The organism is Malonomonas rubra (genome assembly GCF_003247215.1).
Taxonomy (GTDB): Bacteria; Desulfobacterota; Desulfuromonadia; order Desulfuromonadales; family Geopsychrobacteraceae; genus Malonomonas; species Malonomonas rubra_A.
Window position 1 is genome coordinate 1 of record NZ_QKAP01000141.1, and the last position, 52,002, is coordinate 52,002.

Consider the following 52,002-nt stretch of genomic DNA (forward strand, 5'->3'; position numbering starts at 1 on the left):
CAGGTTGAGCTGTTGCTCACGGAGACGAATGATGGTCGAGCGGGTCACCCCCTCGAGTAGACCGGTCGAAGCATCCGGGGTACAGACCCACTTGTCTTTGGTCCAGAAGATGTTCGAAGAGGCCCCCTCGCAGATCTGGTCCTTGTTGTTGAGCATGATCACCTCGAATGCTCCGGCCGCCTTTGCTTCCAGTTTGCCGAGCAGGCTGTTGAGGTTGCTGATCGATTTGATTTTCGGGTTGATCGCTTCGGGAGCGTTGCGTCGGGTCTGAGCGACCCGCAGTTCGATGCCCTGCTGATAATGCTTTGGCGCAAAGCCCTGAAATTCGCGTCCGACGACCAGACAGGTCAGATCGTTGTTCATATCCCGCTGAAAGCCGATCTCCCCCCGGCCACGGGTTATAGTGATCCTGAAGTAGGCATCATTCAGCCGGTTCCGTTTGCGCAGTTCCAGCAAGATTTTTTCCAGCTCCTGCTGACTGTAAAGAACGGGGTAATTGAGCGCCTGTGCCGATTGCAGCAGGCGGGCGTAGTGCTGATCAAACTGGTAGAGCCGTCCACCGACCGAACGAAAACTCTCGAAAATGCCGTCACCGTACAAAAAACCCTGATCAAAAACGGAGATCATCGCCCGATCGCCGTCGACAATCTCCCCGTTAAGATAAACGTAACTCATACCATGCCCTCAATCGCCAAATGTTACGAAAAGCTAAACATAGCCTAATAACCTGGCAGACGAAAGTCAGATCTGTTCAGAAATGCAAACTCTGGCGATTAAATTGCTGATATATTTATAAACATTTAAACGGAAAAACAGTAGGCTGGCAACAAGATCACCAGTTACGAAACGAGGCAGGCAATTACGTCTGGGGCAGAGGCTGCGGCAAAGCCGTAAAAAGGACTGAGAACGGCTCTTCCCTCCACATGGTCGGCATCATGACCGACATCAGCGAACCGCTGCTGGCCAAAAGAGAACGGGATCCCGGTTCAACTATTCCCTCAATATCCTTTGCATTGCCAAGCCTGACGGTATTTCCCACAAATGAACCCAGCCTGTAAGAGCTCGAATATCGGGGAACCTCGTTCCATTCCAGCAGCGCCGCCTTCCAAGCATTCAGTTCCGCACCGGAAACTTTCGATGCCATCCTGACCGACCAGACCATGCCTGAAATCACCGGGCTGAACCTGGCTCAGGAAATGTCTTTGCTACGCTCGGATATCACGATCCTGCTCGGCACCGGTTACCTGGAGGGGGGCAACCAGAAGACCGCCCACCAGCATGGGGTCAGCAATCCGCTGTACAAAGTCCTACGAAATGGAATTTATGACCGCGTCTCTCGCGCAGTTTTTCCCGCCCATTAAAAGCCGCAACCAAAGAACCGCTAGGAGGGGCAGATAACGACAAGGGTGAGATGTTCCCGAATGCAAGGAATAGCCCTATTCAGGCAGCAGAAACATATCCAGCAAAATGTGTGGATCGGGGGAGGTAGTCATCGCCGAGGGTGACCTTGATCATCGCCATTTCGCGCGGTGGGAATTTTTTCGCAACCCTCTTCCTGCCCCGCAGCGAAGATCTTCTCTTTCACCATGCAGGAAATCTGACTCCGGTAGAGCAGCAATTCCTTGATCAGCCCCTGAATGGTGGTGGAAATGCTCGTCTGGACAACCAACAAAGCATGAAAGAGAAAATTCCGGCCTGGTCTCGATCTCTTTAGCAAATCAGCGACCGCTGTTTCGATCTTCTGTCGCGAAGGCATCTCTAGGGCGGACAACTCCAGCGCCCCACGGTTCGTCAGCTTGAAGGAAATCCGCAGCAAATTGGCGTAGAGAGCTTCCATTGAGTCAAAATAATGGTAAGCCAACACGCTAGATCGAGGCATGCTGGGCGATGTCGCTGATCTTGGTTGCCCGGAGCCCTTTGGCAGCAAACACCTGCAAACCACTGGCTAGAATCTGGGCTCTGAGATTATCCAAACCATTCTGATTCTGTTGTGCGGGCCTCGGCATAGCGGCTCCGATAAAATTGAATTATTGTTCAAACTATAAGCTCGCGCGGCGGTGACAAGTTCAGGACACAAAAAAGCCCCACATCCGTAGGATGCGGGGCAGATGAAAACAAGAAGGAACCTGTTCAGATGCGGATATCGATGTAACTACGATCCCTCAGTTCCTGGGCCCATTCCTTAAAACGCTCGTTAGTCTTTTGCTCACGAAGTATTTGCTCGATCTCTCCCTGAACGCGATCGTATAAATTGATATCGCCGGGGTTACGTTCTGTCACCAGGAACAGATGGATCTGACCGTTCATCTGTACCGGCTCACTGACCTGGCCGACGTCAAGCCCAGTCAACGCGTCACGCAGCACTTCGGTCAAATCCGCTTCGACCATCTCCCCCATATCGCCACCAAAAACCCCCTCGCTCTGGCCTTCAAGAACCTTATCAAAATCTTCTCCGCTACCAAGCAGGTCGCGGGTTACTTGAACCCGCTTGCGCAATTCCTGCATCTCTTTGTCACTGATGTTGGCCGGGATCTCAAAGCTGAGACTACTGACCCGCACCTTCGGTTTGGCCCGGTACTCATCGATATGCTCACGGAAGTAGTCGCGCACCTCACCACTAGTCACCTGAACCTTGTAATTCACCTCGCGACCAAGCAACTTGTAACGAAGGATCTCATCTTTGAGCTGTTGACGATAATCTTCAAAACTCATCCCCTGTGCTTCAACCGCTGTTTTGAGCATATCGGCGGTCAGTTTGTTTTTGATCTGGACGTCTTCGATAGCTGCATCCAGTTCCGAATCGGAAACCTCCAGTCCCAACTCCTTGATCCGCTGCTCAACCAGTTTCTCGTTGATCAGGTTCTCTAGGACACTCGCCTTCAACTGATCGAACTGCTCGCTGGTTAGCTGGTTACCCTTGGACTCCTTGTTCAAAGCTTCAAGAACAGCTTTATCAAGCTGGTAGGTGCTGATCATATCGTTGTTGACGACTGCGGCGACTTTGGTCAGGGGCTTTGCCAAAGCCGGTGCCACCATCACCATCACCAGCAGCAGGACGGGCAGAACTCTCTTCATCAGTATTCCTTGTCTTTTTATTCTTGTCGATAACTCGTTTATTGTGTCTTCAACAGATCCCAATCCACCGAAACCTGCGCCTTATTATGCAACCCTTCCAACCATTTTTGAAAGGCATCTTCTTCCCGTTGTTGCGAAAGCTTGGCGACAATCTCGTCCTTTACCACCACATAAGGGCGAATCCCCTCTTTGCGGCGCCTCTCCACCAAAAACAAATGTACCCCGTAAGGGCTCTCAACCGGATCACTGTACTGCCCGGCACCCAAAGTAAAAAGCACTTTATCAAATTCCGGCGGCAACTGCCCTTTGGAAAAGTACCCCAGGTTACCACCGTCTTCGCGATCGGGGGAAAGGGAATGTTCGCGGGCCAAGGTCGCAAAATCACCGCCAGCCTTGAGCAGTTTCAGCACCGCTTCAGCATCTTCTCGGTTGGAAAACAGCATCTGGCGCGCCCTCAATTCGGCCGGCCGCCGAAACTCTTCCTTATGATCTAGATAGTATTTTTCCGCTTCCGTCTCACTGATTTTCGATTCCTCACCGAGAATTGCGGCACTCACCTTTTGCGTAATCAGTCGTTGCTTGAGAATCTGTTTCCAGCTCTGCTCGGTCTGCCCCGCTGCGCGCAGCACCTGTTGGTATTCCTCGGCGGTGTAGTTACCGCGCAACTCGCTCATCGCCGCGTCCAGTTCATCGGGGCTTACCTGCACATCAATCCGCTCGGCTTCTGCGTAGATCAATTCGCGCTCAACCAAGCGGCGCACCAAGTCGGCTTTCAATTGCACCTGCTCCGGGAAAGGCAAGTCAGACAGGTCAGGATAATAAACCCGCAGCTCACGTTCAAACTGCCGCAAAAACAGCTGTCGGTCACCAACTTTTAGAAGCAACGGATTTTTTTCCGGCGGCGACTGCTGACAGGCCAGCAGGGTGCTCAGCAGTAGCACGAAAAACGCCATAAACAGGGAACGGTAAAACACGCAACCACCTATAGTTAAAGCAAAAAACTGGCAAGCAAGCTAGCACAGTCAGAAAAAAAGTTGCAATTCTTTTCTCACCGCCTGCAACAACTCCTGCTCTTTGAGACGTCCCAGCTCGACGCTCAGTTTGAAATCGACGCCAAGACGATAACGTTCCGGCTGCTCGGTCAACAGCCTGCGGATCAGCTCGGGGGAAACCTTGGTACTGGCATGGAAAATCAGGTGCAGCCGACGCCCATCGTATTCGAGCAGCTCGACCCTCAACTGCTTAAGCAGCACCCTCAGGCGCATGGTACCGACCAAGGTTTCACCAGCACTCGGCAATTCGCCGTAGCGATCACGCAGCTCCTCAACCAGTTCGTACAGGTCCTCGTCGCTCTCGGCCGCGGCCATCCGTTGATAGAACTGCAGACGCTGGTTCGGGTCGGGCAGATATTTCTCTGCAAAGAAGGCCGATAGCCCGAGACGGATTTCCGGATCGACCTTTTCTTCGTGCTCCAGACCACGCAGCTTGTTGATCGTCTCTTCGAGCAGATCGGTGTAAAGCTCGAAACCGATAGCGGCGATCGGACCCGACTGCTTGGCGCCGAGTAGGTCGCCGGCACCGCGCAGTTCCAGGTCGTGACTGGCAATGCGAAAGCCTGCGCCCAGCTCGGTCAACTCCTGCAACACCTTAAGCCGTTCCCGGGCATCCTTGGTCAAAGAGGCTTCGCCCGGGATCAGCAAGTAGGCGTAAGCACGCCGGTCAGAGCGCCCGACCCGCCCGCGCAGCTGGTAGAGCTGCGAAAGACCGAAGCAGTCGGCACGGTTGACGATGATGGTGTTGGCGCGCGGAATGTCGAGACCATTCTCGACGATGGTGGTTGCAAGCAGCAGATTCGATTTCCCCTCGATGAAATCGAGCATCACCTGCTCCAGTTCCTTCTCTGCCATCTGACCGTGGCCGACCGCGATGGTCGCCTCGGGAACTAGTTCTTTTAGCTGTTCGGCCATGGCGTCAATAGTCTGCACCCGGTTGTGGATAAAATAAACCTGTCCACCACGACTCAGTTCCCGCAGGATCGCCTGGCGCAACAATTCATCGTCGAAGCGGGTCACGTAGGTGCGGATCGCCAGTCGGTCAATCGGGGCGGTCTCAATTACCGACAAATCGCGCATGCCAGCCATACTCATGTGCAGAGTGCGTGGAATCGGCGTGGCGGTCAGGGTGAGGATATCGACCTCGGCACGAAGCTGTTTCAGCTTCTCCTTGTGACCGACGCCGAAACGCTGCTCTTCGTCGACGATCACCAGCCCTAGGTCTGCAAAGCGCACATCCCGTTGCAGCAGCCGGTGGGTGCCGATCAAGATATCGACCTTGCCGGCAGCCGCCGCCTCCAGGGTTTTCTTGTTCTCTTGCGCGGTACGGAAGCGGGAGACCATCTCGACCCGCACCGGGAAATCGGTCAGCCGCTGCCGAAAGCTTTCCCAGTGCTGCCGAGCAAGCACCGTGGTCGGCACCAGCACCGCCACCTGCTTGCTGTCGAGCACCGCCTTGACCGCCGCCCGTAACGCCACTTCGGTCTTTCCGTAACCGACGTCTCCGCAAACCAGCCGGTCCATCGGCTTGGCCGACTGCATGTCGCTCAGGGTATCCTCGATGGCGGAGAGTTGGTCATCGGTCTCCTCATGCGGGAAGGTCGCCTCGAACTCGCGATAGAGCTGATCTGGCGCAGAAAAAGCAAACCCCTGACGCAACTCGCGTTTGGCGTACAGTTCAAGCAGCTGGCGAGCCAGTTCCTCGACCGCGGCGCGGGCTTTCAGGCGAGCCTTTTCCCAGCCCTGTCCGCCCATCTTGTCGAGTTTCGGTGCCGCCCCTTCGCCACCGACATACTTCTGGACTTTCTCGATTCGATCAATCGGCAGGTAGAGCTTGTCGCCCCCGGCATACAACAGGTGGAGGAAGTCTCCCTCTATGGGGCCCGTCTGCAGGTGGGTCAAACCGAGGTACTGACCGATGCCGTGCTCGGTATGAACGATATAATCATTTTCCCTCAGCTCAGCGAGGCTGCTCATCAACTTGCGGGCTCGCTGCTGGCCACTCTTCTTCTGCCGGTGACTTCGCTTGCCGAAGATCTCCTCTTCGCTGATTAACAGCAGCTTCTCGTCCGGCAGACAGAATCCGCCGGAAAGCTCGCCAACGGTCAGTTGCGGGTAGCCGGGGTGCAGATTATTCATCCGCAAAGAGGGATTGATCGTCAACCTAATGTCGTGGCCGGCCAGCAGATCGCGAAGCCGCTCCGCCTGACTGGTGCGGTGGCAGACCAGCAAAATACGCCAATCGTCCTCTTCGGCCTGCCGCAGTTTCTGTACCAACAACTCCAACCCGTCTTGCCCGTCGCCAGGATGTGCTCGCAGTTCGGCGTTGCCGGAGCAGTTGAAGTGGAAGCGCTCCCGTTCGTCGTCGAGCTGAAAAACCCTTAACTGCGAAATTTCCACCCGCCCAGTACTGGTTAGAAGGGGCTGCAGCTCACTCGGATCGAGGAACAGTTCACGACGGGCGGCATGCGGCAACCCCTGATCAAGCATCCGCGCCTCACCGTCACGCACCTCGCGGTGCATCAGGTCGATCGCCTGTTCGAGCGCCGGTGGGTCGAGCAAGACCCAGCGGGGATTGTCGAGATACGCAAACAGCGGGTCAAGGGCCGGGTAGTTGAAAGGCAACAAGAAATGCCGCCCCGGGGCGAGAATTCCCTCGCGCACCTCTTCCATAATCGCTTCCCGATCGGTGCGCGGCAGCGACAGTTCGTCGCAGCGTTCTTTGAGCTTCTGGCCGAAGGTCTCGAGGAAGGGGCCGTGCAAGATTATTTCTTTCGACGGAATCAGCTTGATCCGCTCAAAAGTCCCTTCGCCGGAACGCTGCGTAGCCGGGTCGAAGGAGCGGATCTTCTCTATCCAGTCGCCGTAAAAATCGAGTCGGTAGGGCTGCGCGGTATCGGGCGGGAACAGGTCGATGATGTCACCACGCACCGCGAAGCTGCCCCGCTCCTCGACCAGCGGTACCGGCTGGTAACCGAGCTGCAGCAAGGTACCGGTCAACTCAGCGTGAGGATATTCCTCCTCGACGATCAGCTCCAAGGCTATATTCGTCAGCACCTGCCGCGGGATCAGCTTCTGCATCAGCGCCCGCACCGGTACCACCAGCGCCTTCAGCTCCCCACGGGTAAGCGCCGCCAGAGTGGTCAGCCGGGTCGCCTCCAACTCCGGGTGGGGCGTGAGCGGATCGTAGGGGGAGAGCTCCCAGTTCGGCAGCAGGCCGATCGCGGCCGGGCTGTGATGAAAGAACTGCAGGTCTGCGGTCAGCTGCCGGGCCTGTTGCAGTTCGGAGCAGAGGACCACCTGTAGTTTTTCCGCCTTGCCTATCAGTTGGTTCAACAGGTAGGCATCGGCCGAGCCGTAGAGGCCGAGCAGTTCACAGGTCTGGTAGCCGGGAGCAGCGGCATCAACAAAACTTTTGACCGTCGCGTGGCGGATATCTTGGTTGTCTAGTTCCATCTTTCCCATATTCGGCAAACAGAAAGGGGCGTGCAACTCGCACGCCCCTGGCATGTTAAATCAATTTGTCACCAAAGCTCAATCCCGTGGTACCGCTAGCATCCGGTCGAGGCTCAACTTGGCCTTCTCGCGGGTCGCTTCATCTACGATGATGCGCGGCTTCATAGTCTGCAGGCACTTGAGGACATCCTCCAGCGTGGTCAGTTTCATATTCGGGCAGATCAGCGCCTTGCTCGGCAGAATGAACTCCTTCTGCGGGTTCTCTTTTTTCAGCCGCCAGAGGATTCCCATCTCGGTACCGATGATGAACTTCTGCGCCGGGTTGGTCCGGCAGTATTCATACATACCGCTGGTTGAGCAGATGTGATCGGCCAGCGCGAGGATCTCCGGGGTGCACTCCGGGTGGGCAACGAAAGGTGCTTCCGGATGCTCCGTCTTGGCCTGCTTAACCTTCTCGACCTCAAGCCGGTCATGGGTCGGGCAGTAGCCGTCCCAGCAGATGCACTCTTTTTCCGGAACATGTTTGGCGATGTAACGCCCCAGATTGCGGTCGGGAACCATCAACAGCTGGTCGGCGTTGAGGGAGCGGGCGACGTTGACCGCGTTGGAGCTGGTGCAGCAGATATCGCTCTCCGCCTTGACCGCTGCAGTCGAGTTGACGTAGGTGACCACGGTGGCGCCTGGATGCTCGGCCTTGAACTGCCGCAGCTGGTCTGCAGTAATCATATCGGCCATCGGGCAACCTGCATCAACGCGCGGCAGCAGTACGGTCTTCTCCGGAGCGAGGATTGCCGCGCTCTCGGCCATGAAATGCACACCACAGAAAACTATCACATCTTTATCGGTTTTCGCCGCTTCCATCGACAGGGCCAGCGAATCACCGGTAATTTCAGCAATTTCCTGCACCTCGTCGCGCTGATAGTTATGTGCCATCAACAGAGCATTGCGCTCAACGGCCAGCTGCTTGATCTGTTGTTTTAATTGTTCCTGATCCATCGAATCGTCTCTCTCCCGTCTATGTATACGAACCGAACCCCGCATACTAGACAAAACCCCCTGTTCTGTCAATCTTTTCACCCCCTGTGAGCGCTTGACAGTGACCGGGGAAGGGGCTATTCTCGCCGGGTCAAATGGCTGCCTTGTGCGGCCTGGAAAAACACCAATTACCGGGGGAGAGGAAACAGATAGATGTTCGGAATCGGAATGACCGAAATGCTGCTGATCGCCGCGCTGGCGTTGATCGTGCTGGGGCCGAAGAAGCTCCCCGACCTGGCCAGATCGCTCGGCAAGGGCTTTGCCGAGTTCAAGCGCGCGACCAACGAGTTTAAAAACACCATCGAGGTGGAGGCCCGCGCAGCTGAGGTTCAGCAGACCCGCGAGAAGCTTGAGAAAGAAGGAAAACTGACGCCACCGGAAGCGCTACCGGTCGAAGAACCAGCAGCCGATATCGCCTCGCAGTTCACTTCGGAAGAGGCGGCAGCAAAGGTACGCGAAGCGAAGCTGGCCCAGACAAAGTACGCTGAAGAGGATGCCGAAATCGAACGTCAGCTGGAAGAGGACGTTATCACCGCTGCAGTCACCAAGCAGGATACCGGGGAGCAGAAACAAGATGTCTGAGAACAACGACGCCATGCCCTTGGGCAACCACCTGGAGGAATTGCGCAAACGGCTAATGATCGCGGCCGGCTCCTGGCTCGTCGCCTTTCTCGGTTGCTACAGCATCGCCGAACGACTGTTCGAGGAAATCTCCAAACCGGTTCGTTCAGCACTGCCAGAGGGCAGTTCGCTGGTTTTCATCAACGCCACCGAACCGTTCTTCACCCTGCTGAAAGTCGCCGCTCTGGCCGGACTGGTCATCGCTTTCCCGATTATTATCTGGCAGGTCTGGGGATTTATCGCCCCTGGCCTTTATGCGCACGAGAAAAAACTTGTGATCCCCTTTGTGCTGTTCAGCAGCGCCTGTTTCGGCTGCGGCACCTACTTCGGTTTCACCCTGGTCTTCCCGATGGTCTTCTCATTCCTGGTGCAGTACGGAACCGGCATCGGTGGCATCAACGCGATGCTCTCGATGGGCGCCTACCTGACCTTGGCCAGCCGCCTGCTGATTGCCTTCGGGCTGGTCTTCGAGCTGCCGATCGTGATCCTGTTCCTAGCCCGCATGGGAATCGTCGACCACAAATGGCTGGCGAAAAATCGCAAATTCGCCCTGCTACTCGCCTTCATCATCGGCGCGGTCCTGACCCCGCCCGACCTGTTCTCGCAGACCTCGATCGCTCTGCCGTTTATCATTCTTTATGAGGTCGGCATCATCATGGCCCGCCTGTTCGGCAAAAAGAAGGTTGTCGATGGGGAGGACAAAGAAGATGATCAGAGCAGCGCCGAAGCAGCCAGTTAACTCAACAAACTGTCAATCTATTTTAGGACGGGACAAACAGACAGCAGAAAAGGCCACTCGATTTCGAGTGGTCTTTTCTGTTGCCACATGGTGAAGCCAACCGGACAGATTGACCAGTTGCGAAACATTTTTCGCCACAACTACAACGGTCAGCCCCAAACCACTCCCCACTCTGAAGTCCGCAATACAAAGAAATCAACATCTTAAAACGTATACGCAACCCACTGACCAAAAGGCACTTTTCTTGCTTCCCTGCAGCGCTCCTAGCCGAATTGGGAGGCATTGTGGAACCGTTCGAAGGTTTACTGCAAATCGAATTCCTACAGGGGGTACCAGCCGAGGAGATCGCCAGGCTGGAGCAGTTTGCCGAAGCGCAAACCTACGCAGATGGGGCGATCATCTCCGCGCAGGGCGGGGAGGCCAGATATCTCTATCTGCTGCTGGAAGGCCAGGTGGAAGTAGTACAGACAGATGAGAGTGGCTTTGAGCACCAGATTTCCAGCCTGCAACAGGGAGAGATTTTCGGTGAACGCGCCTTGCTGATGGAGGAGCGGCGCTCGGCGGATATCATCGCTAACGGCACAGTTCGCATTGCCCGCGTTCCCTGGCCTGAGCTGCGTGAACTGATGCAGGCGTATCCACAGCTGTACGACAACTTGTGCCGGCGACTCGCTCACCAGCTCGGCAACTGGAGCATTCGCCATCAACGGGAGGAGAAAGAAGCCCGCGAGCTTCTGACCAATCTGGTCGGCTGGCAGGTGCTTCCCGAATTCGACAATTTCCCCGGCATCAGCCACTGGGTCAAGCAGCTGAATCAACAGATTGCACAGCTGGCGCTCGCAGAACGGCACGTTTTGGTGCAGGGGGAACGAGGCACGTGGAAAGAGCTAGTCGCCCGGCTGATCCACTATCACTGCAATGACCCTTCGCGACCGATCCTCTACCTCAACTGTGCAGACCCGCCGCCGGTCCTGAAACAATTGGATAACCGGCGCAACCACCGCCGCGATCCGCTGCTGACCGCTCTGGCCCAAGAATCGGCGCTTTTCGGTCACGCCCCCGATACTCTGGTCTATACCGATGGAACGCGACGCGGTTATCTGGAGCTGGGCGCTGGCGGCGAACTGATCCTGGAAAATATCGAGTTCCTCGACCTGCGAGTGCAACAGATGCTGGCCGATTTCCTCTGCAGTGGCGTGTTGTTCCGCCGCGGGGAGGAACAGCCCCGCCATACCGACGTCCGGCTGATCGCTACCAGCGATGAAAACCTTGCCATGTTGGTCGAAAAAGGCCAATTCTACGCTGAGCTTTATGAGCTGCTGAAAGAAAATAATATACAACTGCTGCCGCTGCGGGAGCGAAAGAAAGACATCCCGGTTATTGCCAAACGATTGCTAGTGCAACTCAACCGCAAGCACCACAAGCAGGTTCGCGGCTTAAGTCAGGAGGCGATCAACCGGTTGGTCGATTACCATTGGCCGCTCAACGGCCAGGAGCTGCAACAGGTCATCGACCGGTCCGTGGCGGTCTGCAGCAGCGAGCTGATTCTGCCGGAGCAGATCTTCCTCAATATCAGCGCCGAGAACGACAGTCAGCGCCTCAACCTGCTGCAACTGCCGCTTGTGCGCCGCCTGTTCGATGAAGAGAAATTCCCGCAGCGTCTGCTCTGGTTGACCATTCCGGCCTTTTTTTTAATCATCCTCGGCTGCCTGTTCGGCCCGAAAGAACAGAATCCGGCGAACCTGCTAGTCTGGGGGATCTGGTGGCCATTTCTGCTGCTCTGGGTCTGGATCAGCGGCCGCAGCTGGTGCAGTTTCTGCCCGCTGGAAGGGCTGACACGATGGTGGCCCTGGGAAGGGCGCAGACAGGAACCGAAACTTCTACAGAAATACGGCTCCCTGTTGGCACTTTCCGGCTGTATACTGCTGCTCTGGCTGGAGCAGCAGGGGCAGTTGTTTTTCCGCGCCGCCGGCACCGCTCATCTGTTGCTGGCGCTGCTCGGCATGGCTCTGCTCAGCTACCAGCTGTTCGGCAGCCGGCGCTGGTGTAAATACCTCTGCCCGCTCGGCTGGTTGATCGGCCGGGCCTCCCGTTACGGGATGCTGAAGCTGCGCAGCAATAACAACGTATGCCTCAGCCAGTGTCAGATCGATGACTGTATCCGCGAAAAAGAGTGCCCGATGGGCCTGCACCCGACCGCTGCTGAAAAGAGCGATGACTGCATCCTTTGTGGCTCCTGCATCCGCCACTGCCCGCACGACGCCATCCGGCTCGACTTGCGTTTCCCCTGGCAGGGGGTTCTGGCTGCGCCCTCTGCCTCACTTCTCGATGCGCTGCTGCCGCCGCTGCTGCTGGCAATCGTTCTGGCCGTTCGCGGTGGTGAAAAAATCAGCCCCCAACCGAGCTGGGTCGAAGCGTTCTTTCTGATGACCATTTTAACCTTAGCCGGTTTCGCCCTGGCGACACGACCGCAAGAGAACCAACCATGGCATTCCCGTTTCATCCTGCTCGGTATTGCCAGCCTGCCGCTGTCGCTGTCCGGGCTGTTCGGCCTGTTCTTCCGGGAACTGCTCGTGCAGGGTCCGCTGTTGCCGCAGATGCTTTTTGGCGAAGGCAGCTTGAGCCGACTGCTGCCTGGCGGCCAACTTAACCTCGGCACCCTGCACATTTTGATGCCGGTCCTGCTGCTAATAGGCCTCGGCTTTTCCTGGTTCCTGCTCCAGCATCTACTGGCGCAAAGCGAGGAACCTCCAGCCGACTGGCGCCCAGCCAAAGCTCTGCTACTCTGCCTGGGCGGATTGCTCTTTTGGTTATTGTGACAACGCACTGATTTCATGCTAATCTTGGCGCCATGACTCTAGAAGACTGGGGCTGGAGCCCATTTTTTGCAAAACAGTTTCGCACTTGGCAGTCCCGCGGGCTAATTCCCGCCCGGGTAATCCGCGGCGAAAAAAACTATTTTCGCGTCTGGAGCGAAAACGGCGAGCTAACCGTCCGATTTGCAGGCAAAATCCGTCATCGTGCCGACGGCCGGGCCGATTTGCCGGTGGTCGGCGACTGGGTCGCGATCGAATCGCAACCGGGCCGGCGTGGACTGATTCACGCCCTGCTGGAGCGCAAAAGCTCCTTTGCCCGCAACCTGCCAGGCCGTCGCAAAGGGAAGGGGCGCGAACGGATCGAACAGCAGGTGATCGCCGCCAACGTCGACCTGATCCTGATCGTCTGCGGTCTTGACCGCGATTACAATCTGCGCCGCATCGAGCGGTACCTGACCCTGGTCAGCGGCAGCGGCGCCGAGGCACTGGTGGTGTTGAACAAGGCCGACCTGTGTGCCGACCCGCAGTACTATCAACATGAAGTTGAAGGAATCGCCGGGAAATCAGTGGTGCAGCTCTGCATGGCCAAAGATCCGGAGCAGCTTGACTTTCTGTTCGACTACCTGCAACCGGGCAAGACTCTGGCCCTGCTCGGCTCATCCGGGGTTGGCAAGTCGACCATCCTCAACGGCCTGCTCGGCGAACAGCGGCAGAAAATAGGCGCCGTCAGCGACGCGGTTGGCAAGGGACGCCACACCACCACCCACCGAGAACTGTTTCTGCTGCCGCTGGGCGGCATCCTGATGGACAACCCGGGGATGCGCGAACTGCACCTGTGGGGGGAAGAGGAAGATTTAAGCGAATCATTCACCGATATCGAGGAATTGGCTATCGGTTGTAAATTCAGCGATTGTGCCCACAAAAGTGAGCCGGGCTGTGCCGTCCGAGTTTCGGTGGAAAATGGCAATTTAAGCAGCTCACGCCTGGAGAACTATCACAAACTGAAAGATGAACTGACAAATCTGCATCGGCGGCGTTGATTTCCCCCGCGACTAGCGGCATAAGGCGAAATTGTTTTACATTCTGGTCAACAACCTTTCTTTGATTTGTAATTTGACTGACCATCCTTTGGGGAACCTCTGTTGTATTGGGCAATCTTCTGTATTGTTATTATCATTTTCAGTCTGCTGCTGGGCATTGCTGGAGAGATATCAGGCATCGTGAGACAGATCATGTTAATTTACAGGATCAGACTCAGGAGGTTTTTAGATGTTTTCAAAACAGCGTGAAATAAAAAGACGTCTACGCATTCTCGATCATGCAAAGCAAACTGGAAATGTTGCTCGAACATGCCGTTATTTAGGGATAGGAAGGGCGACATTCTATCGCTGGAAACGACGGTCTGGTTGACGTCGGTTTCAACAAACATCTAAGGATCAACAAGAGCAAACATTTCGCATCAATAGGCATCCGCATCAAGGGGATCGAAACCTTCTGGATCTTCACGAAACGCCGACTCTCTAAGTTCAACGGGATGAAGAAACACTTTGAACTTCACCACAAAAAATGTGAATGGCGGTATGGTAAATCGACTGATCAGTTACGCCATGAATTGTGGAAAATGATCGTTGATAATAAAAAGTGCTAGTCTAGAGCTTACACAAAATTATTTACAGGCCCCGTTTTGACGTATTCACTACCCTCAGTTACATTTACGGGGAGTTGTTTAAGTTGGCTCGGATTACTCGGGCACTAGATATAAATATTTGCAGCAAGGCTTTTGATCTTTCCTAGGACGCCCCACTTTATTGTAAGGGGAATAGCTAATACATGGGCAAGAAAAGCCAAAAGACTCTTTCCTCTGAAGATTCATCCCAAGGGAAATCCCTGGGAGAAGTTCACAGTAGCGTCAAAACCGAGCATCCAAATCTTTTCAAACGGATATTCGTGTTTGCAGGCCCGGCCTATCTGGTAAGCGTTGGGTACATGGACCCCGGCAACTGGGCAACAGATCTGGAAGGTGGTTCCCGGTTTGGTTATGCACTGATCTGGGTCATCCTGATGTCGAATGCCATGGCGGTACTGCTGCAGACCCTGTCAGCCCGTCTCGGCATTGTCACCGGAAAGGATTTGGCCCAGGCTTGTCGCTCGGAATATTCCAAGCCCGCCTCTTATGCTCTCTGGATTCTCTGTGAAATTGCCATTGCAGCCATGGACCTTGCCGAAGTCTTAGGGACCATCCTCGGCTTGAATCTGCTTTTTGGCCTCCCATTGCTCTGGGGGGCACTTATCACTCTATTCGACACCTTCCTGCTGCTAGCGATTCAGAGATTGGGAATTCGCAAAATGGAAGCGTTCATCGTTTCGTTGATTAGCGTCATTGCCGGGGGATTCATCGTTAATCTGTTTCTCGCCAAACCGGACTGGGGGGCTGCCGCTGCAGGACTGACTCCCGCTATCCCCGAAGGCTCGCTCTACATCATCCTCGGGATCATCGGGGCGACGGTAATGCCCCACAATCTCTATTTGCATTCCTCGTTGGTGCAGACCCGCAAGGTTTCCAGAATTGTCGATTCAAAAGAGCAGGCCTGTCGATTTAATCTGCTTGATTCTGCAATTGCGCTGAATGCGGCCTTTTTTGTCAACACGGCAATACTGGTGTTGGCGGCAGCCGTATTTTACCGACACGGAATTGTCGTCACCGAGATTCAACAAGCCGACAAGCTACTTGAGGAACTGCTTGGTTCTCAGGTCGCTCCGATCGCTTTCGGTCTGGCGCTGCTGGCTGCTGGACAAAGCTCGACCCTGACCGGAACACTCGCTGGGCAAGTCGTGATGGAGGGGTTTGTCAAAATCAGGTTACGTCCTGTCCTCAGACGGCTCATCACGCGCTCAATTGCCCTGCTTCCGGCTGTCGTGGTGATTTCCATTTCCGGAGATCAGGGAACTTACAAACTTTTGATTCTCAGCCAAGTTATTCTCAGCATGCAGTTGCCGTTTGCCATCATTCCGCTGGTTCACTTCACCAGCGATAAATTGAAGATGGGATCCTTTGCCAACAAAACCTGGGTCAAAATTCTCGCCTGGATAACGTCGGTCATCATCATCGGCCTTAACGGTAAACTCGTCTATGACCAGGTTTATGAATGGCTGACTGGAGGCTTATCGAACCTGTTTTCCTTCTTCGCCATTGCCCTGTCGCTAGCTATTGCCCTTTTTCTGGGGTATATCATACTCCGCCCCATTTTACGGGGCGAAAAGGGCTGGCAGGAAGAAGGTGCGAAGGGCACGGGTTCTTCTGCAATCATCGAAGCGATTGCCTCTCATCATACCAAGCACATTGCTGCGGCACTGGGGAGAGACGTGAATGACTCGGCCATCATCAGCCGCGCCCTTTCTCTGGCAAAAGCAGAAGGGGCTCTCTTAACCCTAGTGCATGTTGTTGATTCCGCCCCTGCCCACGTTTATGAAAGCGGTGTCTATGATGAGCATACCCGCGAAGATGAGCAATATCTTGAGGAGATTGCTGACGAACTGCAGTCCTCAGGGATGCCGGTAGAAATAGCTCTTCCTCATGGGCACCCGGCTCAGGAATTGATCAAGTTTGCAGAGAAACATGGTGTTGATTTGCTGGTTATGGGATCGCACGGGCATCGTTTGATAGGCGACCTGCTTTTGGGTGAGACGGTTGACCCAGTGCGGCATAAAGTGGAAATACCGGTATTGGTTGTACGATAAGATGCAGAATACACCGGTCAGGCCCCATTTCTTTTCCAGAATCCACTCTTTATTCTGAAAGCTTCTTGCGCTCCAAAAGATCGTTCTAAAATTCCTCGTCCGTTAAATTGACTGTCTCATATTTATAATTGTTTACAAATAGGTGAGTTTAGTAGTTAACCCCTCTATATTGGTGCTGTAAGCATGCAGCTTAATTTTCAACCCGGCTTCCTCCAGAACCTGCTGGAAGAAGGCCACATATTTGAGACCGAAACACATACTCCAAGCGGCACCACACACGGATCATCCAAAACCTTCATCTCTCTCCTTTACTTTGCAACCCGATCCGCAAAAAACCTCAGTATATCCCGGCGCTGGAAAACTTCAAATCGGTTGCCCCCCCCCTTTCTTCACATGAACGGCTCACAGTATAATGAATTAAAGGTAAAGTCGGACGCAGCATCAGGCGTTACCCTTGCGACTTTCGGCCTGAAGCCGCTGTTCGCAGAAAGGAAGGGCTTATGAACAGGACAGAATTTCAAGGAATGCGTCAGTTATTCGAGGACGGAAACATGATTTGGGTGGAAAATCAGCTCAACCATCTGAAGGGACGGGTGATCGGCTTCGAGCCAGACAAGATCGAAGTCGAGATCGACAAGCATTGTGAGCGATGGGATGTCAATGTCTGTTCCGAAATGACCCACGGTTACAAGATCAAGTACGATGAGGTTCTGAAGCATCCGCACGAATTCGATACCCATCTCGACTGACCGCCTGACAGCAGCGGGTTCTTATTTGCGAACCCGCTGCTACTGACGATTGCCGATCAGCGCCGGTCAAGAGGTGTGGATGTTTTTTTGGGGCTTTGCAAAAAGTAACAGGTGACAGTCTTCAGTGGCAGGAATCACTATCCGGCCCTGCATTGAAAGGGTAAAACTGTGTCCATTAAATAACATATGACAACGATTGTCTCCCGCTTGGGTCAACCAGCAAGCTCCCGCTAGGCAAACAACTCGGCAACCAATCTAAGTTCTCCCCCAGATCGAGCAGTTCATTTTTATTCAGTAAAATTTCCATAGCAACCTTCTCACATCGTTTGCTTATGTGCTTCATATTTAAGCGCACGCCATGTTTCCACGCCAGATACAGGGTGTTTCAATTGTGACCGGCAAGATAGCCTAAACAAAAACTATAACCATAGATGAACCACGGAACTGTATCTGACCCGCATATCGGTGAGGTGTTAAGACTGGCTAACTGATTGTGAGGGGGAGAAACCGATCCTCGACAGCACTGTCAAACCGGAAGGGTAATTGCCACTTTACGAAGAGGGAGACGGCAGGATCAGCTACCTGATCGAGCAGGACACCCAGCGCCCCGGCGACCAGGTCATTCGATCCGCAATCTGAGCAAACAGCTGCAGATCAACATCAACACGGTCAAAGAGGCCTACAGCCAGCTCAAGGATCGGCGGCTGCTTGAAGCCCGACCATAATCGGGCTAATTAAGTGCGAGCCCGCCTGCAGGAGTTACCGGCCGAACCGGTGCTCAAGCGGCCATCCATCAACCCGACCGAGGCTAACCTAGACAACGTCTGCCAGCTGGTGAGGTCCGACTTTCTCAATCCGAAATTGCTGCAGCTCGGCCACGCCATCCCTAATCCGCAACTACTACCGATCGAAAAGCTGAACCGTATGCTGAGTCGAGAGACCCGCTGCTACGCCTTCCAATCGGTTTCTTATGACCTGCCTTCCGGCAACCTGCGCCTACGACAGCAAATCGCCCAGCGGCGGCTCTCCGGCGGCATCTTAATCCCAGACCAGCTCGTCAATACCTTCGGCTGCTTCGAAGCGGTGGTATTGGCACTCCAACTGCTTTGTGAACCGGGTGACGCCATCGCCATCGAAACCCCAGTCTATTTCACGAAATTCCAGCCTGAGAAATCTCTCCCCGGCTGCATACTGGAGGAAATCGATCAGTCAGCAGGAAACTGCCTAACCAACGTTATGGTGTTCTCTATTGCGGTCCGACCTCATTTTACGTTTAATATATCTATTTTGATTGCGCCTAAATTTACACTTTTGGGATGGAAATAGGTGGAAAATAATCATTCTTAAGAGAATGTGTGCTGCGGCTAAAGGTTTTTAGGTTTCTGAAATTATAGAGATAATTCTATTTCGTATTTCCATGTGGCACTAAGGGTGAACAGTTCGAGACCCTCGCACAGCAACAATTCCTGCAAGACGAAGGATAGGACGAAATACAAGGGTATTTATTCAGCCACCCGATTCCGGCAGCTCAGTTTGCCGAGCTGTTGAGCAGCAATTCGCAGGCCACCAGATAGATCGTAACAATATAGTTACTTTTCAGCCGTCTCATGCTGGGTTAGTATACAAAATCACGTATACGCAATCCCAGCCTGGAGCGCGAATGTCCCAGCCGAGCCAAACAGAAACCTCAATTTATTCGCCCCGCCCCTGCCGACTGCTGTCGGTCAACAAGCTAACGCCGCAGGATAAACTGTTCCGCCTGCAATTGCGCGACGGCAGCGAACTGCAACATCAGCCCGGCCAGTTTATCCAGCTGTCGATCCCCGGCCTGACCGATGCGCCGCTTTCGGTGGCAAGCTCACCGACCCGCAACGGCTATTTCGAATTGGGCGTGCGCAAAGCCGGCATCTTGACCTCCGCCCTGCACCGGCTGCAGCCGGGTGAGCAGGTCGGTATTCGTGGCCCCTTCGGCCGACCTTTCCAATTGGATGACTTGCGCGGCAAACAACTGCTGTTGATCGCCGGCGGCTGCGGGCTCGCCCCGTTGCGCTCACTAATCCAGTACTGTCAGGATCGACGCGACGAATTTGCCACGGTGCAAATTTTTTACGGTGCCCGTTCGCCACAAGATATGCTGTTCCAACAGGACCTCTCCGCATGGCAGACCGGCGGCAGCTTCAACTGCCGCTACACCGTCGACAAAAAACCGGTCGACTCCTGTTTCGACGGTGAAACAGGGCTGATTACTAACCTGCTGAACGATCTGCAGATCGATGCGGCAAACAGCTGTGCGGTGATTGTTGGCCCGCCGACGATGTACCGACCGGTCATCTCCGCATTGCGCCGGCTCGGCTTAAACAGCGAAAAGCAGATCATGGTTTCCTTGGAACGGCAGATGCGCTGCGGCGTCGGCAAATGCGGCCACTGTACTATCGAGCACCTCTATTGCTGCCAGGACGGACCGATCTTCTGGCTGGAAGAGGTTGAACATCTGCGAGGGGCGCTATGAACGCCACCCTGACCACCTGCCCCTATTGCGGCACTGGTTGTAACTTCTACCTGCTGACCAACGCACATGGCAAACTTCGGGGGATCGAACCGGCCGGGCATCACCCGACCAGCCGCGGTCAGCTCTGTATCAAGGGCTGGAACGCTCATGCCTTTGTCGATCATCCAGAGCGCTTGACCGCACCGCAAATCCGCACCAACGGAGCATTGCAAACCAGCGACTGGGCAACGGCCCTCGACCTAGTACACAGCAGATTAACCTCGCTTGCCGAGCAGCACGGGCAGGATAGTTTGATGTTCCTCTCATCAGCCAAAGTCAGTAACGAAGAAAACTACCTGCTGATGAAGCTGGCACGTGCCGGCTACAGAACCAACAACATCGATCACTGCGCCCGGCTCTGCCACTCATCGACCGTCACCGGACTGGTCGAAACCCTCGGTTCCGGGGCGATGACCAACAGTCTGAGCTGTTTCGATGAGACCGAACTGATCTTCGTCATCGGCTCCAACACCACCGAACAGCACCCGTTGATAGGCAGCCGCATCCTGCAAGCTGTGAGGCGCGGCGCAAAACTGATCGTCGCCGACAGCCGCAAAATCCGCTTGGCAAAACACGCCGATCAGCACCTGCGCCACCAGAACGGCAGTGACGTTGCCCTTTTGAATGGCATGATGCAGCAGATCCTGCAGGACGGTCTGGAAGCGAGCGACTTCATCAACGATCGTTGCGAGAACCTTGCCGCCCTGAAAACTTCACTTGCCGCATACTCTCCTGAATACGTTGCCAAAATCACCGGCATCCTTCCGGAACAACTTGTCACTGCGGCACGTTTGTTCGCCAGTGTCAATAAAGCGATGATCATCTACGCCATGGGCATCACACAGCACAGTCACGGAGTCGATAACGTCCGCGCCGTCTCCAACCTCGCGCTATTGACCGGCAACCTCGGCCGACCCGGTACCGGCGTTAACCCGCTTCGCGGGCAGAACAATGTTCAGGGGGCCTGCGACATGGGTGCCTTGCCGAATGTTTACAGCGGTTACCAAAAAGTCAGCGACCCGGAGACGCGAGAAAAATTCTCGACCGCCTGGGGCGTAAGGCTGCCGGAAACGCCCGGTCTGATGTCGACCCATGCCATCGAGGCCGCAGCAGCGGGCAGGGTTCGCGGCATGTTGATTCTCGGCGAGAACCCGCTGCTCTCCGACGCCAATCAGGCGCTGGTGGAAAAGGCCCTGCGCAACCTTGAGTTTCTCGCTGTCATCGACATTTTTCCGACAGAAACCGCGCAATTGGCCGATGTTATCCTGCCGGCAGCCTGTTACGCCGAACGGGACGGCAGCTACACGTCGACTGAGCGACGGGTGCAGCGCGGCAGAAAAGCGGTCGACCCCCCCGGGCTGGCACTGCCCGACTGGCAGATCATCTGTCAGCTGCTGCGTCGTTGCGGCTTGCAGGCCGACTATGCCGCTCCGAGCGAGGTCATGAAAGAGATCGCCGCGCTCACCCCCATTTACGGTGGTATTGCCTATCCGCGGCTTGAACCGAACGGTTTGCAGTGGCCCTGCCCGAGCAGCGACCACCCCGGCACACCGATTCTGCACAGTGCCGGCTGCACACGCGGCAAAGGCCTGTTCAGCCCGGTTGCATACCGCCCGGCCAAAGAGCTGCCGGACGCGGCCTATCCTCTGTTTTTGAACACGGGGCGCAGCTACTTCCACTGGCACACCGGTAGCATGACCCGGCGCAGTCATCTGCTCGATCGAGAAGAACGTGCCGCTTTCGTTGAAATCAACCCGGAAGATGCGCAGAAGCTAGGAATTATCGAGCGCCAGTTGGTCAGAATCAGCAGTCGCCGTGGCGCGATTCGCTGCCGTGCGCAGCTGACCGACAAGGTGCCACCGGGGCAGGTGTTCATCCCCTTCCATTTTGCCGAGGGAGCCGCCAACGCTCTGACCAACAACGCCCTCGACCCGGAAGCGGGCATCCCGGAATTCAAGGTCTGCGCAGTGAGGGTTGAGCCATGTTGAAGCAATTGAACTACGACAATCTGCTGCAGCTGCTTGAAACGATCTCCACCGATTACGCCTTGCAGGTGCCGACCCTGCTAGCCGACGGAACCCGCCTGCTGGCCAACTACGGCAGTGGCGAACTTTCTCTGACCGGCCCGCCGCTGCAACGCAAACCGACCAGCGCGTTTTTTCCACAAACCGAACTGTTGCTGACCATCGATGTAGAAGGTCAGGTTCACCTTCCACAACCGGAAAAACCGGTGGCTCTGTTCGGCCTCGACCGAACCGATCTGGCTGCGCTCACTTTTCTCGACCGGTTTTTCTGTGCCCCACCCGCTGATGACATCTACCAGCGCAAACGGGACAGGGCGCTGATCATCAGCTTGACCGGCTCGGCCGGCCCGGAAAGGTCATTTCTCCCCCTGACGGAGGACAACTGCGATATCGAGATGAGCGCCGTCAACGGCCAGTACCTGGCTCTGGGCCATTCTGAACTTGGTCAAGGTTTTCTTGATGGCTTTGCGGACGGCGACCCGCAACAGTTGGAAGATTTGCGCCGGGAATCTGCCCAGCAGGTCAGCCCGGCAGAACTTCTTCAGCAAGCCAGCCGCCTGTTAAGCGAAGAGCGCGTACCGGATCGTTTCTGGAAAGAAATTGCCGATAAGTGCATCCTCTGTTCCGGCTGCAACCTGGCCTGCCCGACCTGCAGTTGCTTCGGTGTTCAGGACCGGCAATCCGGTCACGGAACGGAACGGAGCAGGGTCTGGGACTCCTGCCAGCTCGATGCCTTCATGCGGGAAGCGAGCGGTCACAACCCGCTCGGCAGCGAACAGCTCCGCACCCGCCGCCGGATTCATCACAAACTGGTTGCCGATGTGGAGCGCTGGGGTGAACTTGGTTGTGTCGCCTGCGGGCGGTGTGACCGGGCCTGCCCGGTCGGAATCGGGATGTTGGCGGTAGCGGAAGAGATCGTCAGGCGTTTTAACTGAACATTGCTTTACCTTTTGGGCAAACCAGCTCTTTGCTTCAACGGGTGGTGATATATTCGACCTGCGAGCTCTTGCCGTCGCGATTGACAATCTGTAAACTCAACTCCTTATCCTGACCGCTGTACGGGTAGCGGTAGTAGATCAGCGTGTTGCAGTTGACGTAGTTCAAGTAGTCGCCATGTCCCCGTAGCCGGGCACCTGCGGAACCCTGCATCACATCCCGCCCATGGATGATCCTTTGTTGCGGTGGCAGATCGCCAAACCCGCTCGGATACTCCCGCACCACTAGGGAGGAGTGGGGGTAAAAGTTTTTTCCTTCAATAATCAGCTGATAGGAACCGACGTAATCCTCCCCTTCACTGAGACTGAAAATTTTGGGGATATTGTTGAAATAGAGCGAATGCGGCAACGAGCGCTTGCCGTTCGGGTTAACCACCTGCAATCCGTAAATCCCGGCATCCAGCTGCGGCGCAACAAAGCTGATCGATTGGCTGCTATCGATACTGGCCGGCACTGCCGATCCGTTCATCAGCAGGTTCGCGCCCGGTTGGAAATCGCCGCCGCTGACCGTCACCAGCCGCTCCTCAGGGTTAGAGCATTCATTGACGTTAGTAGGATTAATATCGGTGATCCTGGGGGCAGGCAACTCGATATACAGGCTCAGACTTTGCGCTGCGGTGACCACCCCATCGGTCAGCTGCAGGGCATAACTCCCTTCCGGCAGTTGCGGGATCAGCAACTGCAGTTGTCCCTCACTGATCAGTTGCGGCTTCAATTCCTGACCACCGAGCAACACTTGTGTGGCTGCGGAAAATCCGCTCCCTAAAATCTGCACGTTTGCTCCCGTAGGGACAACGGCGGGATTGACCGCATGCAGCTGGAGTTCCGCAGCACTGCTGAGAGGAATTATCAGTAACCAGCAACAAAGGAAAAACGACAATCTCAAAGCCATCTGAGCCTCCTCTGCTTTTTTAACGGTTGTCTTCATTATAACCGGTGCGGAGTGCTGCTGCAGGGTTGCGCAACAAAGAGTAGAATAAAATTAAACCGGTACGAGAAGGAGAAATCAATGAACGAATTGCAAAGCCAAGCTTGCGAGCCCTGCCGCAAAGGCGCCCCTTTAGCCACTGATGCGGAAGTTGAAGAAAATTTAAGGCAACTCCCTGACTGGCAAGTGATTTCGGTTGATGGCATTCAGCGCCTGACGCGCAGTTATAAATTCAAAACCTTCCGGCAAGCCCTCGCCTTTACCAACCAAGTCGGCGAGCTCGCCGAGACCCAGCAGCATCACCCGGCGATCCTGACCGAATGGGGCAAGGTGACGGTCAGCTGGTGGACGCACAAGATCGGCGGATTGCACCAGAACGATTTCATCATGGCGGCCAAGACCGATCTACTGGTTGAGAATGTGTGACCACAATGCTTGCCGAACTTAACGGCTGACCTGAGGATCTGCCGAATATTAATTTATGCTGCAAGCAACGAAAGTTTTTTCGTATACCTTCCCACCGACCGGACAGTCGCTTGTTTAGCTACAGTTTCCAGAGTAGGCTAGGATATAGTCTCCCTTTTTATCGACTATCTCCACAGCGCGCGAGGTCATTGCATGCTCCTGGTCTTCTCTCTGTTGCAACAGATGTCGGTGTTCATGGTGATCGCCTACCTGTTCACCAAATCACCGGCGTTCCGCCCCTTGACTGCCGAGAACCTGCAGCCGCGGCAGAAGCTGATCCTCTATTTCGTGTTTTCCGCCTTTTCGATTTTGGGAACCTACTTCGGTCTCCCGGTCAGTGACGCCATCGCCAACACCCGCGCAATCGGAGCTGTGTTGGCCGGCCTGATCGGGGGTCCGGCGCTCGGGCTCGCGGTCGGGCTTACCGGCGGGCTGCACCGTTTTTCCCTAGGCGGCTTCACCGCCTTTGCCTGCGGCGTTTCGACCACCACCGAAGGTTTGATCGGCGGCCTGTTTCACCTCTACCTGATGCGTCAGCAAGGGGTCCGGGATGTCTTTAATCCGAAGATCGCTTTCGTTGCAACCCTACTGGCCGAGTCGCTGCAGATGCTGATTATTCTGGCTCTGGCACGACCGTTTGCCGAAGCGCTGGCGCTGGTCGAGGTGATCTCCCTGCCAATGATACTGGCCAATTCGGTTGGCGCCGCCCTCTTTATCAGTATCATGCGCGACCGCAAACAGATGGTCGATGAGGTCGGAGCGACCTTCTCCGCCAAGGCACTCAAAGTCGCCGAAAAGACACTGGGGCTGTTAAGTTGCGGGTTCAATGCCGAAACCGCTGGCGAGATGGTCGAAATCATCCGCGCAGAAACTGGCGTCGGCGCGGTGGCGGTGACCGATCGGGAAAAACATCTGGCCTTCTCCGGGGCCGGTGCCGACCATCACCTGCCGGGGCTCGCAATCGCTTCCGAATACGTGCGCCGGGCGATTCAACAGCATCGGGTGGTCTACGTCGATGGGATCAATGAGCCGTTCAACTGTCCCCACAGCCGAAGCTGCCCACTCGGCTCGGCGCTGGTCGTTCCGCTGGCGGTGCATAACGAGGTGCTCGGCACCATCATCCTTTTCGAACCGAAGACCAAGCTGTTTCTCAATAACAACCGCTCCCTCGGTGAAGGTCTGGCTAGCCTGCTGTCAGAGCAGCTGCTCCGCTCCCGTTACGAGAGCCAGCAGAACATGTTGACCAAATCGGAATTGAAGCTGGTGCAGGCCCAGGTCAACCCGCACTTTCTGTTTAATGCGCTAAACACCATCATCGCCATCATCGAACAGGACGCCCAACGGGCCAAGGAATTGACCCTGCACCTGTCCAACTTCTTCCGCAAGAACCTCAAGCGATCCGGCGACCTGGCGACACTCGAAGAGGAGCTGGATCACGTCAATTCCTACCTGACCATCGAGCGGGCCCGCTTCGAAGACCGGCTGGTGGTCGAGACCGAGATCAGCCCTGAGCTGCTGAGTATCAAGCTGCCGACCTTTACCCTGCAGCCGATCATCGAGAATTCGATCAAACATGGCATCTCGCAGATCTTCGGCACCGGCATCGTCAAGGTCCGGGCGGTACAGAGTGAAGGCCAAATCCGCATCGAAGTGGAAGATAACGCCGGGACTTACTGCGAAAAATTGCAAAGCGACGGATTGGGAATGAATCTGGTCGACAAGCGGATCAAAAACCTCTATGGCGACCAATACGGGATCTCGGTCGCCTGCGTACCGGAGGAAAAAACCTTGATCACCATCAGCGTTCCGCAAGGAGAACGGCCATGATCCGCTGTCTGATCATCGATGACGAACCGAACGCCCGCCGCGAACTGGAGAAGCTGCTGCTGGCGACTGGGAGGTTCGAAATTAACGGGCAGTGCGGCAACGCCGTCGAAGGGGTCAAAACGATCAACAAACAGCGGCCGGAGGTGATCTTCCTCGATATCCAGATGCCGGTGATCGACGGCTTCGAGATGCTCAGCATGATCGATCACGAAATCATGCCACAGGTGGTGTTCGTCACCGCTTACGACGAATTCGCCATCAAGGCGTTCGAAGAGAAAACCCTCGACTACCTGCTCAAGCCGGTGCGGGCCGAGCGCTTGGCGGTCACGGTGGAGAAACTGCTGGAGAGGTTGCGGGCCAACAACACCCCCGAGTACGATACCGCTCGACTGACCCGCATCCCCTGCATCAAGGGTGGGAACATCAAGCTGATCTCGGTCGCCGAGGTCGAATACGCCTTGACCGACATCAGCGGCGTTCATGTAGCGATAGCCGGACAGAGTTTTAATACCGACCTGACCCTTAAGGCACTCGAGGAACGAACCGAATTGGTCCGTTGCCACCGCAGTTACCTAGTCAATCTGGAGCAGATCGATCAAATCATCCCCGGCGAGAGTGGCGTAGCGGAAATCAAAACTCTCAGCGGGCAATTGCTACCCGTCAGCCGACGACATCTGAAAGAAGTGAAGAGGTTGATCGGCATTTAACAGCTAAACCATTCAACCCCGCCTATTGACCGTTTAGCAATCGATACGACCGCCGGCAGGTATCGGCTGGCAGATTGAATGACTCTTCCTTTAGGGTGAAACTAAAGCTAACCCATGAAGTGGAGGTGTCCCATGCTGTATTTCTTTGCCTGTATCGCGCTGCTGGTGATCGGGTACTTCTTTTACGGAACCCTGGTCGACCGCATTTTCGGCCCCGACCCGACCCGTCCTACGCCTGCCATCACCATGCAGGACGGTGTCGATTATGTTGAGATGTCGCCGCGCAAAATCTTCCTCGTTCAGCTACTCAATATCGCCGGACTGGGGCCGATCTTCGGTCCGATCCTCGGCGCGCTGTATGGCCCTTCGGCACTGATCTGGATCGTCATCGGCAGCATCTTCGGCGGAGCCGTGCACGATTATTTTTCCGGAATGTTGTCGGTCCGCTCCGGCGGCAAGAGCATCCCCGACGTGGTCGGCGGCCAGCTCGGCGGCGGCTTCAAGCAGTTCATGCGTCTCTTTTCCATCGTTCTGCTGCTCCTGGTCGGCGTGGTCTTCGTGCTCGGCCCGGCCAAGCTTCTCGGCAACCTGACTGGCCTCGCGGTCCCGGCTTGGGTGGCGATCATCTTCGCGTATTACTTCCTGGCCACCATTCTGCCGATCGATAAGATTATCGGTCGCCTCTACCCGATCTTCGGCGCGGTGCTAATCTTCATGGCGGTGGGTCTGAGCGTTGCCCTGATCGCCAAGGGATACCAGTTCTTCCCGGAAATGACCTTAGCCAACCTGCATCCGAAGGAATTGCCACTCTGGCCGCTGATGTTCATCACCATCGCCTGCGGTGCGATCAGTGGTTTCCACGCCACCCAGTCGCCACTGATGGCCCGCTGTATTGGCAATGAGAAGCATGGCCGCCCGCTGTTCTATGGCGCCATGATCGGTGAGGGGATCATCGCCCTGATCTGGGCGACTCTGGGGATGTCTTTCTACCAGGGTGCCGAGGCGCTCAACGCCGCCCTCGGCCAAGGTGGGCCGGCCTTTGTGGTCAACGAGATCTCCACCACCCTGCTAGGTCCGGTCGGCGGCCTGCTGGCGATCATCGGCGTGGTCATCCTGCCGATCTCCTCCGGCGATACCGCTTTCCGCAGCGCCCGGCTGATCATCGCTGATTTTGTCAACCTGCCGCAGAAGCAGGCGGTCAAGCGGCTGGCACTAGCGATCCCCCTGTTCGCCATCGGCTTCCTGGTTTCGCGCGGCGACTTCGGCGTGATATGGCGCTACTTCGGCTGGGCCAACCAAACCCTGGCGACCATCGTCCTCTGGGCCGGCGCGGCCTACCTGATCAAGGAAGCCAAGTGCCACTGGATCGCCACACTGCCGGCGACCTTCATGACCGCCGTCGCCGGCACCTACTTGGCTTACGCCAAGATCGGTTTCGGCCTGAAACTGCCGGTGGCCACCTCGATCGGTATTGCCGTGGCCGTGTTGAGCCTTGGCCTGTTCCTGATCAAGTTCCGCCAGCAACCGGAAGAGTTGCCGGAACCACTCGGGGAAAGCAGTGAAGCCTAAGTACGAGTCATCGCGACCGGAACATAAAAAAGCGGCCTTCCGATTCCGGAAGGCCGCTTTTCTTTCTGCTCTGCTCTGTGTCGATCAACCGAAGTAGCGCTTCAGGAGACCGGCGAAAGCCTGACCATGGCGGGCTTCATCCTTACACATCTCGTGGACGGTGTCGTGGATGGCATCCAGGTTAAGCTGCTTGGCCTTGGTCGCCAAGTCTTTCTTGCCCTGGCAGGCACCATGCTCAGCATCAACCCGGACCTGCAGGTTGGCTCTGGTGTCGGCCTGCAGAACGTCACCCAGCAGTTCGGCGAACTTGGCAGCGTGCTCAGCTTCTTCAAAAGCAATCCGCTTGTAGGCTTCGGCGATCTCCGGGTAGCCTTCACGGTCAGCCTGACGGCTCATCGCCAGGTACATACCGACTTCGGTGCACTCGCCGGTGAAGTTCATCTTCAGTCCTTCGATGATCTCTGGGTCGACATCCCTGGCCACGCCGATACGGTGCTCATCGGCCCAGGCCATGTCGCCGGCGGTTTGCTCAACGAATTTTTCCGCAGGAGCTTTACAGGTCGGGCAGAATTCCGGTGGGCAGGCCCCCTCATGAACATAACCACAGATGGTGCAGACAAATTTTTTCATCGGATCCTCTCCTTTTAAGTGACAGGCTTATTGGTTACCAAAACGGTCACGATTATACAGCTCTATTTTTTTGTGTCAAGAAATGTTTTCACACAAATAATTGTGACAACAGGAGCGATGAGAGTAGGATACTGCGGAAGACAAGAGATGCAAGCTGTTTGGAGAGCGTATGACTAGGGTCGGATTGGTATACCTGCTGCTGATCGGCAGCGCATACCTGCTGCTGACACTGCGTGATCGGCAAAAAACCGGGCAGTCCCTGAAAATGGCCGGAAAATCACTGCTGAAGATGATGCCACTGCTGGTGGCTGTGTTCGGGCTGGTGGGACTGTTTCAGGAATTTTTACCGGCAGAACTGGTCTCACGCTGGCTTGGGGAATCGAGCGGTCTGGTCGGGCTGCTGATCGGTGCGGGGGCAGGCGCAATAGCGATCGGGCCGCCGCTGGCCGCCTATCCGCTGGCCGGTTCGCTGCTTGATGCCGGGGCCTGGCCACCGGCGATCGCCGCCTTTATCGTTAGCTGGATTTCGGTCGGCATTATCACCATAACCTTCGAAGCGCAAATTTTCGGCGCGCGCTTTGCGCTGTTGCGCAACAGCATCAGCTTTGTCGCAGCGATGCTCTGCGGGCTTCTGCTTGGACTGCTGTTATGATTCGCCAGTGGTTACTGCTACTTACCGCGGGTCTCTATGGCTACGCCTTCTGGGCGTCCCCTGGGCGTACCGCCCATGCCTTACAGATCGGTGCAACCACCTTGGGTTCGGTCCTTCTGCTGATCATCTCGGTCTTCGGCTTGGTCGGCCTGCTGCAGGTCTGGATCAGCCGCGAGTTGATCGTCAAACTGCTCGGTCGCGAAGGAGGCGTTAAGGGCCTGTTGATTGCCACTTTCTGCGGCACGGTGTTGATCGGTCCGGCCTACATCATCTTTCCGCTGTTGATGAGTCTGCACAAGCATGGCGCACGCTGGGCGGTGGTGACGATCGTTTTGACCAGCTACGCGGTCAAAATTCAGATGATCCCGATCGAGGTCGGTTTTCTCGGTTGGCCGTTCTCCCTGGCCCGCGCGCTGATCACCATCGCGCTGGCAATCCCGACAGGCCTGTTGGTCGAAGCGTTTATGGAAAAACGCGGTCTGTAATGAGAGCGAGCAAGAACTTTCCGCTTCCGCGGAGTGCACAAACTGGCTAGACTGCCCAGCATGAACCTGATCCTGTTAGAAGAAAACGATTTTTCAGCGCCCCAGCGTGTCACTTTAAGAGACCGGCGTTTTCAGCACCTGCTGGCAACCGGCCAGTTACAGACCGGTAAACCCCTGAAAATAGGAATAATCAATGGGCGGATCGGTTCAGGCACCATCATCGTTTTCGATGAACAATCCCTCGACCTCGAAATCGAGTTACACCAGGCACCCCCGCCGCCATTGCCGGTCACTCTGCTGCTGGCACTGCCGCGGCCCAAAATGCTCAAACGGGTCTTGCAGGGGGTCACTTCGCTGGGGGTCAAGCAGATCTACCTGATCAACAGCTACCGGGTGGAAAAAAGTTTCTGGGGCAGTCCGCTGTTGCAAACCGAAAAGCTGCGCGAGCAGTTGTTGCTCGGGCTGGAGCAGGCACGCGACACCATTCTGCCGCAAGTGCACCTGCGCAAACGTTTCAAGCCGTTTGTCGAAGACGAGCTACCGGGGCTCTGCAAGGGTACAACCGCCCTGGTCGCACATCCGACCGCTGACAGGTTGGGGGCTCTGCAGCCGAACCGCCCAACAACCCTAGCGATAGGACCGGAAGGCGGCTTTATTCCCTACGAAATCAACAAACTGGCCGAATGTGGGTTTACAGCGATAAGTCTGGGCGAGCGCATTCTGCGGGTGGAAACAGCGGTTCCGGCGCTGTTGTCCCGTCTGTTGCCGGGCTGAGGGAGCTGGGGCTTGACAATGTCCTGCCCGCACAGCAGGATAAAGTAAATTTCCTTTTCTGACCGGGTTCGAAGATGCGCCTGACAGTTAAAATCACTGTAGCGGTCCTTCTGGGCATTGCCCTGATTTTTTCGATTTTCAGCTACTACTCGATCCAGCGCGAGCGCGAGCAACTGAAGACAAGTCTCAGCCGCGAAGCCCGCCATCTGGGCGAGAGCCTACGCGTTATGGTTACCGAGATCTGGCAGCAGCGCGGTGAACGGGAAGCACTTGCCTTTCTCCAGCGTGCTAATCAGGTGCATGGTGAAACCCTGGTCCGCTGGGTTTGGGTCGAAAAGGAGGCCCCGGAAAAATATCTGCCACGGGTGCCGATCGACCAGCTGGATGATCTGTACGACGAGGAAACCGTCGCCCTGCTGGCCGCCTCCGCCGAAGGGCGCGACTACCTGCTGACCTACCTGCCGCTGGTGATCGACGGGCATCGGATCGGTGCCATCGAGCTATCGGAATCGATGGACGAAATGCACGATTACGTCGAAGAGAGCCTGCGTCGCTCGGCAATGGTGATCGGGGCCATGGTCATCTCCAGCCTGCTACTGATGGGCGTACTCGGCAGCCTCTGGGTCAACCGGCCAATGCGCCGTCTGCGCGCCCAGGCCGAACGGATTGGCACCGGCGACTTCAGTACCAGTCTCAACCTTTCCGGCGGTGACGAGCTGGCCGACCTGGGAAACACCATAGAGCGGATGCGCGCCCAGCTGGCTGAGGCGCGGGAAGCGGAGCAGGCCGCAAACCAGGCCAAAATCGAAGCGCTGGAAAAACTGCGCCACACCGAGCGGCTGGCGACACTGGGAAAACTGTCGGCCGGCATGGCCCACGAACTGGGTACGCCGCTCAACGTCATCAGCGGCCGCGCGAAACTGATCAACTCTGCAAATTTGCCCGCCGAGGATGTTACTCGCTCGGCGAAGATCATCGGCGAGCAGGTCGAGCGGATGACCAACATCATGCGCCAGCTGCTCAGCTTCGCCCGCCGTGGCGAAGCCCGGAAACAACAGGTGGAACTGAACACAGTGCTGCGCAGCGTTACCCCACTGCTGGAACCTAGTCGTAAAGAGAAAAAGGTCGAAGTCATTTTGCATGAAGCGAAGCAACCTCTATACGTGAGCGCCGACCCGGGGCAGTTGCAACAGGTTCTGCTCAATCTCGCTCTCAACGGTATCCAGGCGATGAACGACGGTGGTCGACTGGAACTGGAAGCCTGTTCGGAACGAGAGGTAAAACCACCGGAAACGGTGAACAGCACTGTTGAATCCTGGTACTCGCTGCTGATCCGAGACCAGGGGAGCGGCATCAACACAGAAGATCTAGCGCATATCTTCGATCCCTTTTTCACCACCAAGGAGGTTGGGCAAGGTACCGGTCTCGGTCTGTCGATCGCCTACGGCATTATCGAAGAACATGGAGGCTGGATCAATGTCGAAAGTAGTTTGGGCAAAGGCAGCTGCTTTACCGTTTACCTGCCTGCCGCGGAAGCTGGAGAAAACCAATGACCGAAACCAAGCTGCCCGGCCGAATCCTGGTCATCGATGACGACCAGGACCTCTGCGAACTCTTAGAAGAGGACCTGCGGCGGCGCGGCCATACCGTCACCAGTGCGCTACGCGTCAACGCTGCGCGGGAAATCCTGCACAGCGAAGAGATCGACGTGGTGCTGACCGACCTGAACATGCCCGGTACCAGCGGCATCGATTTGTGTGCAGAGCTGCAGGAGAACCGACCCGATCTACCGGTGGTGATCATGACCGCCTTCGGCAGCTTGGAAACTGCCATCGCCGCCCTGCGCGCCGGGGCTTACGACTTTGTCACCAAGCCGGTCGATCTCGATCTGCTGAGTATTTCGCTCAACCGCGCCTTGCAACACCGGCATCTGCAGGAAAAGGTTCGTCTTCTCAAGGATCAGGTTCGTCGCCAGCAACCAGATGATGAGCTGCTCGGAGAAAGCCGCGCCCTGCAGCAGATCAAGCAGCAGATCGTGCGGGTAGCTGAACTCGACACTTCGGTGCTGATCAGCGGCGAAAGCGGCACTGGTAAGGAACTGGTCGCCCGGGCCCTGCACCGGCAGAGCAAACGCAGCGATGGCCCGTTCGTCGCCATCAATTGCGCAGCTCTGCCGGAAACCCTCCTCGAAAGCGAGCTGTTCGGCCATGTGCGAGGCGCCTTCACCGATGCGCGGGAAGGGCGCAAAGGACTGTTTCTGGAGGCGAACGGCGGCACCTTGCTGCTCGATGAAATTGGCGAGCTGCCTCTCGCCCTGCAACCGAAGCTGCTGCGCGTGTTGGAAGATCATAAAGTCCGCCCCCTTGGCGGGTCGCAGGAGATCAACTGCGACGTACGAGTCATTGCCGCAAGTCACCGCGACCTGAGCGAAGCGGTCAGCCGGCAGGATTTCCGCAGCGACCTCTACTACCGGCTCAACGTTATTAACCTGCACCTGCCTCCGCTGCGCGAGCGGGGCAATGACATTCTGCTGCTGGCACTCGAATTTATCCGCCAGCTGAGTAAAAAGTTCGGCAAGTCGATCACCGGTTTGGCCCAGCCGGCTGCCGCCTGCCTGCTCGGCTATCACTGGCCGGGCAACGTTCGCGAACTGCACAACATCATCGAGCGGGCTTTAGCGCTAAGTGTGCATGACCTGTTGACCGTCGAAGATCTGCCGGAACAGGTCAAGCACCCGAGCGGTGAGGCACCACTCCCGACCAGCTTGGTCGATCCCGGCACCATCCTGCCGCTGGAGGAAATGGAACGACGCTATATTCACCAAGTACTCGAGCAACTGGACGGCAACCGCACCCTGGCGGCCAAAATGCTCGGTGTCGATCGAAAGACCCTCTACCGCAAACTCAAAGAGTGATCGGGGCATTTTGCCCCGGCGGGGAAGAATGTCCCTCCACACAGAGCCCTAAGTTCCCTTTTTCTGGCACTTTCATTTTGGCACGTTGATTGCTAAATTAACTTGTCAACAATACATGACCGGACATTGTCGTACTGCTCAGCGACGCTTTCCGGTTATACCGAGTGGGCGTTACCTCCTACGCTCGAAAACGGGGAATCAGCAGGGTTCCCCGTTTTCTTTTGCCTTTTTCACGCCATTTCCACCCCGATTTTTGCCTACATTTTTTCACTTATGTACGATCTGCATTTGGGGCATTTTGCCCCAATGGGGAACTATGCCCCGGCACATACCAAGCTAAATGACCGTTTTTTCTGTCTGAAATTTTGGCATACTGGTTGCGTAATAAGTGAGTAAAACATATCTATGGAGACTTTTATTCGATGGAAGCTGTCTGTCTCGACACTCATCCGCATATTTTGCTTGCTGAAGACGATGAAGCGTTGCGCGATTTGCTCGATTTTACCCTGACCCGCGCCGGCTACCTGGTCAGCTGCTGCACCAACGGCCTCGATCTGCTAGAGCGGTTGGCGGAAGGTGACCCCTTCGATCTGGTGATTACCGATCTGCGAATGCCCGCCCTGACCGGACTGGAAGTTCTGGAAAGTCAGCTGGATAACCAGCAGTCGGTACCCTTTATTTGCATGACCGCTTTTGGCGACCGGAAAACACACGAGCAAGCCGAGCTCTTCGGAGCGGCCGCGATCATTGACAAGCCGTTTGATCTGGATGAGATGATTGAGCTGGTTCGTACCACCAGCCTCCGTAATCCACACCAAGCAAAACCCTAGAGGAGCTGATCATGAAACTATTGAAGTTGCTTACCTTTTTGTTACTCCCACTGTTACTGGTCATTACTGCAACGTTGCCGGCTGTAGCTCAAGATGTCGGGCTAGAAAGCCTGCGCGAAAGCGGCAAGGCCTTCCGCAGTGTCGCCAAGCAGGTATCACCAGCGGTGGTCTATATTCAGGTCGAAAAGGAGGTCGAACAACAGAACTTCAGCAATCCGTTCGGCAACACCCCGTTTGGTGACGAATTTTTCCGGCGCTTCTTCGGCCAACCAGACCAGAAGCAGAGCCCGCATAATACCCCACGTAAACACCAGTCGGTGGGGCAGGGATCCGGCTTCATCATCTCTGCTGACGGCTATATCATGACCAACAACCACGTAGTCGGTGATGCCGACCGGGTCACGGTGCGCTTGCTGGACGGCCGCGAATTCACCGCCAAAACGATCGGCACTGACCCACCGACCGACGTGGCACTGATCAAGATTGAAGCCGATGAAAAACTTCCGTTCCTCAAACTCGGCAACTCCGACCAGATGGAGGTCGGCGACTGGGTGTTGGCGTTCGGCAATCCGTTCGGCCTTTCCCACACCCTGACAGCCGGAATCGTCAGCGCCAAAGGGCGCAGTGGGATCGGCCTGAGCGATTACGAGAACTTCATTCAGACCGACGCAGCGATCAACCCGGGCAACTCAGGCGGTCCGCTAATCAATCTGGACGGCCAGGTGATAGGCATGAACACCGCCATCTTCAGCCGTAGCGGAGGCTATATGGGGATCGGCTTCGCCATTCCGATCAACATGGCAAAAAACATCCGCGATCAACTGGTTGAGCATGGCACGGTCACCCGCGGCCGCCTAGGTATTTATATCCAAGATATCAATAAGGATCTGGCCGATTCCTTCGGCCTCGAGCAAATCGATGGGATTCTGGTCGCTCAAGTCATTGAAGATTCTCCAGCGGCAAAGGCCGGCCTCCGACAAGGGGATGTAATCCTCGAACTGGACGGCATAAAGGTCGACAAGGTTGCCAAGTTCCGCAACCAAATCGCCCTGACCCGCCCCGGCACAGAGATCAAATTGACCGTGCTGCGCGACGGTGAGGAGAAGCAGATCAAAGCAACGATCGGTTCGTTGGAAACCGATGAGCAGGGCAAACCGGTCAGCGCCGACAAGCTGCCCAAACTCGGGATGAGTCTGCAGAAACTAACCGATGAATTGGCCGGTCAGTTCGGCTATGAAGGAGAGAAAGGTGTTCTGGTAACCGCCGTTGAGGCTGATTCGATCGCCGACCGAGCCGGTATCAAGCGGGGAGACCTGATCGAAGAGGTCAACCGTAAAGCGGTCACCGAACCACAACAGGTAAAGGAAATGATCAAGGAATCGGATAAAAAAACCGTCCTGCTTCTGGTCCGACAGGGCGAAGCCAGCCGCTATCTGGCACTGAAACTGACTGACTGATCCACCCGGCCGCTCAGCGTTCTGCTCAGCGCTGAGCGGCCACCACAGCACATTTTGGGCGTTACCTCCAACGTCCGGTTTTGGGGAATCAGCAGGGTTCCCCATTTTTTTAACTGCACACCCTATTTGACAGCAAACATCGTTCTGGCGTATACAGTCGTTCACTGGAAGCTGCAGGATGGTTTCAATGCTTGTCCCGCCTATCGCGTAGTGACTCCCCATTTGTGACAGATTGTTTCCGGTTACCTTTCCCGATTAGAAAACTGTTGCGCATATTTGTATCTAACAAAAGAGAGAGCAAGAAGATGATGAACCTGAAACCTGAAGTAGTCGCCCAACTCGAACGTGTGCTCGGCTCGGTGGAGATGTTGTTGCCAAAAGCAAGCAAACCGGTCGATTGGGCCAAGTGCCACGCCGCCAACTGGCGCCGCCACTCTTTCTCCGGCTACTTGGAGCCCGTCAAGGTGACCGACAACACCCGGCTGGAAGAACTGCTCGGCGTCGAGGAGCAGAAAGAGACCATGGTCAATAACACCAAACAGTTTCTGCAGGGGCTGCCGGCCAACAACGCTTTGCTCTGGGGGTCGCGCGGCACTGGCAAATCCTCCATCGTTAAGGCGCTGCTCAATGAATACGCAGACCAAGGCTTAAGAATCATCCAGGTGGAAAAGGAGGATCTGATCTACCTGTCAGAGATTTTCGCGGCGATCGAGGACCAACCCTACCGCTTCATCCTGCTCTGCGACGATCTCACCTTTGAAACCGGCGAATTGGCTTACAAGATGCTGAAGAGCGCACTTGATGGTTCCGTCTATTCGGCGCCTGACAACGTGCTGATCTACGTCACCAGTAATCGCCGCTACCTGCTGCCGGAGTACGACGGCGACCACCTGGGCGGCAAATACGTCAAAGGCGAGCTGCAGCAGAGTGAAATTCAGGAGGAAAAGAGCTCGCTGTCCGATCGCTTCGGACTCTGGGTACCGTTCCATGTCTTCTCGCAGGAGCGCTATCTGGAAGCGGTCAAGCTCTGCATTGAGCGCTGGAGCAAAGACCTCGGCCGCCCGGTCCCCTGGAGCAATGACCTGCAGCAGGCAGCGATCAAATGGAGTCATCAAAAGAGTAAACGCTGCGGCCGAACCGCCTATCAGTTTTCCAAAAACTGGGTCGGCAAATACCTGATGAAATAGGAAAAACCTTTTTGCCACAAGCAACGGGCGGGAATGATTCCGCCCGTTTTTTTTTTGCCCCGATTCGGCAAATCCCCTCCGACTATGTTAAAACTAGAGACGTTTCGTCTCAACAACAGACCTTCTTTCCCGGAGGGAAACATGCTCGACTCCTTTCTTCAGCTCAGTCCGATCACTCAAGCATTGCTAGCCACTCTCTTTACCTGGGGGGTCACTGCCGCCGGAGCCGCTGCCGTTTTTGTAAAGAACGAGATCAACCCGAAACACCTCGACGCAACTCTAGGTTTCGCCGCCGGGGTGATGATCGCCGCCAGTTTCTGGTCGCTGCTCAGTCCCGGCATAGAAATGGCCGAACAGATGGGCCAAATTCCTTGGCTGACTGCAGTGATCGGTTTTCTCGGCGGTGGTGTCTTCATGCGCTTGACCGACAAGTTCCTACCGCATCTGCATCCGGGGTTGAAAATGAACCAAAGTGAGGGGGTCAAGACCTCCTGGCAGCGCAGCACCCTGCTGGTGCTAGCGATAACGTTGCATAATTTCCCGGAAGGGTTGGCGGTCGGCGTCGCTTTCGGTGCGATTGATGCGGGGCTTCCGTCGGCAAATATCGGCGGGGCGATTGCCTTGGCAATCGGCATCGGCATTCAGAATTTTCCGGAGGGAACAGCGGTGTCGATGCCTCTGCGACGGGAAGGGCTGAGCCGCGGCAAGAGTTTTATGATGGGACAGGCATCCGGCATCGTCGAACCGATCGCTGGAGTTATGGGCGCGATGTTCGTGATCGTGATGCAGCCGATATTGCCCTACGCTCTCTGCTTTGCCGCCGGGGCGATGATCTTTGTGGTGGTTGAAGAACTGATCCCGGAATCGCAGCGGGTTCAGGGCAACATCGACCTAGTCACCATGTCTACGATGATCGGTTTTGCGGTAATGATGCTGCTCGACGTCGCCTTGGGCTGATCGTTAAAACCGGCCTGCGCCGATCAGATGCTCGCGCCAGTACGGATTATCCAGGGAAGCGTAACTGACTTGTTTTCCAGAAGATGACGCATGAATGAAACGCCCGTCACGATCGTAAATACCGACATGCGACACCTCCAGTGGACTGAGACGGAAAAAGAGGATGTCGCCCGGCTGCAGATTCTGTAACGGAACCCGGTTCGACTGACGGAATTGCTCGCTTGAGGTTCTCGGAGCCTGAACACCGCCACTACGGTAGGCATAACTGACCAAGCCGCTACAGTCGAAACCACTTGGCCCAGCCCCCCCATAACGATACGGCGCACCGAGCATCTTGCGCGCAGTACCGACAACCGACTCCTGCGTCGTTTGAGACAGCGCTGGAGCAGTAACGGCTGGTGTCTGTTCAACCCGAACTTGCTGTGACTTCTGCGGTCCCGCGCAGGCCGCCAGCAGGACTATCCCAGCCACAAGCGGGGCTGATTTGAGTTTTCGCATCACGCACCTCCATCTTTTCACCAATATTAGCTTCAGCAAATCCTATTCCACCTGCGACCTACTCTGATGGTAAAATGAATTCAACCCCTTAGCGATTGTAGTCAGAAACTGCTAAAGTAATTTGCAATGCAAAAATTACCGACTCGATGCATTAACTGACAAAAATTGACACTGAGAGGTGACGGATGCGGATCGGGATCGACCTGGGAGGAACCAAGACCGAAATTATTGTGCTCGACGAACAGGGCGAGATACGCCTGCGTCGCCGGGTGCCGACCATCCGCGGTGATTACGATGCCACGCTACGTTCCCTCCATGAACTGGTCACATCAGCAGAAACCGAGATCGGCCACCGGTGCAGTGTCGGTATCGGCATCCCTGGGGTCACATCTCCAGCAACTGGACTGATCAAAAACGCCAATTCGACCTGGCTGATCGGCAAGCCGTTTGAAGAGGATCTGCAAAAGCTGCTGCAGCGCCCTCTGCACCTGGCCAACGACGCCAACTGTTTCGCCCTCTCCGAGGCCGTCGACGGTGCGGCAGCGGGTGCACAAAACGTATTCGGTGTCATTCTCGGTACGGGCGTCGGCGGCGGCATAGTTATCGACGGTAAGGTTTTGAACGGCTGCAATGCTATTGCCGGGGAATGGGGACATAACCCGCTCCCTTGGCCACAAGCGGAAGAGCTGCCGGGGCCGAAATGCTATTGCGGCCGCTGCGGCTGTATCGAAACCTTCCTGTCCGGCCCAGGGTTAATGGCGGACCACCTGCTCCACACCGGTCAGAAGAGAAGTGGAGAGGAAATCGCCACCCGCACGGAGGGAGCGGCAAGCCTGCGCCGTCACGCGCATCGACTGGCGCGGGCACTGGCATCGGTCATCAACCTGCTTGACCCGGACTTTATTGTACTTGGCGGCGGCCTTTCGAACATCGAATCGCTCTACAGCGAAGTGCCGAAGCTCTGGCAAATGTATGTATTTTCCGACCAAGTCACCACCCGGCTGGTCAGAAACCTCCACGGTGACTCGAGCGGCGTTCGCGGAGCCGCCTGGCTTTGGCCTTCCGGATCAACCTCGAACAACCGACGGTGAAAGCAAAGGAAATATCCCCTGCTAAAAAAGATGGAGTGTAAACATGCCCAAAACAATTCTGATTACCGGCGCGACGTCCGGATTCGGTACCGCTACTGCCAGAAAGTTCGCTGCCGAGGGCTGGAAATTAATTATCACCGGTCGCCGCGAAGAGCGGTTGCAGCAACTACAGAAAGAACTGGGAGCTGCTGTTCAACAAGCAATTCCCCTCGATGTCCGTGATCGCCATCTGGTTTTTGATAGGCTGGGGGCGCTGGAATCGATCGACCTGCTGCTAAATAATGCTGGCCTCGCCCTTGGCCTAGAACCGGCCTGGGATGTCAATATCGATGACTGGGACACGATGGTCGACACCAACATCAAGGGATTGATGTACTGCACACGCGCGGTTCTGCCCAAGATGGTCCAGCAGAACAGCGGTCATATAGTCTGCGTCGGCTCAACCGCCGGTGCCTGGCCCTATCCCGGCGGCAACACCTATGGCAGCACCAAAGCCTTTGTTCAGCAATTCTGCCGCAACCTGCGCGCCGACCTGCTTGGCAAAAAGGTGCGGGTCACCAATATCGCCCCCGGCATGGCCAAAAGCGAGTTTTCCGACGTGCGTTTCAAGGGGGATAAAGAAAAAGCCGCCAGAGTCTATCAAGGTGCGGAGCCGCTTCGCCCAGAGGATATCGCCGAAATGGTCTGGTGGGTCACCAGTCAGCCGCCCCACCTCAACATCAACATGATTGAGGCGATGTCGATCGATCAGAGCTGGGGGCCTCTAGCTGTTCATCGCGAAGGCTAAAGACTAAAACATCTGGCGTCGGATAGCCTTTTCCAATTCTTTGGCGGGAACAAAATCGGCCTGCAGGCTGAGTACCTTTTCGCAATCGCTCAAAGCTCGGCTGTAGAGCTGCATCTCAAACCATGTCTGCGCCCGTCCCCAGTAGCTTTCGAAAGGAGCGCTATCTATCTGAATCGCCCGCTGATAATCTTCAAGCGACTGGTCATAACGGCCCAGCACCCGGCAGACCAGCCCACGATTGCAACAGGCACGGGCATTCTCGACATTGTAGTGCATCGCCTTGCTAAAATCATCGATCGCCTTCTGGTAATCGGCCAGCGCAAACAGGGCCATCCCGCGATGGTTATAAACCAGTGAGCGAATCGGCGCCTCCAGCTTCATCCGCAGAATCTGCCCATATATTTGTATAGCCAGAGAGAAGTTCTTGTTACTGTGCGCTTCTAACGCCTTGAACATCGATTTTTCCAGCCCGCGCGGCGAGGCCTCCAGGTCGGTCAGCGGATCTTCTTCGGCTGAGAATTCGATTCCGCCAAGGCCGGCAATCTCCAGCGAGCGATCTTGGGTCAGCAACTGTTCGATACTCTGACGTCGCTTGATACCTCTTTGCCGTAGCTCTTTCTGATAGTCACGGATTTCCTGGAAAATCAAATCGGAAAGCGCCAAAGAGGCATTAAGTGAAGCCAGCTTGCGCTTGATCGATTCGTTGGGAAAACCAAGGTCTGATTTATAGACCAATTCATGTTCGACTTCCGCCCAAGCATCCTGCAAAATGGTGCGCAGCTGAACTTCGCAAAAAGACTCGGCATAGGGCAGACCTTCCGGCCATTTTTCGAGACGGAGCAGGAGATGAACCGAATCGTAACCGAACTCACGGAAAGAATGCTGCTCGCCTTTATGCTCCAGCTCAACAACCTCGAAGTTAGCCAGAATTAATTGTTCAATCTGGTCAAGATCTTCGATAAACGGACAGATAACCCGCAGCCCGAGCAGATCACTGATCAGCGGCCGAACTTGCGGCCTTTTTCGCAAAAGCTTAGTTAACTTGTCGAAATAGTTATCGAATCCCTTGACCCGGTATTTGATGGTGGGGGAATAGCCACGCGACTCCAAAAGTTCGTGCAGCAGATGACACTGCTCCTGTAACCGGCTGTCCAGTTTCGGTTTCAGGGCTTCATACTGCTCCCGTGTCTTACCTCGATCAGGGCAAGGATAATTCATCATCCGTTTTTTGTTCACCGCAACCTCTTGATAATGAAAACATTTTAGCAAAAACTGGGAAATTGTTTTAGGAATTCCCAACCACAGAGAAGACAATCCACATTGCAAGGTGCTTATCCCGCTGACAGGATTGTAAAAGCCTGAGATCCATAGTTAGCAAAATTCCACATCCACACGCAGACGGTAAGGTGCTTCTGTAAAGAATATTGCCGGTTTTTGTTCCGTACTCGACCAGCAACTGGGGATTACCTCCCAGGGAAAAAGGATTCCGCTGGCCCGTAAGATGTTGAGAAAAGCCCTCAATGTCGGCAGTTATGCTATTCCCCTACTCTATTATGATGAGCAACGCGAAGAATTAAGCGTCCTCTGACCAGAGAAGCTGAAACCATTTGGGAAAATTTCGCTCAATGCGAAAAGCTCTCTGGTTGCAAAAATCCTGCGGGAGAAGAAGGCTTACGTTGATAGCCGTTTCTCCAAATCCTCCCTCGGGGTGATTTTCAAAGCAGCCGTCGGCAGTGTAAATAAGGCGCGCAGCTTGTCCAGAAACTCTGCTTGTCATTCCGTCCCCACCCCGCCAAGTCCATTCCGCCGAAAGTCCACCGGTAGCCAGATACTGTTCATCATCCAGGGTGATATAGTTCACAGTTTGAATTGCAGTTTGCTCTGTAATGAACCCCGTTGCCAGGCAGGCTCGGCACTAAGGCTAACTAAATTCATTGAGTTCTTCTGTCGTGGAATAGAGCTCATTGTACAGCAGCAAAGAGGGGCGCCAGCCGACCTCTTGAAATGACTGGGATAGAGATGGTTGAACTGCAAACTGTTCTGACTGATCAGATCATCTCTCGGCGTGGCGCCATCGCCAGGCAGAATGATTGTCCCGAGTAGGATGAGCATCGATCTGCTCATCGAGAGGAGAAGCGTAGACATCGTCATCATAGCTAAGTCCCAAGGACACACTGCCGCTCCAAATATGTCTTTGCGCTGCGGTACTGATTAATTCGAGAGAACTCTTAATGTGCACCATCGCCGGGGGATGATTCGCCAACACCTGGTTAAACTGGCTACGCGCCGCTTCCAAATCACCGATGGAGAACTGACTGCGCGTCAGTTCCAAGCGGTCCCGGTCGGCCTCCGGCTGGCTGATCAGCACCCGCTCGAAAGCGAAAATCCCTGCTTCAAAATCCCCGGCTCAAAAGCGCTACACCCGAGCAGAAAGTCAGTTTCCGGGGCGTCCGGATGTTGCGGATCTAGGCCTGGAAGATTCCATAGGCGGTAGAGAAATCACCTTTGTCGAAGGCTATGTGGCTGACTTGGAAACTGATCGGATCAGCACCAGCGGTGAAAGAGAGCTAACACTCCACCAATAGGAACGTGAACTTTAAAATCGAAGCAAGCTGCTGCATGCACCCTCCTGTCAAACAAATTTCATCATCACTTCAAGCACTTTTAACCCCATTACGGGAGTTACGTTTCACTTCGTACATCGCCTCATCCGACAGTTTAATCAGCTCCTGCAGACAGTAGGCATTGGTCGGGTAGGTGGAAACGCCGATGCTGGCGGTTATCTTCATCGTCTGACCACAGTCCGACCTGAATTCGGCAGAGCGCAGCTGGGCCAGAAGATTATTGGACATTGCCAAGGCACCCTTTTTATCGGTAGAAGGAAGCAAAAAAACAAACTCATCTCCGCCGTAACGAGCAGCGTAGTCGACCACCCGGATCGCCTTTTTGAACAGGAGTCCTACTTCTTTGAGCAGGCGACTACCGGTCTGGTGACCGTATTTATCGTTGACCAGTTTAAAATTATCAAGGTCCAGAAACACCATCGATAGTTCAGTACCGTATCGACTGGCCCGTTCCATCTCATATTCACAGAGGTTCAGAAAATGACGAGAATTGAAAAGTCCGGTCAGTTCATCGGTAATGGTCAGATCGCTGACCTTCTGATGCAAGCGGGAGTTTTCAATGGCGATGGCGGAAAAATCGGCAATCGTCGATAGAATCCGCTGGTCCTGCTCGGTGAACTGGCCATGGCCAAGGCCGTTTAACAGCTGAATCACGCCGATGATCCGATCATTGGAAACCAAGGGCACACAGACTACCGAATGGGTCACGAATCCGACCCGCTTATCTATCCGGCTGTAAAAACGGGCCTCTTTGCTGATATCAGGTATCAGCAGCGACGCACCCGACTCGGCCACCCAGCCAGCAATCCCTGTCCCCAGTTGCAGGCGGGTTCCGGTCAATTGATCGGTGGCCGGAGAAACAACTATCTCGAAGCACAGCTCTTTGGTATGTTCATCCAGAATCAACAATGACCAGGCCTGAGGGCGCAGCAAATTGCCGACTTTTTCCATGACCACCCGATACACATCTTCTCGTGTCAGGTGAGAGGTCAATGCCTTGCCGATATCGATCAGTGTCTCCAATTCATCGGAGAGGCGCCCCGATTCGATCAGTTCCACTCGTTCAATCCCCATAAATTAATCCGCCTAATCAGCCACATTTAATCCTGCTAATTTAAGCAACAGGGCAGGTAAATGTCAATCTTCTCTAAGAAAATCCCTTGATTCATTAAACTTTTTCACCAACAGTAACGATAATTGAGAAGAGGACTGCTTTTCTCCATTGATGGCGAAAAAGGAAAAACGCCACGGAGGGGCATCTCATGTTGGAAGAAGTCAAAAGATACGGAGCCTACCAGCTGGTCGGTGACCAGCGGGATGTGGCACCGATCAATCCTATCCTCGAATTGAGCCGCAGCAAGAGCGGCAGGAAGAGGAACGGCAGCAGGAACCTGAAAAAGCCCCCCCCCCAGCAACACTCGAGACGGCGCTTTACAGCCATGCGCGATCTGATCAACGAATTGAAAAACAGGGTTCAGATCAGTCACGTCGATTTCATCACGGCGAATCAGGAACTGATCGACCTGGGGGTATCAATCGCTAAAGAGGAGCTTCTCGCGGAACTGCTACTCCTGAAGGTTCCCCTCGGCAGCATTAAAGAACTCAGTCGACAAATTCTCAAAAAAAGTTACAATCCACATCTGGGCAGCGGACGCGACATAACGCCGGAAACAAACCTGTTTCCAGTCTATGTGGAGGACCTGTCAGAGTACCTGCTCCGCTTTGTGGAGCTGCGTATTGTAATGAGCCAGAAGCACAACAATATTTTTGCCGAAATCAACAACAACGGACGCTTTTTTACTGAACACAATCGGGTGAGGTTGAGTTTCACCCGCAGCTCGGCACTGCCGACTGATTTCGGGGCCAAACTGGAATTGACCATCAGTATTCAGGTGGGTGCGGTGGAAATCGACGAAAATGGCCGTCGGGCAATCTTATATCAACGTCCCGACCAGAGCTTCGGGCTCTATTCGGATAAGCTGATCAACCTGTCGATCTGATCGACACCTCACAAGCGAAACCGATTGCCATTCAGCACGGCTTCGCCGCGGTCGATCGAAAAGTCGAGCCGATACCCTCCATCGTTGCGGGAAAAGATCCCCTTTTGCACCAACCCACCGGCCAATTGTCCTGCCAGCTCATCCAGCACTGTAGCGTTATTCTTTCGTTGCGGGTTTTGTAAATAATTCCAGGCCCGAAAACCTGCGGCAAAAACAGGCTTATCCAACTCGAATTGAAAACTACCTGTCAGCTGTTCGAATGCCGGCAAGCTACCGCCGGTCAGATCGATCCCCTGCAAGGTCAATCTTCCGCTCCCTTGCAAACGTCCCTCCGCAGTCCGCAATGCTAACTGGGGCAGGGAAAGTGTTACCCCCTTTTCCAGCAGCCGAGAATAGAGTCCCAAGAGCTGTAACTGCAGGATCAGCGGATCGATCTGCTGACCGATCAGTTCGGCCTGCAACTGACGGACACTGGCCTGAACCTGGCGGATCGTTGCGACATCCAGCTCCCCAACCTTTAGCTGTAATCGGCCGTCGGTAAAGGTTTCCCCACCCAGTTTCAGCTCCCCCAGGAGCAATTCAAGGCTACTGGACAACGTTTCCTGTTCCAGACGGCTGTCAGCCCTATAGGTCAAATCTTTCAGTTCGAACCCAGGCCGCCCATCCGCCTGCCCGGCGAGTCGCCCTACCATAAGCTCCCCCGCGCCGCGCGGCACACCCTGCAGATCAAAAAACTGGCTTTTAAGCTTGATCCCAGAGATGGCAAACCTAGCTCCCGGCTCCGAAATATCCAAGCCGTCCAGCCGCGCAACGATTTCTCCTGCGGAGAGTTCTCCGTCCAGCCGGCAATCGAGCCTCAAACCCTGGAGTTGCAGTTCGACCTTGCCATCGGTAAATTTTACCTCCGGCCAAACCAGATGAGTTTGCGAATTCCCATCAAGGGTCACATCAGTATGAAGCTGCAGCTTTTCCATTATAGTTGCCTGCTCAGAACCCTCGCCGAAGACGGTCAGCATACTGACCTTCCAGGGGAAGTGACGGATCTGATGCTGCAGTGGAAAAACCTGCTGCTGTAGCGTGAGCTGGGTCTTGGCCTTGGAGACAAATAAACCACGCTGATAATCAAGCAACTCCACCTGCAGCAAGCCAGCATAAATGTTATTGAGCTCTTCGACCTGCGCCTTGAACACCTGCTCCGTCTTGCTGCTGCAAAGGTAAGTGGTAGCAAACAGAACAACCAGCATCAAGATCATCAGACCGGAAAGAATTTTCCTCATTGCTCCTCCAAAACTTTCCGCAAACGCTGCCGCTCCCGTTCGCTCAAACCATCGACCAGTGAGAGTTGGTCAAGGTCCGGATCGCCAGCCGGCAAACCGGCCTTTAGCCAGGAGGTCAGCGTTCTGTGACTGACCTGCAACTGCAGACGGACTTCCGCAAAGCTCATCCCCTCGGAGAGCATCCGCAGAGCCTTTTCTTTGCGCAAATCAACTCCCGGTTGATATGTAAACAGAAAGTCCTTACTCATCGCAGAGAAATTAGGGCAGTTTTCCCCTGACGTCCAGCAATTTCAAACCCCGGGCAAACTTACTCGCTGCGCAAAAGAGCCGCGGGCTTTTTCCCCAACGCTTTCCAGGTGCCGAGCAAACCGAACAGCAAGGTCAAGACGATCCCCGCCAGCAAGGTTACTAAAATTACTTGCGGATGAAGATGAAATGGCGCTTCGAGCGGGCCTTTGAGGATGGAAAACGCCGCTAGCCCCCCGGTCAGTGCGCTGAGCAACCCGGCAATCAGGCCGAGCAGGGCGAACTCGGTAGAAAAAGTCATTAGGATATCGCGGCGCGTGGCACCGCAGACCTTGAAAATCACTGCATCCAGAATACGCCGATGCTGGTCGGCCGAAACCGCGCCAGCCAAAACCAGAAAACCGGTCAATAACGCGACCCCCGCCATCCCCTGGAAGGCAGCTCCGATTCGCCCCAAGGTGTTAGAGACGTTTTTCAGTACTTCACGCGTGCTGATCACGGAAATGTTGGGAAAGTTTTTCGTCACCGCTCGGTAAACCTGCTCCTCCCGCTGCGGGTCGACATAGACTGCCGCCAAATGGGTTTGCGGCGCCTTCTCCAGCACCCCGGGGGAAAACAACAGGGCGAAGTTAAGGTTTAACGACGACCAATCTACATTTCTCAGGTTGGCGATTTCAGCGGTCACTTCGCGGCCGAGCACATTAACGCTGAGACTGTCGCCGATTCCGATCCCGAAACCTTCAGCCAAATCGGCGGTTAGCGATAACTTCGGCGGGCCACTGTAATCCTTCGGCCACCAGTCACCGGCTGACAGTTCTGTCCCTGCAGGCAGCTTGCCGCTGTAACTTAAAAACCGGTCGCCGCGGATCGCCCAGCGCACTTTCGGATCCACCTTTGCATCTGCAACCGGTACCCCGTCAATCGCTGTAATCCGGCCGCGCAAGGTCGGTGAACGTTCGACCCGTACATCGGAGAACTCTACCAGCGTGGCCTCGAACGGCTCCACCTGCTGCGGTTGAATGTCGAGGAAGAAAAAAGCCGGTGCCTCTTCCGGGATCGTATCGCTAACCATGTCATTCAGATTGGCCTGCACCAAAGCGATCATCACCAGCGCCGTCAAACCGAGGCCCAAAGAGAAGATAATGCTTGCAGCCGGAGCTCCGGGACGCTTGATATTTGCCAGGGCCAAACGCATTCGCGGATTTTGAGGTGGCGGCAGCCTTCTGACAAACCAGATAAACCCCAAGGCTAGCAGTCGAAACAACAAAAAACAGAGCGCTGCACCAAAGATAAACCAGCAAGCAAGCCGCTTATCACTGCTATTGAGCAGTGCCAGCAGGGCCAATAGCAGTCCACTGACGACAACCGCCAACCAGATTTTTCGGCCCGGACTTTTGCGACCGGTGTCGGCATAGCCTCGAAACAACATTGCTGGTGGCACCCTGCGCGCAATCCCCAGTTCTTTGAGAGAAAAGAGCAGGGCGATCAACATTCCGAAAAGGCCCGCCACCAGCAGCACCTGAGGATAAAATCCCGGTTGCAGGGGTATCGGCAAAATCGAGCCGAAAAGCTGCGCCACCACCCAGGGAGTCAATGCACCGAGTAATAATCCAGAGGCCGAACCCAAGATCCCAAGGATCAGTATCTGCAGCAGGTAAGCGGTAAAAATCACCCGACTGGAAGCACCGAGGCATTTCATGGTCGCGATATGTACAAGCTTGCCGTTCAGATAACCACGCACCGCTCCCGCGACCCCCAAACCACCCACCAGCAGGGCACAAAGTCCAAGCATCGTCAGGTTGGTGCTCATCCGATCGAGGAAATAACGAACCCGCGGAGTTGCCTGCCGCCAACTACGCAGCCGCCAGCCCGAATCGGTAAAGCGCTGCAGCAGCAACTGTTGCAACTTCTCTACTTGTTCCCTGTCGGGCAACTTCAAGCGGTAACGGTAGGTAACAAGGCTCCCAGGCTGGAGCAAACCCGTTGCGTCCAACCCGCTCCGACTTACCAGCAACCTTGGCCCGAGATGAAACGCGCGCACGGTCCGGTCAGGCTCATGATGCAGCACCCCACGAAGAGTAAATATAACCTTGCCGACCTGAACCTGTTCTCCTATTTTCATGCCAAAACGCTCGAGGAAACTCTCTTCGACCAAGGCGCCGAACTTCTGGTCGGCCCCACCTAGCGCGACATTTATCGGCTGGCTAGGCTCGACCTCCAGTTGCCCATATAAAGGGTAGGGGGCATCGACCGCTTTTAGCTCGACAAGCGCCCGCTGTTCACCATTGAGGGTTGCCGCCATGGTACGTAATTCTAGAATTTCGGAGAGCTGCCCCTGACTTTGGAGAAACGCCCGCTCCACGTCAGTGACCGGGCGCTGTGAAAGCCGGAGCTCCAGATCGCCACCGAGCAGGGCGCTGGCATCCGTCAACAGCCCGGAACGGGCGGCAGCGCTAAAACTGCCGATCGCGCTGATGGCGAACACACCGAGCAGCAGACAGGCGAGAAAAACCCCGAAACCACGTACCCCACCGCGCAGTTCCCGCCGCACCAAACGCGAGGCCTGTAGCAATACCGATGACCGGTTCACTCGTGCGCCTCCGCCAACTCGAACAGCTTCCCATCAAGCATCTGTAATTTGCGCCGGCAACGTGCCGCCAACTGCGCGTCGTGGGTTACCAGAATCAGCGTGGTCCCGAATTCCTGCTGAAGTTCAAACAGCCGCTCCATAACGAACTCACCGGTTTCCTGGTCGAGATTCCCGGTCGGTTCATCAGCCAAAATCAGTTTCGGCCGTGCAACGAACGCCCGGGCCAGCGCCACACGCTGTTGTTCCCCGCCGGAAAGTTGCCCTGGGAAATGCGCCTGCCGTTGTCGCAGACCTGTTGCAGCCAGTGCCTCTTCCGCCCGCTCGAAAGCATTCTCAATTCCGGCGAATTCAAGCGGCAGAGCGACATTTTCCAACGCCGTCATGGTCGGTACCAAATGGAACGATTGGAAAACAATGCCAACCTGCAGGCGCCTGAAACGCGCTAAGTCATCTTCATCCAATTCGCGCAGATCAACTCCAGAAATCCTGAGCACCCCTGAATCGGCCTGTTCCAGCCCGGAGAGAACCATCAGCAGGCTGGTTTTTCCGGCACCAGAAGGGCCAACAATACTGAGGGTTTCCCCTGCCTCCACCTGCAGGTCGATACCACGCAGGATATTGACCGGTCCGGCTCCTCCCACTAAACTTAACTGCAGGTTCTTAATTTCAACTATTGGATCGGTCATGAAATCCTCGGGGATAATATTCTGTCTGCTGCTCTTATTGTTCTGCTCCGCAAACACCTTATTCGCAACAGAGATTCGCATTGTGGTTCTGGGAGACAGTTTAACTGCCGGATACGGACTTTCACAACCGGCCGCGTTCCCAGCCCGGCTTGAAGAAGCTCTCAAAAAAAAGCATCCGAAGGTGAAAGTTTTTAACTCGGGAGTTTCAGGCGACACCAGCATGGGGGGGCTTGCCCGACTCGATTGGGCATTGGCGAATCAACCCAACCTGATGATTATCGAGCTGGGTGCCAATGATGCCTTGCGTGGCTTGAACCCGCAGCAGACCGAACAGAACCTTAGCAGCCTCCTCCACCGGCTGCGTGACAAAGGGGTGCAGGCGCTGTTAACCGGCATGAAGGCCCCGCGCAATCTGGGTGAAGAGTATTATAGCAAATTTGACCGTATCTATCCCAAACTGGCCATACAGCACCAAGTACCATTCTATCCCTTCTTCCTCGACGGAGTAGCTGGAGTGCCGGGACTCAATCAACCTGACGGGATCCACCCTAATCCAGCCGGAGTCGACAAAATTGTCTCGGGGATTTTGCCCCTTGTCGAAGAGTTGTTACAAAGAATACACCCAGATCAAAACTAAGGAAACCTGATATCGACCTGTGGCAAGAAGGCGGCCAGTTCGTCCGGCAGTGGAGCTTCAACCGCAACCTGCGCGGCACTGAATGGATCGATAAAGGCCAGCCGGAAGCAATGCAGGAACATGCGGGGCAAGCCGGGCGGACAAGGCCCACGGTAGCGGCGATCGCCAAACAACTGATGCCCCTGCTCCGCCAGTTGCCGACGAATCTGATGCTGCCGACCGGTCTGTAGCTGCAGTTCTACCAAAGAGGCCTGTTCGTTGCGTACCAGAGCACGAAAATCAGTACAGGCCTGCTTTTTCTTCCCCTTGGCGGTCAACTGCGACTCCAAGCGTCCGCTTCCAGCGATCTTTCCTGCCACCAGTGCTAGATAGTACTTTTCTACCTCCTGGCGCATGAACATCTGTCCCAATTGACTGCAAGCCCGTTTCCCCTTGCCAAATAACACCGGCCCGGAGGTTTCCAGATCGAGTCGATGCACAGGGGCGACTGCATACTTAGCCCCCCTTTCTGCCAATAGCTGCGCGACCCGCAGAGTGAGATTATCCTGCTCATGGCCCTGACTGCTATGGATTACCAAGCCAGCTGGCTTATCGACCACTAGGATCTCTCTCGTCTCATAGAGAATCGAGAGAGATTGAAACAGCGGTACTGGAACTGAGAGCAGTTCCAACAATCGACTACTATCAGGCAACCGGATTCTGTTCCCAACCTTTAGCAGCTCGTCGCCGTGCAGTACTCCTTGTATCCCTTTGACCTTTCCCTTATTCAAGAGTTGCTTCAGATAAGCCGGGGGAGCAGCAGGGAGTTTTTTCTGTAAAAAATCGTAGGTGGAAATCCCTGTTTCGGTCTTTTTAACAATAAAAATCGGCATAAAAAGTAAATAAGTCCTCGCCAAAACAACAGACAAGCGGAAAAATCGACCTGTTGTAAGGATTAATTTCAAACTATCGATCTACTCAGTAAACCCGCATTCTTCGGCATTTTACGCAAGATCGAAACAATTATTTTTATTTTTCATCGTATACGGCCTAGCCACAATTAAACCAGCGGTCTACTCAGCAAAACATAGACGATCAATAACTTACTGTTTTTTCGATGTTTTTTTTATTTTTAGCATTGCAAATTGATTCAAAGGGAGTATAATCCTACCCATTAACCACTAGGTGTTATTTTTAAACATATCTGTTTTACAGGAGTAAAGTTATGGAGTGCCCCGTCTGCAAGCATTGTAATCACAACGAGTTGGATCTGCATTCTGACGGTTACGCAAAGGACATCATCGAATGTAGCGACTGCGGTACCATCTGGTTGGATGTGGATGGTATGGCCAACATC

49 protein-coding genes and 2 pseudogenes are annotated in these 52,002 nt (G+C 55.2%); 30 read left to right on the plus strand and 21 right to left on the minus strand.

Annotated features, from left to right (window positions below):
- Together Q7J88_RS14350 and Q7J88_RS14355 are read right to left on the minus strand one after the other, a co-directional pair.
- On the minus strand, positions 1-675 hold a 675-nt coding region (locus Q7J88_RS14350), incomplete at its 3' end, for an aminotransferase class IV (RefSeq protein ID WP_303722923.1).
- A 184-nt stretch (positions 676-859) separates the two neighbouring features.
- Positions 860-1,144 carry a hypothetical protein gene (locus Q7J88_RS14355; protein ID WP_303722924.1) on the minus strand — a complete coding sequence of 95 codons (285 nt, stop codon included), beginning with the start codon at positions 1,142-1,144 and terminating at the stop codon, positions 860-862.
- Between the two features lie 16 nt (positions 1,145-1,160).
- Here Q7J88_RS14355 and Q7J88_RS14360 point away from each other — a divergent pair, with 16 nt between their 5' ends.
- On the plus strand, positions 1,161-1,361 hold the full coding sequence (locus tag Q7J88_RS14360) for a hypothetical protein (RefSeq protein ID WP_303722925.1): 201 nt from the start codon (positions 1,161-1,163) through the stop codon (positions 1,359-1,361).
- 128 nt (positions 1,362-1,489) lie between these two features.
- Here the strand turns inward: Q7J88_RS14360 and Q7J88_RS14365 are convergent, their stop codons facing one another.
- From Q7J88_RS14365 to nadA, 6 genes are all read right to left on the minus strand, one after another.
- Positions 1,490-1,879, minus strand: a complete 390-nt coding sequence (locus Q7J88_RS14365) for a hypothetical protein (protein WP_303722926.1) — start codon at positions 1,877-1,879, stop codon at positions 1,490-1,492.
- Positions 1,866-2,006, minus strand: a complete 141-nt coding sequence (locus tag Q7J88_RS14370) for a TetR family transcriptional regulator (RefSeq protein ID WP_303722927.1) — start codon at positions 2,004-2,006, stop codon at positions 1,866-1,868. Before Q7J88_RS14370 ends, Q7J88_RS14365 begins: the two co-directional genes overlap by 14 nt.
- Before the next feature lie 124 nt (positions 2,007-2,130).
- Positions 2,131-3,138, minus strand: coding sequence for a SurA N-terminal domain-containing protein (locus Q7J88_RS14375; RefSeq protein WP_303722928.1), 1,008 nt, complete (start codon positions 3,136-3,138; stop codon positions 2,131-2,133).
- Positions 3,114-4,049 carry a peptidyl-prolyl cis-trans isomerase gene (locus tag Q7J88_RS14380; RefSeq protein WP_303722929.1) on the minus strand — a complete coding sequence of 312 codons (936 nt, stop codon included), beginning with the start codon at positions 4,047-4,049 and terminating at the stop codon, positions 3,114-3,116. Before Q7J88_RS14380 ends, Q7J88_RS14375 begins: the two co-directional genes overlap by 25 nt.
- A gap of 48 nt (positions 4,050-4,097) precedes the next feature.
- The gene (gene mfd / locus Q7J88_RS14385; protein ID WP_303722930.1) at positions 4,098-7,583 is read right to left on the minus strand and encodes a transcription-repair coupling factor; all 3,486 of its coding nucleotides are present in this window, start codon (positions 7,581-7,583) and stop codon (positions 4,098-4,100) included.
- A gap of 78 nt (positions 7,584-7,661) precedes the next feature.
- Positions 7,662-8,624 carry a quinolinate synthase NadA gene (gene nadA, locus Q7J88_RS14390; RefSeq protein WP_303722931.1) on the minus strand — a complete coding sequence of 321 codons (963 nt, stop codon included), beginning with the start codon at positions 8,622-8,624 and terminating at the stop codon, positions 7,662-7,664.
- A gap of 147 nt (positions 8,625-8,771) precedes the next feature.
- Here nadA and tatB point away from each other — a divergent pair, with 147 nt between their 5' ends.
- From tatB to Q7J88_RS14420, 7 genes and pseudogenes are all read left to right on the plus strand, one after another.
- Positions 8,772-9,200 (plus strand): Sec-independent protein translocase protein TatB, encoded by a 429-nt coding sequence (gene tatB / locus Q7J88_RS14395; protein WP_303722932.1) that lies wholly within the window; start codon positions 8,772-8,774, stop codon positions 9,198-9,200.
- Positions 9,193-9,978: a twin-arginine translocase subunit TatC gene (gene tatC, locus Q7J88_RS14400; RefSeq protein WP_303722933.1), complete on the plus strand. Its 786-nt coding sequence runs from the start codon at positions 9,193-9,195 to the stop codon at positions 9,976-9,978. The genes tatB and tatC overlap by 8 nt, the downstream gene beginning before the upstream one ends.
- Before the next feature lie 284 nt (positions 9,979-10,262).
- Positions 10,263-12,797, plus strand: coding sequence for a sigma 54-interacting transcriptional regulator (locus Q7J88_RS14405; protein ID WP_303722934.1), 2,535 nt, complete (start codon positions 10,263-10,265; stop codon positions 12,795-12,797).
- A gap of 32 nt (positions 12,798-12,829) precedes the next feature.
- A complete protein-coding gene (gene rsgA / locus Q7J88_RS14410) occupies positions 12,830-13,834 on the plus strand; it encodes a ribosome small subunit-dependent GTPase A (RefSeq protein ID WP_303722935.1) in 1,005 nt (334 codons plus the stop codon).
- A 229-nt stretch (positions 13,835-14,063) separates the two neighbouring features.
- Positions 14,064-14,204, plus strand: a complete 141-nt coding sequence (locus tag Q7J88_RS15485) for a helix-turn-helix domain-containing protein (RefSeq protein ID WP_369682050.1) — start codon at positions 14,064-14,066, stop codon at positions 14,202-14,204.
- Positions 14,185-14,442 (plus strand): annotated as a pseudogene (locus tag Q7J88_RS14415) (IS1595 family transposase); the annotation flags it as partial. The gene Q7J88_RS15485 and the pseudogene Q7J88_RS14415, both read left to right, overlap by 20 nt.
- Before the next feature lie 182 nt (positions 14,443-14,624).
- Complete coding sequence (locus tag Q7J88_RS14420; RefSeq protein WP_303722936.1) at positions 14,625-16,532, plus strand: Nramp family divalent metal transporter; 1,908 nt, start codon at positions 14,625-14,627, stop codon at positions 16,530-16,532.
- 159 nt (positions 16,533-16,691) lie between these two features.
- On the opposite strand, the pseudogene Q7J88_RS15490 reads toward Q7J88_RS14420, so the two are convergent.
- Positions 16,692-16,831: pseudogene (locus Q7J88_RS15490) on the minus strand (thiamine-binding protein); the annotation flags it as partial.
- A gap of 201 nt (positions 16,832-17,032) precedes the next feature.
- Between Q7J88_RS15490 and Q7J88_RS14425 the strand changes: the two are divergent.
- Positions 17,033-17,281, plus strand: coding sequence for a hypothetical protein (locus Q7J88_RS14425; RefSeq protein WP_303722937.1), 249 nt, complete (start codon positions 17,033-17,035; stop codon positions 17,279-17,281).
- Between the two features lie 66 nt (positions 17,282-17,347).
- Here the strand turns inward: Q7J88_RS14425 and Q7J88_RS15495 are convergent, their stop codons facing one another.
- The gene (locus Q7J88_RS15495; protein ID WP_369682051.1) at positions 17,348-17,536 is read right to left on the minus strand and encodes a DUF2917 domain-containing protein; all 189 of its coding nucleotides are present in this window, start codon (positions 17,534-17,536) and stop codon (positions 17,348-17,350) included.
- Between the two features lie 483 nt (positions 17,537-18,019).
- Between Q7J88_RS15495 and Q7J88_RS14430 the strand changes: the two genes are divergently transcribed.
- The 4 genes from Q7J88_RS14430 to Q7J88_RS14445 all read left to right on the plus strand — a co-directional run bounded on the left by Q7J88_RS14430 (position 18,020) and on the right by Q7J88_RS14445 (position 22,788).
- Complete coding sequence (locus tag Q7J88_RS14430; protein ID WP_303722938.1) at positions 18,020-18,607, plus strand: hypothetical protein; 588 nt, start codon at positions 18,020-18,022, stop codon at positions 18,605-18,607.
- Positions 18,608-18,941: 334 nt separating this feature from the next.
- The gene (locus tag Q7J88_RS14435) at positions 18,942-19,790 is read left to right on the plus strand and encodes an FAD/NAD(P)-binding protein (protein ID WP_303722939.1); all 849 of its coding nucleotides are present in this window, start codon (positions 18,942-18,944) and stop codon (positions 19,788-19,790) included.
- Entirely contained in the window at positions 19,787-21,817 is a 2,031-nt protein-coding gene (fdhF, locus tag Q7J88_RS14440; protein ID WP_303722940.1) for a formate dehydrogenase subunit alpha, read from the plus strand. The genes Q7J88_RS14435 and fdhF overlap by 4 nt, the downstream gene beginning before the upstream one ends.
- A complete protein-coding gene (locus Q7J88_RS14445; RefSeq protein ID WP_303722941.1) occupies positions 21,811-22,788 on the plus strand; it encodes a 4Fe-4S dicluster domain-containing protein in 978 nt (325 codons plus the stop codon). Before fdhF ends, Q7J88_RS14445 begins: the two co-directional genes overlap by 7 nt.
- A gap of 37 nt (positions 22,789-22,825) precedes the next feature.
- Here the strand turns inward: Q7J88_RS14445 and Q7J88_RS14450 are convergent, their stop codons facing one another.
- Positions 22,826-23,740, minus strand: coding sequence for an IPT/TIG domain-containing protein (locus tag Q7J88_RS14450; protein WP_303722942.1), 915 nt, complete (start codon positions 23,738-23,740; stop codon positions 22,826-22,828).
- Between the two features lie 117 nt (positions 23,741-23,857).
- Between Q7J88_RS14450 and Q7J88_RS14455 the strand changes: the two genes are divergently transcribed.
- From Q7J88_RS14455 to Q7J88_RS14470, 4 genes are all read left to right on the plus strand, one after another.
- Complete coding sequence (locus Q7J88_RS14455) at positions 23,858-24,202, plus strand: 4a-hydroxytetrahydrobiopterin dehydratase (protein ID WP_303722943.1); 345 nt, start codon at positions 23,858-23,860, stop codon at positions 24,200-24,202.
- 192 nt (positions 24,203-24,394) lie between these two features.
- Positions 24,395-26,068, plus strand: a complete 1,674-nt coding sequence (locus Q7J88_RS14460; RefSeq protein WP_303722944.1) for a sensor histidine kinase — start codon at positions 24,395-24,397, stop codon at positions 26,066-26,068.
- A complete protein-coding gene (gene btsR / locus Q7J88_RS14465) occupies positions 26,065-26,775 on the plus strand; it encodes a two-component system response regulator BtsR (RefSeq protein WP_303722945.1) in 711 nt (236 codons plus the stop codon). Before Q7J88_RS14460 ends, btsR begins: the two co-directional genes overlap by 4 nt.
- Before the next feature lie 132 nt (positions 26,776-26,907).
- Positions 26,908-28,344: a carbon starvation protein A gene (locus Q7J88_RS14470; RefSeq protein WP_303722946.1), complete on the plus strand. Its 1,437-nt coding sequence runs from the start codon at positions 26,908-26,910 to the stop codon at positions 28,342-28,344.
- 84 nt (positions 28,345-28,428) lie between these two features.
- Here Q7J88_RS14470 and Q7J88_RS14475 read toward each other — a convergent pair whose 3' ends face one another.
- The gene (locus tag Q7J88_RS14475) at positions 28,429-28,974 is read right to left on the minus strand and encodes an NADH peroxidase (protein ID WP_303722947.1); all 546 of its coding nucleotides are present in this window, start codon (positions 28,972-28,974) and stop codon (positions 28,429-28,431) included.
- Between the two features lie 169 nt (positions 28,975-29,143).
- On the opposite strand from Q7J88_RS14475, the gene Q7J88_RS14480 reads away from it, so the two are divergent.
- The 9 genes from Q7J88_RS14480 to Q7J88_RS14520 all read left to right on the plus strand — a co-directional run bounded on the left by Q7J88_RS14480 (position 29,144) and on the right by Q7J88_RS14520 (position 38,230).
- On the plus strand, positions 29,144-29,626 hold the full coding sequence (locus tag Q7J88_RS14480) for a permease (RefSeq protein ID WP_303722948.1): 483 nt from the start codon (positions 29,144-29,146) through the stop codon (positions 29,624-29,626).
- The gene (locus Q7J88_RS14485) at positions 29,623-30,111 is read left to right on the plus strand and encodes a permease (RefSeq protein ID WP_303722949.1); all 489 of its coding nucleotides are present in this window, start codon (positions 29,623-29,625) and stop codon (positions 30,109-30,111) included. The genes Q7J88_RS14480 and Q7J88_RS14485 overlap by 4 nt, the downstream gene beginning before the upstream one ends.
- A gap of 60 nt (positions 30,112-30,171) precedes the next feature.
- Positions 30,172-30,885, plus strand: a complete 714-nt coding sequence (locus Q7J88_RS14490) for a 16S rRNA (uracil(1498)-N(3))-methyltransferase (protein WP_303722950.1) — start codon at positions 30,172-30,174, stop codon at positions 30,883-30,885.
- A gap of 74 nt (positions 30,886-30,959) precedes the next feature.
- The gene (locus Q7J88_RS14495; RefSeq protein ID WP_303722951.1) at positions 30,960-32,438 is read left to right on the plus strand and encodes a sensor histidine kinase; all 1,479 of its coding nucleotides are present in this window, start codon (positions 30,960-30,962) and stop codon (positions 32,436-32,438) included.
- Entirely contained in the window at positions 32,435-33,799 is a 1,365-nt protein-coding gene (locus tag Q7J88_RS14500; RefSeq protein WP_303722952.1) for a sigma-54 dependent transcriptional regulator, read from the plus strand. Before Q7J88_RS14495 ends, Q7J88_RS14500 begins: the two co-directional genes overlap by 4 nt.
- Before the next feature lie 422 nt (positions 33,800-34,221).
- Entirely contained in the window at positions 34,222-34,629 is a 408-nt protein-coding gene (locus Q7J88_RS14505) for a response regulator (RefSeq protein ID WP_303722953.1), read from the plus strand.
- Positions 34,630-34,640: 11 nt separating this feature from the next.
- A complete protein-coding gene (locus tag Q7J88_RS14510; protein ID WP_303722954.1) occupies positions 34,641-36,086 on the plus strand; it encodes a DegQ family serine endoprotease in 1,446 nt (481 codons plus the stop codon).
- Positions 36,087-36,391: 305 nt separating this feature from the next.
- Positions 36,392-37,273 carry an ATP-binding protein gene (locus Q7J88_RS14515; RefSeq protein ID WP_303722955.1) on the plus strand — a complete coding sequence of 294 codons (882 nt, stop codon included), beginning with the start codon at positions 36,392-36,394 and terminating at the stop codon, positions 37,271-37,273.
- 141 nt (positions 37,274-37,414) lie between these two features.
- Entirely contained in the window at positions 37,415-38,230 is an 816-nt protein-coding gene (locus Q7J88_RS14520) for a ZIP family metal transporter (protein WP_303722956.1), read from the plus strand.
- 3 nt (positions 38,231-38,233) lie between these two features.
- Here the strand turns inward: Q7J88_RS14520 and Q7J88_RS14525 are convergent, their stop codons facing one another.
- Positions 38,234-38,728 carry a C40 family peptidase gene (locus tag Q7J88_RS14525; RefSeq protein WP_303722957.1) on the minus strand — a complete coding sequence of 165 codons (495 nt, stop codon included), beginning with the start codon at positions 38,726-38,728 and terminating at the stop codon, positions 38,234-38,236.
- Positions 38,729-38,913: 185 nt separating this feature from the next.
- On the opposite strand from Q7J88_RS14525, the gene Q7J88_RS14530 reads away from it, so the two are divergent.
- Together Q7J88_RS14530 and Q7J88_RS14535 are read left to right on the plus strand one after the other, a co-directional pair.
- Positions 38,914-39,819, plus strand: a complete 906-nt coding sequence (locus Q7J88_RS14530; RefSeq protein WP_303722958.1) for an ROK family protein — start codon at positions 38,914-38,916, stop codon at positions 39,817-39,819.
- 43 nt (positions 39,820-39,862) lie between these two features.
- The gene (locus Q7J88_RS14535) at positions 39,863-40,606 is read left to right on the plus strand and encodes an SDR family NAD(P)-dependent oxidoreductase (RefSeq protein WP_303722959.1); all 744 of its coding nucleotides are present in this window, start codon (positions 39,863-39,865) and stop codon (positions 40,604-40,606) included.
- 3 nt (positions 40,607-40,609) lie between these two features.
- Here the strand turns inward: Q7J88_RS14535 and Q7J88_RS14540 are convergent, their stop codons facing one another.
- The 3 genes from Q7J88_RS14540 to Q7J88_RS14550 form a co-directional block, all read right to left on the minus strand.
- The gene (locus Q7J88_RS14540; protein WP_303722960.1) at positions 40,610-41,842 is read right to left on the minus strand and encodes a tetratricopeptide repeat protein; all 1,233 of its coding nucleotides are present in this window, start codon (positions 41,840-41,842) and stop codon (positions 40,610-40,612) included.
- Between the two features lie 817 nt (positions 41,843-42,659).
- Positions 42,660-42,974, minus strand: coding sequence for a hypothetical protein (locus Q7J88_RS14545; protein WP_303722961.1), 315 nt, complete (start codon positions 42,972-42,974; stop codon positions 42,660-42,662).
- 286 nt (positions 42,975-43,260) lie between these two features.
- Positions 43,261-44,304 (minus strand): sensor domain-containing diguanylate cyclase, encoded by a 1,044-nt coding sequence (locus Q7J88_RS14550; protein ID WP_303722962.1) that lies wholly within the window; start codon positions 44,302-44,304, stop codon positions 43,261-43,263.
- A gap of 188 nt (positions 44,305-44,492) precedes the next feature.
- On the opposite strand from Q7J88_RS14550, the gene Q7J88_RS14555 reads away from it, so the two are divergent.
- Entirely contained in the window at positions 44,493-45,230 is a 738-nt protein-coding gene (locus tag Q7J88_RS14555) for a hypothetical protein (RefSeq protein WP_303722963.1), read from the plus strand.
- Between the two features lie 8 nt (positions 45,231-45,238).
- Here Q7J88_RS14555 and Q7J88_RS14560 read toward each other — a convergent pair whose 3' ends face one another.
- From Q7J88_RS14560 to Q7J88_RS14575, 4 genes are all read right to left on the minus strand, one after another.
- Positions 45,239-46,507, minus strand: a complete 1,269-nt coding sequence (locus tag Q7J88_RS14560) for a DUF945 family protein (protein WP_303722964.1) — start codon at positions 46,505-46,507, stop codon at positions 45,239-45,241.
- A complete protein-coding gene (locus Q7J88_RS14565) occupies positions 46,504-46,713 on the minus strand; it encodes a hypothetical protein (RefSeq protein ID WP_303722965.1) in 210 nt (69 codons plus the stop codon). The genes Q7J88_RS14560 and Q7J88_RS14565 overlap by 4 nt, the downstream gene beginning before the upstream one ends.
- A gap of 101 nt (positions 46,714-46,814) precedes the next feature.
- Complete coding sequence (locus Q7J88_RS14570; RefSeq protein WP_303722966.1) at positions 46,815-49,343, minus strand: ABC transporter permease; 2,529 nt, start codon at positions 49,341-49,343, stop codon at positions 46,815-46,817.
- Positions 49,340-50,029, minus strand: coding sequence for an ABC transporter ATP-binding protein (locus Q7J88_RS14575; RefSeq protein WP_303722967.1), 690 nt, complete (start codon positions 50,027-50,029; stop codon positions 49,340-49,342). Before Q7J88_RS14575 ends, Q7J88_RS14570 begins: the two co-directional genes overlap by 4 nt.
- Between Q7J88_RS14575 and Q7J88_RS14580 the strand changes: the two genes are divergently transcribed.
- On the plus strand, positions 50,028-50,666 hold the full coding sequence (locus tag Q7J88_RS14580) for an arylesterase (RefSeq protein WP_303722968.1): 639 nt from the start codon (positions 50,028-50,030) through the stop codon (positions 50,664-50,666). The genes Q7J88_RS14575 and Q7J88_RS14580 overlap by 2 nt on opposite strands.
- Here the strand turns inward: Q7J88_RS14580 and Q7J88_RS14585 are convergent.
- The gene (locus Q7J88_RS14585) at positions 50,663-51,538 is read right to left on the minus strand and encodes an RluA family pseudouridine synthase (protein WP_303722969.1); all 876 of its coding nucleotides are present in this window, start codon (positions 51,536-51,538) and stop codon (positions 50,663-50,665) included. The two genes, Q7J88_RS14580 and Q7J88_RS14585, sit on opposite strands and share 4 nt — an antisense overlap.
- Positions 51,539-52,002: the final 464 nt, after the last annotated feature.

Coding starts and splice junctions, on each gene's coding strand:
- Q7J88_RS15485 (WP_369682050.1), top strand. CDS start 14,064: ATGTTTTCAAAACAGCGTGAAATAAAAAGACGTCTACGCATTCTCGAT.
- Q7J88_RS14475 (WP_303722947.1), bottom strand. CDS start 28,974: ATGAAAAAATTTGTCTGCACCATCTGTGGTTATGTTCATGAGGGGGCC.
- Q7J88_RS14425 (WP_303722937.1), top strand. CDS start 17,033: ATGAACAGGACAGAATTTCAAGGAATGCGTCAGTTATTCGAGGACGGA.
- Q7J88_RS14525 (WP_303722957.1), bottom strand. CDS start 38,728: ATGCGAAAACTCAAATCAGCCCCGCTTGTGGCTGGGATAGTCCTGCTG.
- nadA (WP_303722931.1), bottom strand. CDS start 8,624: ATGCGGGGTTCGGTTCGTATACATAGACGGGAGAGAGACGATTCGATG.
- Q7J88_RS14555 (WP_303722963.1), top strand. CDS start 44,493: ATGTTGGAAGAAGTCAAAAGATACGGAGCCTACCAGCTGGTCGGTGAC.
- Q7J88_RS14455 (WP_303722943.1), top strand. CDS start 23,858: ATGAACGAATTGCAAAGCCAAGCTTGCGAGCCCTGCCGCAAAGGCGCC.
- tatB (WP_303722932.1), top strand. CDS start 8,772: ATGTTCGGAATCGGAATGACCGAAATGCTGCTGATCGCCGCGCTGGCG.
- Q7J88_RS14585 (WP_303722969.1), bottom strand. CDS start 51,538: ATGCCGATTTTTATTGTTAAAAAGACCGAAACAGGGATTTCCACCTAC.
- Q7J88_RS14435 (WP_303722939.1), top strand. CDS start 18,942: ATGTCCCAGCCGAGCCAAACAGAAACCTCAATTTATTCGCCCCGCCCC.
- Q7J88_RS14480 (WP_303722948.1), top strand. CDS start 29,144: ATGACTAGGGTCGGATTGGTATACCTGCTGCTGATCGGCAGCGCATAC.
- Q7J88_RS14520 (WP_303722956.1), top strand. CDS start 37,415: ATGCTCGACTCCTTTCTTCAGCTCAGTCCGATCACTCAAGCATTGCTA.
- tatC (WP_303722933.1), top strand. CDS start 9,193: ATGTCTGAGAACAACGACGCCATGCCCTTGGGCAACCACCTGGAGGAA.
- Q7J88_RS14530 (WP_303722958.1), top strand. CDS start 38,914: ATGCGGATCGGGATCGACCTGGGAGGAACCAAGACCGAAATTATTGTG.
- Q7J88_RS14535 (WP_303722959.1), top strand. CDS start 39,863: ATGCCCAAAACAATTCTGATTACCGGCGCGACGTCCGGATTCGGTACC.
- Q7J88_RS14490 (WP_303722950.1), top strand. CDS start 30,172: ATGAACCTGATCCTGTTAGAAGAAAACGATTTTTCAGCGCCCCAGCGT.
- fdhF (WP_303722940.1), top strand. CDS start 19,787: ATGAACGCCACCCTGACCACCTGCCCCTATTGCGGCACTGGTTGTAAC.
- Q7J88_RS14505 (WP_303722953.1), top strand. CDS start 34,222: ATGGAAGCTGTCTGTCTCGACACTCATCCGCATATTTTGCTTGCTGAA.
- Q7J88_RS14500 (WP_303722952.1), top strand. CDS start 32,435: ATGACCGAAACCAAGCTGCCCGGCCGAATCCTGGTCATCGATGACGAC.
- Q7J88_RS14485 (WP_303722949.1), top strand. CDS start 29,623: ATGATTCGCCAGTGGTTACTGCTACTTACCGCGGGTCTCTATGGCTAC.
- Q7J88_RS14470 (WP_303722946.1), top strand. CDS start 26,908: ATGCTGTATTTCTTTGCCTGTATCGCGCTGCTGGTGATCGGGTACTTC.
- mfd (WP_303722930.1), bottom strand. CDS start 7,583: ATGGAACTAGACAACCAAGATATCCGCCACGCGACGGTCAAAAGTTTT.
- Q7J88_RS14580 (WP_303722968.1), top strand. CDS start 50,028: ATGAAATCCTCGGGGATAATATTCTGTCTGCTGCTCTTATTGTTCTGC.
- Q7J88_RS14365 (WP_303722926.1), bottom strand. CDS start 1,879: ATGCCTCGATCTAGCGTGTTGGCTTACCATTATTTTGACTCAATGGAA.
- Q7J88_RS14575 (WP_303722967.1), bottom strand. CDS start 50,029: ATGACCGATCCAATAGTTGAAATTAAGAACCTGCAGTTAAGTTTAGTG.
- Q7J88_RS14420 (WP_303722936.1), top strand. CDS start 14,625: ATGGGCAAGAAAAGCCAAAAGACTCTTTCCTCTGAAGATTCATCCCAA.
- Q7J88_RS14355 (WP_303722924.1), bottom strand. CDS start 1,144: ATGGCATCGAAAGTTTCCGGTGCGGAACTGAATGCTTGGAAGGCGGCG.
- Q7J88_RS14550 (WP_303722962.1), bottom strand. CDS start 44,304: ATGGGGATTGAACGAGTGGAACTGATCGAATCGGGGCGCCTCTCCGAT.
- Q7J88_RS14360 (WP_303722925.1), top strand. CDS start 1,161: ATGCCTGAAATCACCGGGCTGAACCTGGCTCAGGAAATGTCTTTGCTA.
- rsgA (WP_303722935.1), top strand. CDS start 12,830: ATGACTCTAGAAGACTGGGGCTGGAGCCCATTTTTTGCAAAACAGTTT.
- Q7J88_RS14370 (WP_303722927.1), bottom strand. CDS start 2,006: ATGCCGAGGCCCGCACAACAGAATCAGAATGGTTTGGATAATCTCAGA.
- Q7J88_RS14445 (WP_303722941.1), top strand. CDS start 21,811: ATGTTGAAGCAATTGAACTACGACAATCTGCTGCAGCTGCTTGAAACG.
- Q7J88_RS14515 (WP_303722955.1), top strand. CDS start 36,392: ATGATGAACCTGAAACCTGAAGTAGTCGCCCAACTCGAACGTGTGCTC.
- Q7J88_RS14450 (WP_303722942.1), bottom strand. CDS start 23,740: ATGGCTTTGAGATTGTCGTTTTTCCTTTGTTGCTGGTTACTGATAATT.
- Q7J88_RS14510 (WP_303722954.1), top strand. CDS start 34,641: ATGAAACTATTGAAGTTGCTTACCTTTTTGTTACTCCCACTGTTACTG.
- Q7J88_RS14460 (WP_303722944.1), top strand. CDS start 24,395: ATGCTCCTGGTCTTCTCTCTGTTGCAACAGATGTCGGTGTTCATGGTG.
- Q7J88_RS14560 (WP_303722964.1), bottom strand. CDS start 46,507: ATGAGGAAAATTCTTTCCGGTCTGATGATCTTGATGCTGGTTGTTCTG.
- Q7J88_RS14495 (WP_303722951.1), top strand. CDS start 30,960: ATGCGCCTGACAGTTAAAATCACTGTAGCGGTCCTTCTGGGCATTGCC.
- btsR (WP_303722945.1), top strand. CDS start 26,065: ATGATCCGCTGTCTGATCATCGATGACGAACCGAACGCCCGCCGCGAA.